The sequence below is a fragment of the Moraxella sp. VT-16-12 genome, assembly GCF_002224245.2.
Taxonomy (GTDB): Bacteria; Pseudomonadota; Gammaproteobacteria; order Pseudomonadales; family Moraxellaceae; genus Moraxella.
In genome coordinates, this window is sequence record NZ_NKHK02000008.1 from 1 (window position 1) to 57671 (window position 57671).

Annotated in this window: 54 protein-coding genes, 3 tRNA genes and 3 pseudogenes (1 of these 60 running past the window's edge); 23 read left to right on the top strand and 37 right to left on the bottom strand. The window is 43.6% G+C overall.

Going from position 1 to position 57671, the window contains the following annotated elements:
• Nucleotides 1-64: 64 nt before the first annotated feature.
• The 3 genes from menA to CEW93_RS07980 are packed head-to-tail and all read right to left on the bottom strand — an operon-like array spanning nt 65 to nt 2692.
• A complete protein-coding gene (gene menA, locus CEW93_RS07970; protein WP_089540266.1) occupies nt 65-967 on the bottom strand; it encodes a 1,4-dihydroxy-2-naphthoate octaprenyltransferase in 903 nt (300 codons plus the stop codon).
• A 29-nt stretch (nt 968-996) separates the two neighbouring features.
• Nucleotides 997-1788, bottom strand: a complete 792-nt coding sequence (gene pssA / locus CEW93_RS07975) for a CDP-diacylglycerol--serine O-phosphatidyltransferase (RefSeq protein WP_089540267.1) — start codon at nt 1786-1788, stop codon at nt 997-999.
• A gap of 25 nt (nt 1789-1813) precedes the next feature.
• Nucleotides 1814-2692: a 23S rRNA (adenine(2030)-N(6))-methyltransferase RlmJ gene (locus tag CEW93_RS07980; protein WP_089540269.1), complete on the bottom strand. Its 879-nt coding sequence runs from the start codon at nt 2690-2692 to the stop codon at nt 1814-1816.
• Between the two features lie 218 nt (nt 2693-2910).
• On the opposite strand from CEW93_RS07980, the gene CEW93_RS07985 reads away from it, so the two are divergent.
• From CEW93_RS07985 to CEW93_RS08000, 4 genes are all read left to right on the top strand, one after another.
• Nucleotides 2911-3516: a 2OG-Fe(II) oxygenase gene (locus CEW93_RS07985; RefSeq protein WP_089540271.1), complete on the top strand. Its 606-nt coding sequence runs from the start codon at nt 2911-2913 to the stop codon at nt 3514-3516.
• Between the two features lie 63 nt (nt 3517-3579).
• The gene (locus CEW93_RS07990; protein WP_089540273.1) at nt 3580-4170 is read left to right on the top strand and encodes a DJ-1/PfpI family protein; all 591 of its coding nucleotides are present in this window, start codon (nt 3580-3582) and stop codon (nt 4168-4170) included.
• A gap of 75 nt (nt 4171-4245) precedes the next feature.
• Complete coding sequence (locus tag CEW93_RS07995; RefSeq protein ID WP_222432733.1) at nt 4246-5160, top strand: ADP-ribosylglycohydrolase family protein; 915 nt, start codon at nt 4246-4248, stop codon at nt 5158-5160.
• Nucleotides 5161-5253: 93 nt separating this feature from the next.
• Entirely contained in the window at nt 5254-5682 is a 429-nt protein-coding gene (locus CEW93_RS08000) for a hypothetical protein (protein WP_089540274.1), read from the top strand.
• Between the two features lie 52 nt (nt 5683-5734).
• Here CEW93_RS08000 and CEW93_RS08005 read toward each other — a convergent pair whose 3' ends face one another.
• Nucleotides 5735-6463, bottom strand: a complete 729-nt coding sequence (locus tag CEW93_RS08005) for an SPOR domain-containing protein (protein ID WP_089540276.1) — start codon at nt 6461-6463, stop codon at nt 5735-5737.
• 278 nt (nt 6464-6741) lie between these two features.
• Between CEW93_RS08005 and CEW93_RS08010 the strand changes: the two genes are divergently transcribed.
• Nucleotides 6742-6963, top strand: coding sequence for a DUF2788 domain-containing protein (locus CEW93_RS08010; protein ID WP_089540278.1), 222 nt, complete (start codon nt 6742-6744; stop codon nt 6961-6963).
• Here the strand turns inward: CEW93_RS08010 and cmoB are convergent.
• Entirely contained in the window at nt 6953-7987 is a 1035-nt protein-coding gene (gene cmoB / locus CEW93_RS08015; protein WP_089540281.1) for a tRNA 5-methoxyuridine(34)/uridine 5-oxyacetic acid(34) synthase CmoB, read from the bottom strand. The two genes, CEW93_RS08010 and cmoB, sit on opposite strands and share 11 nt — an antisense overlap.
• A 19-nt stretch (nt 7988-8006) precedes the next feature.
• Nucleotides 8007-8756, bottom strand: a complete 750-nt coding sequence (gene cmoA, locus CEW93_RS08020) for a carboxy-S-adenosyl-L-methionine synthase CmoA (RefSeq protein ID WP_089540283.1) — start codon at nt 8754-8756, stop codon at nt 8007-8009.
• Between the two features lie 239 nt (nt 8757-8995).
• On the opposite strand from cmoA, the pseudogene CEW93_RS08025 reads away from it, so the two are divergent.
• Nucleotides 8996-10246, top strand: a pseudogene (locus tag CEW93_RS08025) (lytic murein transglycosylase); the annotation flags it as partial.
• Between the two features lie 173 nt (nt 10247-10419).
• Here the strand turns inward: CEW93_RS08025 and CEW93_RS08030 are convergent.
• From CEW93_RS08030 to CEW93_RS08080, 11 genes and pseudogenes are all read right to left on the bottom strand, one after another.
• The gene (locus CEW93_RS08030; protein WP_089540287.1) at nt 10420-11214 is read right to left on the bottom strand and encodes a transferrin-binding protein-like solute binding protein; all 795 of its coding nucleotides are present in this window, start codon (nt 11212-11214) and stop codon (nt 10420-10422) included.
• Nucleotides 11215-11563: 349 nt separating this feature from the next.
• Nucleotides 11564-15647: pseudogene (rpoC, locus tag CEW93_RS08035) on the bottom strand (DNA-directed RNA polymerase subunit beta'); the annotation flags it as partial.
• Between the two features lie 68 nt (nt 15648-15715).
• Nucleotides 15716-19807 carry a DNA-directed RNA polymerase subunit beta gene (rpoB, locus tag CEW93_RS08040; RefSeq protein WP_146416656.1) on the bottom strand — a complete coding sequence of 1364 codons (4092 nt, stop codon included), beginning with the start codon at nt 19805-19807 and terminating at the stop codon, nt 15716-15718.
• A 321-nt stretch (nt 19808-20128) separates the two neighbouring features.
• Complete coding sequence (gene rplL, locus CEW93_RS08045) at nt 20129-20497, bottom strand: 50S ribosomal protein L7/L12 (RefSeq protein WP_089538451.1); 369 nt, start codon at nt 20495-20497, stop codon at nt 20129-20131.
• 58 nt (nt 20498-20555) lie between these two features.
• Complete coding sequence (rplJ, locus tag CEW93_RS08050) at nt 20556-21059, bottom strand: 50S ribosomal protein L10 (RefSeq protein ID WP_089538452.1); 504 nt, start codon at nt 21057-21059, stop codon at nt 20556-20558.
• 304 nt (nt 21060-21363) lie between these two features.
• Complete coding sequence (rplA, locus tag CEW93_RS08055; RefSeq protein ID WP_089538453.1) at nt 21364-22065, bottom strand: 50S ribosomal protein L1; 702 nt, start codon at nt 22063-22065, stop codon at nt 21364-21366.
• Entirely contained in the window at nt 22065-22496 is a 432-nt protein-coding gene (gene rplK / locus CEW93_RS08060) for a 50S ribosomal protein L11 (protein ID WP_089538454.1), read from the bottom strand. The genes rplA and rplK overlap by 1 nt, the downstream gene beginning before the upstream one ends.
• A 103-nt stretch (nt 22497-22599) precedes the next feature.
• Nucleotides 22600-23133 carry a transcription termination/antitermination protein NusG gene (gene nusG / locus CEW93_RS08065; protein ID WP_255504043.1) on the bottom strand — a complete coding sequence of 178 codons (534 nt, stop codon included), beginning with the start codon at nt 23131-23133 and terminating at the stop codon, nt 22600-22602.
• Nucleotides 23134-23169: 36 nt separating this feature from the next.
• Nucleotides 23170-23667 carry a preprotein translocase subunit SecE gene (gene secE, locus CEW93_RS08070; protein ID WP_089538456.1) on the bottom strand — a complete coding sequence of 166 codons (498 nt, stop codon included), beginning with the start codon at nt 23665-23667 and terminating at the stop codon, nt 23170-23172.
• A 70-nt stretch (nt 23668-23737) separates the two neighbouring features.
• Nucleotides 23738-23813 (bottom strand) — tRNA-Trp (locus CEW93_RS08075).
• Between the two features lie 82 nt (nt 23814-23895).
• Nucleotides 23896-24798, bottom strand: coding sequence for a DMT family transporter (locus CEW93_RS08080; RefSeq protein WP_186727940.1), 903 nt, complete (start codon nt 24796-24798; stop codon nt 23896-23898).
• A gap of 119 nt (nt 24799-24917) precedes the next feature.
• Here CEW93_RS08080 and CEW93_RS08085 point away from each other — a divergent pair, with 119 nt between their 5' ends.
• Nucleotides 24918-25394 (top strand): DUF302 domain-containing protein, encoded by a 477-nt coding sequence (locus CEW93_RS08085; protein WP_089538457.1) that lies wholly within the window; start codon nt 24918-24920, stop codon nt 25392-25394.
• Between the two features lie 57 nt (nt 25395-25451).
• Here the strand turns inward: CEW93_RS08085 and ligA are convergent, their stop codons facing one another.
• The 3 genes from ligA to hemH form a co-directional block, all read right to left on the bottom strand.
• The gene (gene ligA / locus CEW93_RS08090; protein WP_089538458.1) at nt 25452-27485 is read right to left on the bottom strand and encodes an NAD-dependent DNA ligase LigA; all 2034 of its coding nucleotides are present in this window, start codon (nt 27483-27485) and stop codon (nt 25452-25454) included.
• 79 nt (nt 27486-27564) lie between these two features.
• Entirely contained in the window at nt 27565-28380 is an 816-nt protein-coding gene (locus CEW93_RS08095) for a cell division protein ZipA C-terminal FtsZ-binding domain-containing protein (RefSeq protein WP_089538459.1), read from the bottom strand.
• A 96-nt stretch (nt 28381-28476) separates the two neighbouring features.
• Nucleotides 28477-29439, bottom strand: a complete 963-nt coding sequence (hemH, locus tag CEW93_RS08100) for a ferrochelatase (protein ID WP_089538460.1) — start codon at nt 29437-29439, stop codon at nt 28477-28479.
• Nucleotides 29440-29678: 239 nt separating this feature from the next.
• Between hemH and CEW93_RS08105 the strand changes: the two genes are divergently transcribed.
• The 9 genes from CEW93_RS08105 (at nt 29679) to CEW93_RS11010 (ending at nt 36542) form a co-directional block, all read left to right on the top strand.
• Nucleotides 29679-30761 carry a serine endopeptidase gene (locus tag CEW93_RS08105; RefSeq protein ID WP_089538461.1) on the top strand — a complete coding sequence of 361 codons (1083 nt, stop codon included), beginning with the start codon at nt 29679-29681 and terminating at the stop codon, nt 30759-30761.
• A gap of 179 nt (nt 30762-30940) precedes the next feature.
• Entirely contained in the window at nt 30941-31678 is a 738-nt protein-coding gene (locus CEW93_RS08110; RefSeq protein WP_089538462.1) for a sporulation protein, read from the top strand.
• A 34-nt stretch (nt 31679-31712) separates the two neighbouring features.
• Entirely contained in the window at nt 31713-32165 is a 453-nt protein-coding gene (locus CEW93_RS08115; RefSeq protein WP_143822733.1) for a hypothetical protein, read from the top strand.
• A gap of 220 nt (nt 32166-32385) precedes the next feature.
• A complete protein-coding gene (locus tag CEW93_RS08120; protein WP_089538464.1) occupies nt 32386-32838 on the top strand; it encodes a hypothetical protein in 453 nt (150 codons plus the stop codon).
• Nucleotides 32839-32974: 136 nt separating this feature from the next.
• Nucleotides 32975-34201 carry a homoserine O-acetyltransferase gene (locus tag CEW93_RS08125; RefSeq protein WP_089538465.1) on the top strand — a complete coding sequence of 409 codons (1227 nt, stop codon included), beginning with the start codon at nt 32975-32977 and terminating at the stop codon, nt 34199-34201.
• Nucleotides 34202-34210: 9 nt separating this feature from the next.
• Entirely contained in the window at nt 34211-34981 is a 771-nt protein-coding gene (locus CEW93_RS08130; protein WP_089538466.1) for a toxin-antitoxin system YwqK family antitoxin, read from the top strand.
• A 37-nt stretch (nt 34982-35018) separates the two neighbouring features.
• Nucleotides 35019-35633: a methionine biosynthesis protein MetW gene (gene metW / locus CEW93_RS08135; RefSeq protein ID WP_089538467.1), complete on the top strand. Its 615-nt coding sequence runs from the start codon at nt 35019-35021 to the stop codon at nt 35631-35633.
• Between the two features lie 135 nt (nt 35634-35768).
• Nucleotides 35769-36344 carry a tetratricopeptide repeat protein gene (locus CEW93_RS08140; RefSeq protein ID WP_089538468.1) on the top strand — a complete coding sequence of 192 codons (576 nt, stop codon included), beginning with the start codon at nt 35769-35771 and terminating at the stop codon, nt 36342-36344.
• 69 nt (nt 36345-36413) lie between these two features.
• A complete protein-coding gene (locus CEW93_RS11010; RefSeq protein ID WP_255504034.1) occupies nt 36414-36542 on the top strand; it encodes a hypothetical protein in 129 nt (42 codons plus the stop codon).
• Here the strand turns inward: CEW93_RS11010 and CEW93_RS08145 are convergent, their stop codons facing one another.
• Together CEW93_RS08145 and CEW93_RS08150 are read right to left on the bottom strand one after the other, a co-directional pair.
• The gene (locus CEW93_RS08145) at nt 36543-37373 is read right to left on the bottom strand and encodes a CoA ester lyase (RefSeq protein WP_089538469.1); all 831 of its coding nucleotides are present in this window, start codon (nt 37371-37373) and stop codon (nt 36543-36545) included. It abuts the gene before it with no gap.
• Nucleotides 37374-37387: 14 nt separating this feature from the next.
• Complete coding sequence (locus CEW93_RS08150; RefSeq protein WP_089538470.1) at nt 37388-37888, bottom strand: cytochrome c5 family protein; 501 nt, start codon at nt 37886-37888, stop codon at nt 37388-37390.
• A gap of 176 nt (nt 37889-38064) precedes the next feature.
• On the opposite strand from CEW93_RS08150, the gene ileS reads away from it, so the two are divergent.
• The 3 genes from ileS (at nt 38065) to CEW93_RS08165 (ending at nt 42771) form a co-directional block, all read left to right on the top strand.
• Entirely contained in the window at nt 38065-41355 is a 3291-nt protein-coding gene (gene ileS, locus CEW93_RS08155) for an isoleucine--tRNA ligase, N-acetyltransferase domain-containing (protein ID WP_089538544.1), read from the top strand.
• On the top strand, nt 41348-41860 hold the full coding sequence (lspA, locus tag CEW93_RS08160; RefSeq protein WP_089538471.1) for a signal peptidase II: 513 nt from the start codon (nt 41348-41350) through the stop codon (nt 41858-41860). Before ileS ends, lspA begins: the two co-directional genes overlap by 8 nt.
• A gap of 104 nt (nt 41861-41964) precedes the next feature.
• On the top strand, nt 41965-42771 hold the full coding sequence (locus CEW93_RS08165; RefSeq protein WP_089538472.1) for a formate/nitrite transporter family protein: 807 nt from the start codon (nt 41965-41967) through the stop codon (nt 42769-42771).
• 103 nt (nt 42772-42874) lie between these two features.
• On the opposite strand, the gene CEW93_RS08170 is transcribed toward CEW93_RS08165, so the two are convergent.
• Nucleotides 42875-43249 (bottom strand): energy transducer TonB, encoded by a 375-nt coding sequence (locus CEW93_RS08170; protein WP_089538473.1) that lies wholly within the window; start codon nt 43247-43249, stop codon nt 42875-42877.
• Nucleotides 43250-43515: 266 nt separating this feature from the next.
• On the opposite strand from CEW93_RS08170, the gene CEW93_RS08175 reads away from it, so the two are divergent.
• A complete protein-coding gene (locus CEW93_RS08175) occupies nt 43516-44007 on the top strand; it encodes a peptidylprolyl isomerase (RefSeq protein ID WP_089538474.1) in 492 nt (163 codons plus the stop codon).
• A 3-nt stretch (nt 44008-44010) separates the two neighbouring features.
• On the opposite strand, the gene CEW93_RS08180 is transcribed toward CEW93_RS08175, so the two are convergent.
• The 5 genes and pseudogenes from CEW93_RS08180 to CEW93_RS08200 form a co-directional block, all read right to left on the bottom strand.
• Nucleotides 44011-44622 carry a M15 family metallopeptidase gene (locus CEW93_RS08180; protein ID WP_089538475.1) on the bottom strand — a complete coding sequence of 204 codons (612 nt, stop codon included), beginning with the start codon at nt 44620-44622 and terminating at the stop codon, nt 44011-44013.
• A 1-nt stretch (nt 44623) separates the two neighbouring features.
• The gene (locus tag CEW93_RS08185) at nt 44624-45397 is read right to left on the bottom strand and encodes a 1-acyl-sn-glycerol-3-phosphate acyltransferase (protein WP_089538476.1); all 774 of its coding nucleotides are present in this window, start codon (nt 45395-45397) and stop codon (nt 44624-44626) included.
• A 124-nt stretch (nt 45398-45521) separates the two neighbouring features.
• Nucleotides 45522-46798 (bottom strand): annotated as a pseudogene (locus CEW93_RS08190) (sodium/glutamate symporter).
• A gap of 157 nt (nt 46799-46955) precedes the next feature.
• The gene (gene ftsH, locus CEW93_RS08195) at nt 46956-48851 is read right to left on the bottom strand and encodes an ATP-dependent zinc metalloprotease FtsH (RefSeq protein ID WP_089538545.1); all 1896 of its coding nucleotides are present in this window, start codon (nt 48849-48851) and stop codon (nt 46956-46958) included.
• A gap of 93 nt (nt 48852-48944) precedes the next feature.
• Entirely contained in the window at nt 48945-49577 is a 633-nt protein-coding gene (locus tag CEW93_RS08200) for an RlmE family RNA methyltransferase (RefSeq protein WP_089538477.1), read from the bottom strand.
• Nucleotides 49578-49685: 108 nt separating this feature from the next.
• On the opposite strand from CEW93_RS08200, the gene CEW93_RS08205 reads away from it, so the two are divergent.
• Together CEW93_RS08205 and CEW93_RS08210 are read left to right on the top strand one after the other, a co-directional pair.
• A complete protein-coding gene (locus CEW93_RS08205; protein WP_089538478.1) occupies nt 49686-50015 on the top strand; it encodes a YhbY family RNA-binding protein in 330 nt (109 codons plus the stop codon).
• Nucleotides 50015-50608 (top strand): hypothetical protein, encoded by a 594-nt coding sequence (locus tag CEW93_RS08210; protein ID WP_089538479.1) that lies wholly within the window; start codon nt 50015-50017, stop codon nt 50606-50608. The genes CEW93_RS08205 and CEW93_RS08210 overlap by 1 nt, the downstream gene beginning before the upstream one ends.
• 50 nt (nt 50609-50658) lie before the next feature.
• Here CEW93_RS08210 and CEW93_RS08215 read toward each other — a convergent pair whose 3' ends face one another.
• Nucleotides 50659-51411, bottom strand: coding sequence for a CHAP domain-containing protein (locus CEW93_RS08215; RefSeq protein WP_089538480.1), 753 nt, complete (start codon nt 51409-51411; stop codon nt 50659-50661).
• Between the two features lie 118 nt (nt 51412-51529).
• On the opposite strand from CEW93_RS08215, the gene CEW93_RS08220 reads away from it, so the two are divergent.
• Complete coding sequence (locus CEW93_RS08220) at nt 51530-52072, top strand: hypothetical protein (protein ID WP_089538481.1); 543 nt, start codon at nt 51530-51532, stop codon at nt 52070-52072.
• 232 nt (nt 52073-52304) lie between these two features.
• Here the strand turns inward: CEW93_RS08220 and lpxC are convergent, their stop codons facing one another.
• The 8 genes from lpxC to CEW93_RS08260 all read right to left on the bottom strand — a co-directional run.
• Nucleotides 52305-53252 carry a UDP-3-O-acyl-N-acetylglucosamine deacetylase gene (lpxC, locus tag CEW93_RS08225; RefSeq protein WP_089538482.1) on the bottom strand — a complete coding sequence of 316 codons (948 nt, stop codon included), beginning with the start codon at nt 53250-53252 and terminating at the stop codon, nt 52305-52307.
• An 89-nt stretch (nt 53253-53341) separates the two neighbouring features.
• Complete coding sequence (locus CEW93_RS08230) at nt 53342-54028, bottom strand: metal-dependent hydrolase (RefSeq protein WP_089538483.1); 687 nt, start codon at nt 54026-54028, stop codon at nt 53342-53344.
• 89 nt (nt 54029-54117) lie between these two features.
• Nucleotides 54118-54555: a hypothetical protein gene (locus CEW93_RS08235; protein WP_186727941.1), complete on the bottom strand. Its 438-nt coding sequence runs from the start codon at nt 54553-54555 to the stop codon at nt 54118-54120.
• Nucleotides 54556-54706: 151 nt separating this feature from the next.
• Nucleotides 54707-56098, bottom strand: a complete 1392-nt coding sequence (locus CEW93_RS08240) for an FAD-binding oxidoreductase (RefSeq protein WP_089538485.1) — start codon at nt 56096-56098, stop codon at nt 54707-54709.
• 115 nt (nt 56099-56213) lie between these two features.
• Complete coding sequence (locus CEW93_RS08245) at nt 56214-56927, bottom strand: hypothetical protein (protein WP_089538486.1); 714 nt, start codon at nt 56925-56927, stop codon at nt 56214-56216.
• 181 nt (nt 56928-57108) lie between these two features.
• Nucleotides 57109-57184: transfer RNA gene (locus CEW93_RS08250), tRNA-Glu, on the bottom strand.
• A 78-nt stretch (nt 57185-57262) separates the two neighbouring features.
• A tRNA-Ala gene (locus CEW93_RS08255) sits at nt 57263-57338 on the bottom strand.
• A 111-nt stretch (nt 57339-57449) separates the two neighbouring features.
• On the bottom strand, nt 57450-57671 hold the 3' portion of the coding sequence (locus CEW93_RS08260) for a DUF5713 family protein (protein ID WP_089538487.1). It continues 135 nt past the right edge of the window; 222 of the gene's 357 nt are visible here — the last part of the coding sequence; the start codon falls outside the window, past its right edge — the gene reads right to left on this strand; its stop codon occupies nt 57450-57452.

Consider the following 57671-nt stretch of genomic DNA (forward strand, 5'->3'; position numbering starts at 1 on the left):
TATTATACCTGATAAAATAGGATTGTAAAGGGGGTTTTGGAGATATTTTGTAAGTGGTTGGTTTTTAAATGAAAATGACCAATCCATTTACCAAAACCAAAATAGCCACAATAGCCCCCAGTTGTTTACCCAAGCAATCAGGGTGTGTGCGATATTTTTGTACAGCATAAATATGCCTTACCAGTAAAGGAACAGCCAACATTAACATCCATGCTGTTTGATCTGCTGCCACTAAATGCCACACATAACAAAACATCGCCAGTCCAAAAAGTCCAAAGTAAGCAATGATTTTGTATCTGCCCAGCACAAGTGCAAGGGTTATTTTGCCACTTATTTTATCGCTGGCTACATCTCGCAAGTTATTGATATACAAGACGCACGCAGACATCAATCCCACTCCCATGGCAATCACAACATGGCACATCTCCACCTTGCCCACTTGCAACCAATAACCACCTAATACCGCCATAAACCCAAAGAAAATTAGTACAGAAAGCTCTCCAAGTGCTTGATAGCCGTAGGGTTTTTTGCCCATTGTATAGCCAATCGCTGCCAGAATGGATGCCGCCCCCAAACCAAAAAATAGCAAAATCTCTTTGAGATTTGACAGGCTCAGCCAAATCAAAAGCCCACCTGCAAACATGGTTTGAAACAACCAAACCATCAACCACCACCAAACTTGTTGTGATGACACCACGCCACTTCCCACAAGACGTGTTGGGCTATCAGCATGACGATGCTGGTCCGTGCCACGAATGCCGTCGCCTAAGTCATTAGCAAGATTGGATAAAATTTGTAAGGATAAAGCAGTATAAATAATAAGCCAAGCCATCAACCATTGATGACCATCAAAACCACCCAAAGTACGGTATGCCAAACTTTGCCCAACCCCAAGACTTGTTATGGCAATGGGGTAAGTGCGTGGACGAGTGGCAGATAAAAACTGACAAATGGTAGATTTTGGCATGATGTGGTGATTTTAAAATCATCTGATGGCTATTTGGTATAAGTCTTTTTGGTGGTTAATGTTGTCCAAAATCCGCTTATTGCATAAATGACTCCAATGGCAAGCACCCCCACAGGAATGTCATAAAGTATCACACCCATGATGAGTACGCCCACAATCAATGCCACAAAAGGGACTTTTTTCTTGTCAAATTCTTTAAAACTATAATATTTGACATTACTAACCATCAGCAATCCACAAATCACCGTCCATATCGCACACCCAATAGCAAGAGCATGGGGCGTAAGATTGGCGTGATCCTTGGCAACCATCACACTTGATGTTACCAAAATCGCCGCCAAGGGGCTTGCCAAACCAATAAAGTAGCGTTTGTCCACCACACCAATTTGCACATTAAACCTTGCCAAACGAAATGCCGCACACGCCGTAAACACAAACGCACAAGCAAGACCAAATCGTCCCAAATCAGACAGAGCAAAATGATACATTAAGATGGCAGGAGCAAGCCCAAAAGCGATACAATCGGCAAGACTGTCAAACTGCTCACCAAAAGGGCTTTGGGCGTTAAGCATACGAGCTGCTCGTCCGTCCATACCATCTAAAATCGCTGATAAAAAAATGGCAAGGCAGGCTTTGGTAAAATCACCACTGGCACTAGATGTGATGGAAAAAAACGCCGAGAGCATGGATGCTGTCGTGATAAGATTGGGCACAAGATACACACCGCGACTTACCTTTTTGGTGTTACCTAATTGCTCAGTTTCCACCACTTCAAAAGTGATGCCATCATGGTCATCATCAGATTGGTTTGATTTGTTCATGGTTTATTTGGTTATTTTATAATCATCACTCGCCCACCAACCACTTTACCACCACCATGTCATCAAGACTCATGCGTGGTGCGTCTGCGGGCTTTAATATAGGGGCCAGCGTTGTTAAGATGTCTTTGGCATGCTCATCAAACTGCCAAGGCGGATTGATGACAAACAATCCTGTGCCATTCATACCCACCGCCACATCATTGGGGTATAAATTCAGCTCACAAATCAGCTGTTTTTTGATGCCAGTGCGTTTCATTTTTTTATAAAAAAGCTCAACCGCTTCTTTATTTTTGATGGGATACCACAGCACAAACGTCCCTGTGGCAAACTTCTTATGACTTGCCACAAGCAAATCCACCAAACGGCTAAAATCTTTATGCTCTTGTTCAAAGGGTGGGTCAAGCAGGATAATACCACGTTTTTCTTTGGGGGGCAGCACCGCAGGCACACCTTCAAAAGCGTTGCGATGATGAATGCCAATAGGTAACTGGTACAGCTGATAATTTAGGGCGTCGTACTCATCTGCTTGACTTTCAAAAGCTTCAGCTCGCAAAGGTGCGTCTGTACTATGGTGCAAGGCGTGGTTGGCAATCCACCATGGCGAGCCCGGATAAACATATTTGTCATAAGTTTTACGAGCAGTTGCAAGGTCAAGCAAATATTGAGCGATGGCTTTGGGTGGTGTACCAAGATTGGCGTTTTCTAAGGCACCGATACCTTTATCTGCTTCGCCTGTTTTGCTTGCTTCTGTACTTTGTAGTGAATACAGCCCCCGCCCACCATAGGCATCTAGCACATAAAAAGGTTTGGCTTTGGCACTAAATTGGCTAAGTAATTGTAATAATAAAATGTGTTTGGCAACATCGGCAAAATTGCCAGCATGATAGGCGTGCTTGTAATTCATATAAATTTATTAATCATTAAATGACTTATAATACCATAAGCTCAATGTTTTTGGCTATTTTATTTTGGTTGCCATCTGGCAAGTGCCATGTAAACAAATGACTGCTGATTTGACAAAACAGCCATTGGGTTCACTGATAAAATTCATCACATGATAAAATTTTGGCTTATTTTTACATGATATTTTGATAAAATAAGATAATTTTTTATGCGATTTTGATGATGAATACAGTTTTTACAGCCGATTGGCACGCCCAAATATCCACGCGCCTAGATAATTTTATTGCCACAGGTACGATGGTGCTAGATGATGTGTTTGATGACAATGATTTGACCGCTTTGCAACAAGAAAGTGGCTTTATCACTTACAAGGCTGCACATTTAACTCATGGCGAACGAATGGCAAACATTCGTGGCGATAGCATTCGCTGGATTGATGAGTCTTGCCCTGCTGGCATGGCGTATTTGGCAAGCATCAATGCGTTGGGGCGGTATTTTAACCAGTCGCTTTATACAGGCATTCGCCACGCCGAAGCCCACTATGCCTGCTATCCGTCAGGCTTTGGCTATCAATGGCACACCGACAACCCCAAAGGACGTGATGAACGGGTAATCTCTGCGGTGTTTTATTTAAATGACGACTGGACAGACAGTGATGGCGGACAAATCACAGTCATTGATAAACAAGGTCGCACCATACAGCTGCTGCCCAAACTGGGTCGTTTGGTAATTTTTGATAGCAACCTACTCCACCAAGTAGAAATCACCCACAGACAACGCTTTTCTATCGCCACTTGGCTACGGCGTGATGATGGGGTGTTGTAACTTAATTGGCAGATAACTCAGTTTTTGTTCAAATTTAAGGATGCATATAAATTAAGGACAGGTATGAACATTTATTGTTTGTTGTTTCACGACTATGAAACGCTGGATTTGATGGGAGCGGTAGAGTTTTTGGCTCGTTGCCCTGATGTGCGTTTGCATTATGTCTCACAGTTTGGCGGCTTGGTTGATAGCCATCAAGGATTTGCTGTACAAACCACGCCACTAGATGGTTTATCCACAGACAGCATTTTGGTGGTGCCGGGCGGACAAGGCACACGCACTTTGGTCAATGATGCACTATTTTTGCAACAACTTGCCACATGGGTGGAACAAGCCAGTATATGTCTCAGCATTTGCACAGGCTCGGCACTTTTGGCAAAAGCAGGCTGTTTGGACGACAAAAAAGCCACCACAAATAAAAAAGCATACGCATGGGCAACCAGCCAAAGCAGTCAAGTACATTGGCAAAAACACGCTCGCTGGGTACATGATGGCAAATTTTATACTTCATCAGGGGTGTCAGCAGGCATGGACATGACACTTGGCTTTATCGCTGATTATTATGGCAAACACATCGCCCAAGAGATTGCCAATCACTGCGAATACCGCTGGCAAAGCGACCCAAGTCTTGATGAGTTTGCAGATTTATATTAAATGTTTTCAACTGTGTATGGATGATAAATCCACACAAAATCACAAACAATCACACAACACCAAAAAAGCACAAATATGGCAGACATACATTTATTTGACCGCAGCCAAGGCTGTTTGCTAGGTTTGGCGGTTGGCGATGCCCTTGGTGCAGCCATAGAATTTCGCCCAAAAGACAGTTTTGCCCCCATCAAAGATATGATGGGTGGTGGCATATTTAACCTAAAAAAAGGACAATGGACAGATGACACTTCCATGGCGTTGTGCTTGGCAGACAGTTTAATCGCCCAACAAGGCTTTGACCCCCAAGACCAAATGCAACGATATTATCGTTGGTATCAATTGGGCGAAAACTCAGTAACAGGCAAATGCTTTGGTATGGGCAAAACCGTCCTACAAGCCTTAACGCTTTTCAAATATGTTGGGGCTTATGCAGGTTCAGACAATCCAAAAAGCTCAGGCAATGGCTCACTAATGCGACTTGCCCCTGTGCCAATTTTTTATCATCATGACCTAAGCTGTGCAGTAAAATACAGTATATTAAGCTCAAAAACGACACACGGCTCGCCAGAGTGTCTGTCCGCCTGTGCTTATTTTGGCGAAATATTGTGGCACGCTTTACATGGTGAAACCAACAAAGACACCCTACTAACCCCCACAAGCAACTACGCCTTTTCGCCCAACATACAAACCATCATTGATGGTAGTTTTAAACAAAAAGCTCGTGATGACATTTTTGGTACAGGCTATGTGGTAAACAGTCTTGAAGCGGCTTTGTGGTGTTTTTATCATACAGATAATTTTAAAGACGCTGTGCTACAAGCGGCAAATCTTGGTGATGATGCTGACACTACTGCTGCCATCACAGGGCAGATTGCAGGAGCGTATTATGGCTTGGCTGACATGCCCCAAGATTGGGTACACAATGTTGCTTGGCATGAATATATTTTACAAATCGCAAATAAGCTACTTACCAAAAATCCCCAAGAATAAACGCACCCCATCGCCACCACAATACAAATTGTCAATTCCCCATAAATTGTGGCATAATATAGCCACCATTATGTCCTAATTTTTGGAGTTATCATGAAAGCCAAGTTCACCCTAGCCATCATCGCTACCGCTACCTTAATAACTGCCTGTGGTGGCAATCATGAGAAAGTTTATGCTGTGGACAAAATAGAAGAAGCTCAAAAACAAGCCCTAGAAAAAGCCCCAAAAGCCGAAGAGATTAAATTTGCCGACCACGGTCAAACGCCAATGGGTGGTGTTGGTGGTGCAAACCCACAACAGCCCACAGCTACCCAAGCGGCTGAATCCGCCAAAGCAGCAGCAGTTGCCGAAGCTCTAACCACCGCTCATCATGGTGCTGCCACCAACGAATCTGCTACTGCCAATGAAGCAGTTGCTACCGCAGATGCCACCAAAACCGACACTCCCAAAGCTGACACCGCCAAAACCGACGAAACACCCAGTGAAACCCCCAAAACTGACACCCAAGCACCAAGCCAATAATACAAAAATACCACTCCTATTGGGGCGGTATTTCGTCAATGCCAATGACGGCTTAGTGCCTTCTTTGCTCTATCAGCAGTGAATCAATGCCATTGTTGCTTAGTTTTCTTTCTGCTTCAATGGCTGACATTCGGTTAGAAAACGGCACAGAGATGACCTGATACAACGACACGCCTGATGGGTCTATGCGATGTACCACCCGTGCATCCACGCCCGCCATGATGACTTCTAGGCGTTTTTTATCCGCTTCTTCGGCATTGTCATAACTACGCACTTGTAAAATGTAAGTCTTGCCAGTTTGAGCAGTACTAATTTGTATTTGGTCTATTTGCTTATCCGTCTGGGTGTCTGATGGGTCATCATAGGTGTCATTTTCTTCTACCACGGTGATTTGTGCATCATCAGCCTTAGTGCTGACCACCACATCTGGGGAGCGTACTGTTTCGGTGCTAGATGGATTTTGACTGTTTGTGTTTGAAGTGCTGCTCTCATCAGGATCGTTGCCCAAGCCTGCCTGACTGCTGCGAAAGCTACGCTCGGGCAAAATCTCATAAAATTCATACTCTTCGGGTTTTTTTTGCTCTTGGGGCAAAGGTGTTACAGGCACTTCTTGATTAACGTCCACATCTTTTTTAAAGCTATCAAACAATGGAGATAAATACAAAAATACCGCAATCATCACCGTAATAATCGCCCCCACAAACATCCACAAAAGACTCGCCCAACCCAAACGTGTGCGAGCTTGTTCTTTGCGACTGACAGGTTCTTTATAAGGCTTCATGGAGTTCTCTATTTATTTTAATAAAAACCAAACAAACTTTAACACATCTTTGATTTGAATTGTTGTGATGAATGGATATACTGCTAAATTGATTAAATTATAATCATATTATCTCAATTTTATCATCAAAGCCAATTAATAGGCAGACTGCTTTTATTTTAGCAAGTTTTAATCACTTTGGCAATTTTAGAATTTAAGAGACACCCCACTAAAAAATTTCATTGGTTTTTGTTATAATATGTCTGATATGTGGTTAAGTGGTTAAATTTGGGGGTTATATGTTATTTGCCATTTCCGAAGGAACAATTGTTAAACTGGGTCTTTATGGATTACTGCCCATCTTTATTGGTTTTTTATTTTTTATTATGTGGGACATCTCCAAAAAATCACACGCAGGTAAAGCAGGCACATTTTGGATTTTTGTGGCATTAGGCATGGGATTTTTTGGATTTTTGGCAAAGATTGTGATTGAATTTGTCTTAGAAAAATTTATCTTGTAGCCACCATCACCGCCCTTTTGGGTCTGGGATGACCTTCTATGGTTTTGGTGTCATCATCAGGGTGCAAAAAATCAGCCAACGAATGATAGGTCATGTACTCGGTGGCACGTTGCTCTTGTGTGGTGGTGGTATTGATGTCCACGCAACGCACATTTTTAAAACCCACTTTGATGAGCCATTTGGTGAGTGCGTCCACGCTTGGTAAAAAATACACATTGTTCATCATCGCATAACGCTCTTGTGGCACAAGCACAGTATTTTCATCGCCATCTACCACCAGCGTCTCCAAAACAAGCTCTCCGCCTTTTTTAAGCTGATGTTTTAGCTGTAACAGACATTCAAATGGGGAAGCACGATGATACAACACCCCCATACAAAACACCGTATCAAACAATCCGCCTTGCTCGGCCATGGGCAACTGTTCTAGTCCCACAGGAATAAAATGCACAGGATAATTGCCATATTTATTTGTCATCTGTCCCAAAAAATGGCGTATCATCATAAACTGATGATAAAACAAACAAGACGGATCAATGACCACCACCGTACTTGCTCCTGCCCCCACCATGCGAAATCCATGATAGCCTGAGCCACCGCCCACATCAAGCACACGCTTGCCTGTCAAGTCCGAAATAAAAGGCACTATCCGCTCCCACTTTAAATCAGACCGCCATTCAGTGTCTATATGTATCCGTCTGTCGCCTTGCCCAATCACAAATCCGCCTTTTCGCCACGGCATCAAATTTTTGATGAGTGCTTGGGTTTTTTTAAAATCCGCATGACTAAAATCCACCACGGCAGTGATATCTTTGGCATCTAACTGCACTGACATGGGGGTAATTTTTGGCAACTTATCAATCACAGACGCATAATAAGGGGCGTGGGCGTAGCGATTTTTATCTTTGATGGACGACAGCCAGTCAGGAAGCCGTCTTAGCCAATCGGTCGCCTGCGGGTGATACAAACTCATATCAAATAAGGTATCATACAAAGCTTTTTCAGCAATAAAGATGGTATTTGGCATGGCATTTCCAGTTTAATGGTCATTTAAAAGCAATCATGGACGCAAAATTTAAAAACATAAACCACGTCAGCACCCTATCAAACCCCGCCTGTCTTAGGCGGTCATGGTGCGTCTCTATCGTGTCAGTCATCAGCACATTTTCTAAGGCATCTCTTTTGCCACTGATTTGCAGCTCGCTGTATCCATTGGCACGCTTAAAATCATAATACCGCTCTACTCGCCAAGCATCATCTTGTTCATCGCCCAAATGAGTTTTTTCAGTCAATATCAAAATCCCCCCTTCATCTAGGGCGTCATAACATTTTTTTAACAAATCAAGGCGTGTGTCTGGGGATAAAAATTGCAAGGTCAGATTTAGCACAATCATGTCGCACTTTTTAAATACAATGTGATTGACATCGTCCAACACAAACTCAATGTCATGATTTGGATAATGTTCGCTCATCACTGCCTGAGCTTTATCAATCATCGCCGATGAAATGTCCACCGCCACAATGTGCAAATCATTGGGGGCGAATTTATCCGCCAAAGCAAACGACACCGCCCCAAGCGATGTTCCCAAATCATAAACACGGCTGATTTTTTTGCCATCTTTCAACTGACGATATGCCAAATGACGTTTAGCAAGAATCGGGAGCATGGCAAGCATTTGTCCGTAACCTGGCACACTGCGACGAATCATGTCAGGAAAACACGCCACAACCGTCTCATCAAAACTAAAACGTGCGTGCTTATCTAAGGGGGTGGTAAATAGCATATCGTGGGTCATGGCTGTCTTTGTTGGGTTGATACTTGACAAAAATGCGTTATTTTACCACTTTTTTAAGACTTTGGCTGTTTTTCAAAAATGGCTTATTTTAATCGTGCTCACACTCCATTGCATTGAATGATTTTTACCAGAAAAAATCTTACCCCATTCTTACAAAACATTGGTTTTTGGCAATATCGCTTTTTATTTTTTCAAAAACTTTGTAAGATGACTTATTTTATATTGAGTGAAAATTTATCATGCAAAAATCCACACTTTTGGGGCTATCGCTACTGGCACTTGCTGGCACACCTGCACTCGCTAATGATTTGCCAAATTTATCAAACAGCCATTTTCAATCTTGTCTAACTAATCTAAAAAATTCTGCCACCTTTAAGGGTGTGTCTGCTACTACCTTTGAACGTTATCGCCCCAGTGAGCCCGACCCCAGTGTCATTCGCTCCTTAAATTACCAACCAGAATTTAAAAAAGACCCTTGGGATTATCATGCGTCTTTGGTGGACAGTGAACGCGTGGCAGATGGACTGCGTGCCAAAAATGAGATGGCAGACGTATTAAGACGTATTGAGAGCCGTTATGGTGTCAAAGCAGAACACGTGCTTGGTGTGTGGGGCGTTGAGAGTAATTTTGGTCAAACCTTAGGCAAAAAAGACTTATTTACCAGCCTTGCCACCCTATCATGTTTTGACCGCCGTCAGTCTTATTTTCGTGGCGAGTATGCCAGTGCCTTAAAAATTGTCCAAAATGGCGACATTCGCCCCCAAGACATGACTGGCTCATGGGCAGGGGCATTTGGTCAAACACAGTTTATGCCAAGCACGTTTTTGCGATTGGCGGTGGATTTTGATGGTGATGGTCGTAAAGATTTGGTTAATTCTAAGGCAGATGCCCTAGCAAGTACCGCCAATTTTTTGGTAAAAAGTGGCTATCGTACTGGTGAGCCTTGGGGCTATGAAGTTCGCCTAAACGGTTATTCAGGCACAAGCGGTCGCAAAAACAAAAAATCCATCAGTCATTGGCAAAATATGGGGCTGACATTGCCTGATGGTCGCCCCTTACCACATAATATGGCAAGTGCTGGATTGCTACTGCCTGCTGGTCGTCATGGTCCTGCGTTTTTGGTGGGTAAAAACTTTGATACCTTTTATAGTTATAATGCGTCCGAAAGTTATGCTCTTGCCATTGCCCATCTGTCCACATTGATTGAAACCAATAACACCAACACCAATTTTGCCACCGCTTGGCCTACCGATGATGCAGGAATCAGTCGCCGTGAGGCCAAAGAAATCCAACAAGCCCTAATCAACGCAGGCTACGACATCGGCAATGCAGATGGTATCATTGGTGATAATACCAGACGAGCCATCATGGATTATCAACGCAAATCAGGCGTTACCCCAAATGGACGAGCAGGACAGCAATTTTATCGTCTGATTATGAGTCATCAACAAGGAAATCAGCCTGTCGCCACCCCCACCAGTAACCCCAACATCAAAATCATTCGGAGGGCAGTTCAATAAAGCTCTCATCACCATCAGTTTATTGATTGTTCTTTTGTTGGGATTGATGATGGTTTGTCTGTGGCAAATCAAACACTAAAAAAAACCACACCCTAAAAGCCAGTTTAAACCAAGCTTTCAGGGTGTGGCTATACAGCTAAAAATTACTCAGGTTTTATGGGTTCAGCAACTTTGGTGGCACCAAATGCCCCCGCAAAGTTAGCACTTTTGTAAACACCGCTCATCTCACTGGCATCTACCCCATAAAATGCCCCATTGGTCTGTACACCATTAGCAAAACCAGAAAAGGCACTGCCTTTGATGTCAGCTTCCAAGGCAACTTTACCACCTGTGATGTACTTGCTGCCACCAATCTCACCTTTAACAGTTTTTGCCCCAAAATCCACATCAAATTTAGAAACCGCTTGTCTTTCACGGCATTCTTCACAGTCATGCAAAGCAAATCCAGTATAGCTCATCTTACCTTCGGTTGGCATTTTATTAGGTGCAGTTTGCAGACCTTGATAAAAAACATAGTCTTTTTCTATGCCTTTATCTTTATAACCAACAATACCAAATTTACTATGCCCAGTTGAACCTACTTGACCCCCAAGACCTGCTTGGTGAAGTGGTGTCAAACCTTCTTCGTGTACATTTGTTAAATCCAACGTTTTGCCATCAACGACCAGCTTATTTAGCACATCAAGATTATCCGGTGCAATACCTGTCATGTTATGAAACTCAATAGTAGAGCTTTTTTCTGTATGGGCTAATTGCCAATGCTGACCTGTTGCCACTTGTTTGTCTTGTGGAACAGCAGTTGGGTTATTTTTAGAATCGGCATTTTTAGGCTGTATCATGGTTGATGCACCCGCCTTTACAGAATCATCAGAACTGCTACACGCCGTCAATGCCAATGTGGCAGATACCGCCACCATACCAATCATGAATTTTTTCATGACATTACTCCTTTAATGTTAAGAAATTAAAAACCCATACTTTTTATGGGTGATTAATAATTTATAATTTTTTAGTACATAAAGCAATGATTAATCATTAAAATGTACAAACTTTCATCAAATAAGTACAAATGTAAACTTTTTATTATCATTATAATACATTCATTCACAGCGTGTCGCCATAAAAAAAGCCCACCGAAGTGGACTTTTAGATTAAAGTTGGTTGGCTATTCTATGTCGCTTTGACCCAACTCATCAGCAAACGCTTTGGCAAAATCATCAGTATTTTGCTGATTCACAGACAATAGCTCATCAGTCATTGCCTGAATTTGGCTATTTGCCTGACGCTGACGGTTCTGGTGATATGCCAAGCCTGTACCTGCGGGAATTAGACGACCAACCACCACATTCTCTTTAAGACCTGTCAAATCGTCCACCTTGCCCATCACTGCTGCTGCGGTCAAGACACGCGTGGTCTCTTGGAAAGATGCCGCCGAGATAAAGCTCTCAGTAGCAAGACTGGCTTTGGTAATGCCCAATAGCTGACGTTCATACTGCACAGGGAACTTATTATCAGCGATAAGTTTGGCATTAACTTCACGAATTTTATTAAATTCAGCTTGGTCGCCTTTAAAGTAGTTAGAATCACCGCCATCAGTAATTTCTACTTTGCGTAGCATTTGACGTAAAATCACTTCAATGTGCTTATCGTTGATTTTTACGCCCTGCAAACGATAGACCTCTTGGACTTCATTGACCACATAATTTGCCAAAGCCGTCTCACCTCTAAGACGCAAGATGTCATGCGGATTTTGTGGTCCATCAGAAACCACTTCACCACGCTCCACTGTTTCACCTTCAAAGACGTTGATTTGACGCCATTTTGGAATAAGCTCTTCGTGGACGTTACCATCTTCATCTGTAATGATAAAGCGATTTTTGCCTTTGGTTTCTTTACCAAAACTTACCACACCACTCATCTCCGCCATGATGGCATGGTCTTTTGGTTTACGTGCTTCAAACAAGTCAGCCACACGTGGCAAACCACCGGTGATATCTTTTGTGCCTGATGTGGCTTGTGGCACACGACCAAGCACCGAACCTGCGGTAACCGTATCACCTTCTGACACACGAATTACCGTTTCAGCAGGCAAGAAATACACCACTTCTTTACCCTCATCAGTATCCAACACAATGGCAGGACGTGCATCTTTGGCAATACCAGGTCGGTCTTTGGGGGCTAATATTTCAAATGAGCTCATGCCTGTGGTTTCATCCACTTTGACAGTGGCAGTCATACCATCTGTGATGTCGCTAAATCTTGCCACACCTGAAACTTCTGTAATGATTGGGTGGGTGTGTGGGTCCCATTTGGCAACCACGTCACCTGTATTAACTTCTGCACCATCACGCACCGAAACATTAGAGCCATAAGGTACTTTATAGCGTTCACGTTCACGACCTTGGGTATCAATCACACCAATCTCTGCTGAACGAGACACCACCACCAAATGACCACTGGCGTGTTCTACGGTTTTCATGTTACGAAAACGTATTGTACCCGCATTGCCCACAGACACACTATTATCAACGGTAGCAGAGCTTGCTGCCCCACCAACGTGGAAAGTACGCATGGTTAGCTGAGTACCTGGCTCACCAATAGACTGGGCTGCCATGACACCAACAGACTCACCAATATTAACCAAATGCCCACGAGCCAAATCACGACCATAACACTTGGCACACACGCCATGATGAGATTCACAAGTGATGACCGAACGTACATACACTTCATCAATGGCATTTTTATCCAACAGCTCCACCAAACGCTCATCAATCAATGTATTGGCAGAAATAATCACCTCACCATCATGATTAACCACGTCTTTGGCAGTAACACGACCCAAAACACGGTCGCCCAAACGCTCCACAATCTCGCCACCATTAATCACGGGGGTCATCAGTTGTCCTGCACTTGTGCCACAGTCATCATGGGTAATCACCAAGTCTTGTGCCACGTCCACCAAACGACGAGTCAGATAACCTGAGTTGGCAGTTTTTAAGGCAGTATCAGCCAAACCTTTACGAGCACCGTGGGTTGAGATAAAGTACTGCAACACCGACAGACCTTCACGGAAGTTTGCTTTAATCGGGGTTTCAATGATAGAGCCATCAGGTTTTGCCATCAAACCACGCATACCCGCAAGCTGACGAATCTGTGTGGCACTACCACGAGCTCCTGAGTCTGCCATCATATAGATGGAGTTAAACGACTTTTCACGTTCAAGCTCACCTTTGGCATTCACCACTTCATCAGTGGACAAGTTATCCATCATCGCATTGGCGATTTTATCAGAAGTACGAGACCAAATGTCCACCACTTTGTTGTAACGTTCGCCCGCAGTTACAAAACCACCTTCAAACTGCTGCTCAATCTCACGCACTTCGGCATCAGCACTGTCCATGATGTCTTTTTTGGTAGGTGGAATGACCATGTCCTCCATGCCAATAGAGATGCCTGACAAGGTTGCTTGGGCAAATCCTAAATACATCAAATGATCAGCAAACAGCACCGACTCTTTGACGCCCAGTTTGCGATAACAAGAGTTTAGTAGCTTAGAGATGTTCTTTTTGGTCATCTCTTTGTTGCATTCTTCAAATGCCATGCCATCTGGCATGATGTTCCAAATCAACAAACGACCTGCTACCGTATCATAAATGCTGGTTTTGGTGATTTTTTCACCTGTGGCATCATCAAATGTTACTTCTTTAACACGCACTTTGATTTTGGCATTGACTGATAAATCATCAGAACCAATGGCACGCAATGCTTCATTGACCGTGCTAAATATCATGCCTTCACCTTTGGCATTGATGTGGCTACGGCTGATGTAGTACAGACCCAAAACCACGTCTTGAGACGGCACAATAATCGGCTCACCGTTTGCAGGTGATAAGATGTTGTTGGTGGACATCATTAAAGCACGAGCTTCAAGTTGAGCCTCTAAGGTCAAAGGCACGTGCACCGCCATTTGGTCGCCGTCAAAGTCAGCGTTAAATGCCGCACATACCAATGGGTGAAGCTGAATGGCTTTACCTTCAATCATCACAGGTTCAAAAGCTTGCAAACCCAAACGGTGAAGTGTTGGTGCACGGTTGAGCAGTACAGGATGTTCACGAATCACGCTGGCAAGCATGTCCCAAACCACAGGGTCTTCACGCTCTACCATCTTTTTGGCAGCCTTGATGGTTTGGGCGATGTTGTTTTGCAAAAGTTTGGCATAGGTAAACGGCTTAAACAGCTCTAATGCCATTTTTTTGGGCAAACCACATTGGTGCAAACGTAGCGTAGGACCTACCACAATCACTGAACGCCCTGAGTAATCCACACGTTTACCCAATAGGTTTTGACGGAAACGACCTTGTTTACCTTTAATCATGTCTGCCAAAGATTTTAAAGGGCGCTTATTTGAACCTGTGATGGCACGACCGCGGCGACCATTGTCAAGCAGTGCATCAACCGCTTCTTGCAACATACGTTTTTCATTACGTACAATGATGTCAGGGGCGTTTAATTCCAACAAACGCTTTAAACGGTTATTGCGGTTAATAACACGGCGATACAGGTCATTTAAATCCGATGTGGCAAAACGACCGCCTTCTAGTGGCACGAGCGGACGCAAATCTGGTGGCAACACAGGCAACACCGTCATCACCATCCATTCAGGTTTATTACCAGAATCTCTAAAAGATTCCAATAATTTTAAACGTTTAGACATCTTTTTAAGCTTGGTTTCTGAGCTGGTTTGCGGAATCTCAGCACGCAGCTCATCAATCTCGCCATCTACATCAATGTCTTTGAGCAAATCTTGAACCGCTTCTGCGCCCATTTTGGCAATAAATTCATCACCGTACTGCTCTAAGGCGTTAAAATATTGCTCATCATCTAGCAGTTGATACTTTTCAAGAGCAGTCATACCAGGGTCAGTAACGATATAGCTTTCAAAATATAGCACACGCTCAATATCACGCAAAGTAATATCAAGCAGCAAGCCAATACGGCTTGGCAAAGATTTCAAAAACCAAATATGAGCCACAGGACTGGCAAGCTCAATATGCCCCATGCGTTCACGTCGAACCTTGGCAGCAGTAACCTCTACGCCACATTTTTCACAAATAATGCCTTGGAATTTACGGCGTTTGTATTTACCACACAAACACTCAAAGTCCTTAACAGGACCAAAGATTTTGGCACAAAATAAACCATCACGTTCAGGTTTAAAGGTACGATAGTTAATGGTTTCAGGTTTTTTAACTTCACCATGCGACCATGATTTAATCACATCAGGGCTGGCAAGCGAAATCTGAATGCTGTCAAATTCTTTCATGCCGTTATCGGCAGGATTTTTCATGATGTCTAATAAATCTTTCAACTGTTTTCTCCGCAGTTTTTTAATTGAATTTATGTCCTGCCCACCTATTGGCAGGCAGGTTACAGCACTTACTTTTTGTCTTTTAGGTCAATGTTAATACCCAATGAGCGAATCTCTTTGGTCAATACGTTAAAGGACTCAGGCATACCCGGATTCATGTATTGCTCGCCATCCACAATGTTTTTATACATACGGGTACGACCTTCCACATCGTCTGATTTGACCGTCAGCATTTCTTGCAAGGTGTAAGTAGCACCATAGGCTTCTAATGCCCAAACTTCCATCTCACCAAAACGCTGACCACCAAACTGAGCTTTACCACCAAGTGGCTGCTGAGTAACAAGGCTGTACGAACCCGTTGAACGGGCGTGCATTTTGTCATCAACCAAGTGGTTGAGTTTGAGCATGTACATATAGCCCACCGTTACGGGACGGTCAAACTTTTTGCCCGTACGTCCATCATACAAAGTCTGCTGACCTGATTTGTCCAACCCTGCCAATTCAAGCAATTCTTTGATTTGGGTTTCTTTTGCCCCATCAAATACCGCCGTTCCCATTGGCACACCAGCACGCAAGTTTTGAGCCATGTTTAAAATGTCTTCATCAGATAAGCTGTCCAAATCTACCTGCTCACCGCCGACTTTATTGTAAATTTTATCTAAAAATTCACGCAGCTCAGCAACTGCCACCTGCGAACGCAACATGTGATTAATCTTATCGCCCAAACCGCGAGCCGCCATGCCAAGATGCGTCTCCAACACCTGACCGATATTCATACGCGATGGTACGCCAAGTGGGTTTAGCACGATGTCCACAGGATTGCCATTTTCGTCATAAGGCATGTCTTCTACGGGCATGATGCGAGAAACCACCCCTTTATTACCATGACGACCTGCCATTTTATCCCCAGGCTGAATGCGACGTTTGACCGCCAAATACACCTTGACAACTTTTTGCACACCATGTGGTAAGTCATCGCCTGCGGTCAGCTTGCGTTTTTTGTTGGCAAATTTCTCATCAATGTCTTTTTGTTTATCGGTCAAAAATTCAGCAATTTGCGTTAAACGCTCTGAAATTTCTTCTTCGGCAGGCTGAATGTCAAACAATCTGTCCAAAGGCAAGCCATCAAGGTCGGCTGTATCTAGCACCGTACCTGCCTTAAAGCCTGCACCGCCACTGACCTTTTGACCTGCCAGCAACGCAATCACACGACTGCGAGCCGCCGCTTCAAAAATCACCAACTCTTCTTTTAAGTCTTTGCGATAATCATCGAGCATAGCTTTTTCAATCGCTTTGGCACGACTGTCTTTTTCTAAACCATCACGCGTGAATACTTGCACATCAATTACCGTACCTTTGGTAGATGATGGCACACGCAAAGACGTGTCTTTCACATCGGCAGCTTTTTCACCAAAAATGGCACGAAGCAGCTTTTCTTCTGGGGTAAGTTGACTTTCACCTTTGGGGGTAACCTTGCCCACCAAAATATCACCTGCGTCCACTTCTGCCCCAATATAGACAATGCCTGCTTCGTCAAGATTAGCAAGAGCGGCCTCACCCACGTTTGGAATGTCGCCTGTAATCTCTTCTGAGCCAAGTTTGGTATCACGAGCCACACAAGTCAGCTCTTGAATATGAATGGTGGTAAAGCGGTCTTCTTGTACCACACGCTCAGATAGTAAAATGGAGTCTTCAAAGTTATATCCATTCCATGGCATGAATGCCACACGCATGTTTTGACCCAAAGCAAGCTCACCTAAGTCGGTTGAAGGCCCATCCGCCAAAATATCGCCACGAGCAATCACATCACCTGTATTGACAATCACACGTTGGTTGATACAAGTGTTTTGATTAGAACGGGTATATTTAATCAGATTATAAATATCAATACCTGCTTCACCTGCCACCATCTCATCTTCATTGACACGCACAATAATACGGCTGGCATCCACCTCATCAATCACACCACCACGCTTGGCGACCACGCACACACCACTATCTCGTGCGACATGACGCTCCATACCTGTACCCACCAAGGGCTTATCGCTACGCAAAGTTGGTACAGCTTGACGTTGCATGTTTGACCCCATCAATGCACGGTTAGCATCATCATGCTCCAAAAACGGAATCAAACTGGCTGCCACCGACACCACTTGGCGTGGTGATACGTCCATATGTGTTACTTTATCAGGACTCATGCGTACCGAATCACCTTGATAACGTACCATCACCATTGGGTCAGTCAGCTCACCTTTATCATTCATGGGTGAGTCTGCCTGTGCAATCACCGCACCCACCTCTTCAATGGCAGACATATATTCAATGTCGTCAGTTACTTTACCGTCCACAACACGGCGATAAGGCGTTTCTAAAAAGCCAAAATTATTGGTCTTAGCAAATACCGCCAAAGAGTTAATCAAACCAATGTTTGGACCTTCGGGCGTTTCAATCGGACAGACACGACCATAATGGGTGGCGTGTACATCTCGCACCTCAAAACCTGCACGCTCACGAGTCAAACCACCCGGGCCGAGTGCTGAGACGCGGCGTTTATGAGTAATCTCTGATAATGGGTTGTTTTGGTCCATAAACTGAGACAGCTGGCTTGCACCAAAAAACTCTTTAATAGATGCCACAATAGGTTTAGAGTTAATCAAGTCTTGTGGTTGCAGATTATCAGAATCCGCCAAACTTAAACGCTCTTTGACAGCGCGCTCCACACGAGCCAAGCCAATACGAAACTGATTTTCGGTCATCTCGCCTACTGAGCGAATGCGGCGGTTACCCAAATGGTCAATATCATCTACCTCGCCACGACCATTACGAATCTCAATCAGCTCTTTGACCACATCAATGATGTCTTGTTTGGACAGCACGCCTTGTTCACGCTGAACATCAATGTCATCACTTTCAATAAATTCACGCCCCAAACGGCGGTTAAATTTCATGCGACCGACATTTGATAAATCATAACGCTCATGACTAAAAAACATCTGCTCAAAGAGTTTTTCTGCGGTTTCCAGTGTTGGCGGCTCACCCGGACGCATGACTTTATAAATCTCAATCAATGCCTCTTCACGGCTATTCACCACATCTGCACGCAAAGTATCTGCAATGTAAGTACCTTGGTCAATGTCATTAGTAAACAAAATCTTAAAGGATTTGATGTTTTTTTCGCTTAATTTCACCAAAAGCTCATGGTCAATCAAGCTGTTTGCACGAGCAATCAACTCATCATGTACAATGATGTCTTCTGCCAAAACACGCTCGTACAAATATTCATCAGGTACAGCAAGTTTGGTCATGCCTGTCGCTTTAATCTCTTTGATACGGCGAGCATTGATACGCTGACCTTGCTCCACAATGGTTTTGCCCTCTGGTGAAACAATATCAAACTGAGCCATCTCCCCCTGCAAACGCTCTGCAATCAGCTCAATTTCAAAAGATTCATCACCTTTATAAACTTCTATGGTCTCAAAAAATGTATTTAAAATGTCAGTGGTCGTCATGCCAATGGCACGCAAGATGATGGTTGCCAACAGCTTACGGCGGCGGTCAATACGAGCATAAACCAAATCTTTTACATCAAATTCAAAATCCAACCATGAGCCACGATAAGGAATGATGCGAGCATTATAAAGCACTTTACCGCTAGAATGTGAACGCCCCTTGTCATGGTCAAAAAACACGCCAGGTGAGCGGTGCAATTGTGAAACAATCACACGTTCTGTGCCATTAATAATAAACGTACCATTGTTGGTCATGAGTGGAATCTCACCCATATACACTTCATTTTCACGCACGTCTTTAATGGTGGCTTTATTGTCTTTATCCTTAATGACTAAGCGAATCTTAACACGCAATGGAGCAGCAAAAGTAGAGCCACGCATGATGCACTCACGCTCATCAAATTCAGGTTTGCCCAAATAATACTCTACAAACTGTAACTCAGCATTGCCTGAGTGGCTTGTGATGGGAAAAATAGATGAAAATGCCGCTTGTAAACCAACGTTAGCACGAGCCTTTGGTTTTTTATGTTCTTGCAAAAATTGCTCATAAGAATCCACCTGAATGGCGAGCAAATAGGGTACGTCCATAACGTCTGGCAGTCTAGAAAAACTTTTGCGAATGCGTTTCTTTTCGGTATAAGAATATGCCATTGGGATTCCTTACAATAACAATATGATGACACTCTACCGTAGCAGAGACCAGATGAGTAAAGCGATTGAATCGCTTTTTAAAAATCTACCAAAAACAAAAAATCGCCAAACACTCTTTTGAGTATTTAGCCCATCATTTATGATTTAGCGATGAAGTTATTTTGCATAAAGACACATGAATTCATGTAGATATTGTGTTATGACCTAGAACCAAACACAAAATGTCAAATTCTATATTATATAATAATAAATCCGACAATGCAAGCACACCATCGGATTTTTGCAAAATAATTTTATCAACAGGCAATTGCCTGCTTATAATTATTTAAGCTCAACAGAAGCACCAGCTTCTTCAAGTTTCTTTTTAAGCTCTTCGGCTTCTGCTTTAGAAACGCCTTCTTTGAGGGTTTGTGGTGCACCTTCAACTAGGTCTTTGGCTTCTTTTAGACCTAAGCCAGTTACCTCACGTACCACTTTAATCACTGCTACTTTCTTGTCGCCACCGCCAGTTAGAACAACGTTAAAGTCATCTTTTTCCTCAGCAGCAGGAGCATCGCTAGCAACAGGAGCAGCCGCCAAAGCAGCAGCAGATACACCGAATTTTTCTTCCATCGCAGAGATAAGCTCAACGATTTCCATGACTGATTTTGCCGCAATGGCATCTAAGATTTGTTCGTTAGTTAATGACATAGCAATTTCCTATGAAATAAAAATTTGATTAAAAATAAAATGAAAACCTGCTTTATGATTAAGCAGCTTCTGCTTCCATTTTGTCGCGAAGAGCGGCCAGTGTGCGAGCCAATTTGCCAGCAGCCGCTTCTTTCATTGTACCCATCAGACGTGCAATTGCTTCGTCGTAAGTAGGTAGGGTTGCGAGTTTATCAATAGATTTTGCATCAATAAATTCGCCTTCAAAAGCTGCACCTTTGATTTCAAACTTGTCATTGGTCTTAGCAAACTCTTTAAACAAACGAGCAGCAGCTCCGGGGTGTTCGTTTGAGAATGCAATCAAAGTAGGACCAACAAAAACATCGTTCATGCAAGCAAAATCTGTATCAGCCAAAGCACGGCGTAATAGAGTATTACGCACGATACGCACTTCAACATTTGCCTGACGAGCTTGTTTACGAAGTTCAGTCATCTTTGCTACTGTTACACCACGAGAGTCGGCAACAACAGCAGACAGGGCAACTTTGGCAGCTTCATTTACCTCAGCAACAATTGCTTGTTTGTCTTGAAGGTTTAGTGCCATGGGTTGTCTCCATATTTATCACTAAGTGATTGAAATTACAAATCCAAAGATTTGCACCGAAATACGGCGAGTCTTTCACCGTCTGCGTAGGCTGATGATTTTACTCATCAATTAGGTCAATGTTTAAGAATAATCACTGACACCTACGGTCTTAGACAGCACAACCCGTTGTGCTGAACTAATTTAAATCTTATCTTCTACCAAAGCAGGGCGGGTCGCTTGATAAAAGCCTAACCATTATAAGCGAAAAATCACAAAATGCAAGTATTTTATATTGATGACTTTTCGCCAATCCTATTTGGAATTATTTGTTGGCACGATGTGGTACAGGGTCAATAGCAATACCAGGACCCATGGTGCTAGATAGCGTAATCTTCTTGATATAAATGCCCTTAGAAGTTGCTGGCTTAGCACGTTTTAGGTCATTAAGCAAAGCTGTGGCGTTTTGCTCAATTTGCTCGCCTGTAAAGCCCACTTGACCGATAGACGCATGAATAATACCTGCTTTATCAACACGGTACTGAGCCTGACCTGCCTTGGTGTTTTTTACCGCAGTTGCCACATCGGCAGTTACCGTACCAACTTTTGGGTTTGGCATAAGACCACGTGGACCTAAGATGGTACCCAACTGACCAACCACACGCATGGCATCAGGAGAAGCAATCACCACATCAAAGTCTAAATTACCTGCTTTAATGCTCTCGGCAAGGTCTTCAAAGCCCACCACATCAGCACCAGCTTCTTTGGCAGCCTCAGCGGCCGCACCTTGGGCAAATACTGCCACACGCTTGGTTTTACCAGTACCAGCAGGTAGATTGGTCGCACCACGAACCACTTGGTCTGATTTACGTGGGTCAACACCCAAATTAATGGCAATGTCAATAGATTCTTTGAATTTGGCAGGTGGCAAGCTGTTTAAAATTGCTACTGCTTCTTCAATGGTGTATAGTTTACTGTTATCAACTTGCTCGTTGATAAGTTTTTGGCGTTTAGTTAGCTTAGCCATTATACACCCTCCACATTGATACCCATTGAGCGAGCAGTACCTGCGATGGTACGAACAGCTGCTTCTAGGTCAGCACCTGTCAAATCTGCTTCTTTGGTTTTGGCAATTTCTTCTAGTTGAGCACGAGTAACTGTACCCACTTTGTTTTTGTTTGGCACACTAGAACCCTTAGCAATACCTGCCGCTTTGCGTAGCAATACCGCCGCAGGTGGCGACTTCATGATGAAGGTGAATGATTTATCACTAAATACGGTAATGACCACAGGCACAGGTAAACCTGGTTCCATATTAGCAGATGCGGCATTAAATTCTTTACAAAATGCCATGATATTCACACCTTTTTGACCCAAAGCAGGTCCAATTGGTGGTGAAGGGTTTGCTTTGCCAGCAGGCACTTGTAGCTTGATGTAGCCATCAATCTTCTTTGCCATGATATCTCTCCGATGGTGGGTAAAACGCTAAAATAGCTCCCCAATTAACACAATAAACGCTCCAAACCATGCTTGGAGCTAAAAATGGCATATTATACACCGTTTAGATGGTTTTTTCAACCTTGTTAAATTCAAGCTCTACTTCGGTAGGACGACTAAATACGCTCACCGTCAAAGTCAGTTTAGATTTATCATAATCCACTTTTTTGACTTCACCTTTAAAGTCAGTGAATGGCCCATCAATAATAAGCACTTCTTCGCCTGGCTCAAACATTGTCTTAGGACGTGGTGCTTCATTGCCTTTATTGATACGATTTAAAATGCGGTCAGCTTCTGCTTTTGTGATGGGGGCAGGCTGGTCTTTTGTGCCACCAATAAAGCCTGAAATATTTGGGCAATCTTTCACAACGTGCCAAGTATCTTCACGCATTTCCATCTCAATCATGACATAGCCTGGGAACAATTTGTGCTCTACCGTGCGTTTTTTGCCATCTTTCATCTCTATGACTTCTTCGGTTGGCACCAATACATTGCCAAAATATTCGGTCAGCTCACTTCTTTTGATACGCTCAATTAAGGCACGTTGTACCTGTTTTTCATAACCAGAAAATGCCTGAATGATATACCAACGCATGATGTATTCCTAAAATAGAAATGATTAAGATATGAAAATCTAATTTAAAATAAAACCAAGTATATAATTAAAGAAGGTGTCAATCACCCAAATAAAAAATCCCACAATCACCATCACAACAAGCACTTGCCAAGTGTAACGAAACGTCTCTTCTTTGGTTGGCCATGTTACACGGCGAAGCTCAATGCCTGCATCTTTTAACAAAGTCTTAAAAGCACGTCCTTGATGGGTAAAGACAAGACAAAGCAACGCAAATACCGCCAAGCCAACCGTAATGGCAAACTGCGTGATTTCATTGCTGGCAGGCGCCCAATATTTTGGGAGATATTGAGAGATTAATGTGGAGCTAATCAGTGCCACAATCGCCAAAAACCACAGCACCATGTCCTTGACAGAGCGAGTTTTGGCAACTTCTACGACATTTTCTTCGGACACAACGACGGCTTGACGCTTATTTAGCATATCCTGAGCAACCGCTTTGGCATCTGCCAATTTGGTCTCTAAGCTGTCTTGCTTGGGGGTTTTATTGTCGCTCATGCAAAAAATGCCTTGCAATAATCAATCGGCTATCAATTAAAATGATGAATGATATGGAAAATATAGAAGATGGCAGGCGACGAGGGACTCGAACCCCCAACCTGCGGATTTGGAGTCCGCTGCTCTACCAATTGAGCCAGTCGCCTAAGGGTGCTAAGGACTGCTATTATATACATATTTTTAAACTTTGCAAGTAATTTTTTATTATTGATACGAAAATCTTAAAAGTTATTTATTTTTTGGCTTGAAAGACCCCAAATAAATTGCAAACATCACCAAAAATGCCCCACCCCATTGCATGACATTTATCATTTTATCAAGCCAAAAATAATCAATCAATAATGCCGCCACAGGTTCGGACAGCAGCAAAAGTCCTGTCAAAGATAGGGCAATTTTTGGGATAGAATAAGCAATCAGCCCCCACGCCATGCACTGCATGACCGCCCCATACACCAACACCCAGCCCCACTGAGTCAGTGTTGCAGGTGCAAGTTTATCCCCATCAAACATCAGCATCAATGGCAACAGCAAAACCGCACCGCCCACTCCCACAAGACTCATCATGGGGAAAATTGGTACGTCTGCCACTTCATGTGTTTTTCGCACAAAAGACATGGACACCGCCAAAAACGCCCCTGATAAAATCCCAGACACAAAGCCCCACACCGCCAAAGAATTGTGTGTCAATTCAGGACTTGCTATCAGCCCCACACCAACAGAGGCAAGTGCAAGGCTAACAAGTTGTATTTTACTTTGTTTTTCGCCGAACCAAACAAATGCAATCAACGCCAAAAAGAAAATTTGTAAACTGTTTAATAAAGTAGAAATGCCCGGTCCTACTGCATAAATGCTTTCATGCCATAATGCCAAATCCAACCCCAACGCACCGCCTGAGATGAGTGCAAACACGATGGCACGACCAGAAGTTGGGAATTTTTGATGAAATATTTTTGCAAGCATCACAAAAATCAGCGTTGAGATTGCCAGTCGCCAAAACGCCATGGCATACGCACCTACGCCATCTACATGAGCCACTATCAAACTACCAAGCCCAAACAGCACACAGCCTAGCACCAAGCCTATCATAGAAATCAGCTCAGATGATGTATGTTTGATTTTGGTAGCTGACATTGATTACTCCTAAAATTTGCCAAAAATAACCAAAAATAAATCATAATTTTATGGTAAAAGGTTGTGTTATAATGTTTTGAGTATCTTTGTTATCATCATGCCAAACTTAGGGAGTTATTATGAAAAGTATTTATGTCATTGTGACCACTTTGCTTATCAGTGCCTGCACCGCCACACCAGACATCGCCAATCCTGCACCTACCGCCATATCCGCCACCCCAAAAACCACCCATCTGGTTAGCAATTATGACTTTACCACAACGGTAAATCGCCTAAAATCCACCATTGAAAGCAAAGGCATGACCATCTTTGCCACCATTGACCACACCCAAGCCGCCAAGGACCACGGTCTCAATATGCAACCTGCTACCGTTTTGATTTTTGGCAACCCCAAAGTTGGCACGCCTTTGATGGTAAAAGACCCAAGTTTTGCCTTACAATTGCCCTTAAAGGTACTTATCACTCAAACCAATGGGCAAGTACAAGTGATTTATACTCCTGCTGACACGCTCATCAAAGGCAGTCAAATCACACCCACGGAAGTTGCCACAACGCTTGCCAACGCCGAAAAGCTGATACAAGCCACCATCAAATAAGCTGCAACAATAAGCCCCATCAGTTAGGGCTTATTTTATGAATTTATGAACAATTTGTCATATTTGTCTGCCATGTTCTGCCAGCAGTGCCAAAAACTCATCTTCTAGCACCACTTTGACGCCAAGGCTATGGGCTTTATCTAGTTTTGAGCCTGCCTTTTCGCCTGCCAGCAGTGCCGTTGTTTTGGCAGATACTGAGCCTGAGACTTTCGCCCCCAACCCTTGCAAATGTGCCTTGGCTTCATCTCGCCCCATCAGCGACAATGTGCCTGTTACCACCCATGTTTGACCATCTAAGACGGCAGCATTGGTATCTTTGACCACCGCTTGCCAATGCACTCCCAGATTGATTAAATCATTGATAATATTAATATTATGCTGGGCATTAAAAAACTCATGGATATTTTGGGCGGTAATCTCACCAATGTCAGGCACTTTTAACAGCTCGTCCACACTTGATGTCTGCAATTTATCAAATTGACCAAAATGTTTGGCTAAATTAAGTGCTGTACTCTCACCCACCCCACGAATACCAAGGGCAAAGATAAAACGTGGCAAGCTGGTCGCTTTGGATTTTTCAATGGCTAAGAGCATATTTGCTACTGATTTTTCGCCCAAGCCTTCTAAATTTTGCAAAATTTCGGTTTTGTCTGCCAAACGATAAATGTCAGCAACCGTCTTAATCAGCCCCATCTCAAAAAACTTAATGAGCCATTGGCTGCCCAGCCCATCTATGTCCATCGCTTTGCGTGAAACAAAATGTTTTAGGGCTTCTTGGGCTTGGGCTTGACACACCAAACCACCCATACAGCGTGCCAACGCTTCACCTTCTGGCAACACCACAGGCGATGAACAAACAGGGCAAACCGTTGGCAAGCTGATTGGGCGAACAGTCTCATCACGCAACTGCATCATCACGCCTGACACTTTGGGAATCACATCGCCTGCCCGATGTACGCTCACCACATCACCTATCATCAAACCCAATCGCCCAATCTCACCAAAATTATGCAAAGTAACATTACTGACCGTAACACCCCCCACATTAACAGGGTCAAGTTTACCCACAGGTGTCAGCTGTCCTGTACGCCCCACTTGCCATTCCACATCAAGCAGGCGAGTGGTGGCGGTTGTGGCAGGAAATTTATAAGCGGTTGCCCAGCGTGGTTCACGACTTAAAAAACCCAAATCGTTTTGTAGCTGCAAGGAATTTACCTTGACCACCATGCCATCAATCTCAAAAGGCAACTCATCTCGTTCATCAATCGTTGCCCTATAAAACTCATCAATCTCTCCCAAATCCACCACCACCTTAAAAGGCGACACTTCAAAGCCCTGCGACTGCAAAAAACTCATCGCCCCACTTTGGGTGGTGATGTCATTTGGCAGACCCTGATTGACCGAATAGCCATAAAATGCCAGTGGGCGAGTGGCAGCAACATTACTATCAAGCTGACGAAGCGACCCTGCGGCGGCGTTTCTTGGATTGGCAAAGGTCTTTTCACCACGCATTTGTTGTTCTTTATTTAGTCTTAAAAATCCTGCCTTGGGCATCAGCACTTCGCCACGCACTTCCATCAGCTCAATGTGCATACAATCAGGCAACACCAATGGCAAATTACGAATGGTACGAACATTATGCGTGATGTCTTCGCCCACCTGCCCATCTCCACGAGTAACCGCTTGGGCAAATACGCCATGACGATATTTTAAAGACACCGCCAAGCCATCAAGTTTGAGCTCCATCTCAAACTGGGGGTTTTTATTTTTATCATCTAAGCGGTCATTAACACGGCGGATAAAATTCGCCATGTCATCTTTATCAAAAACATTCCCCAAAGACAGCATTGGTACATCATGTGTGATTTGAGTAAAGAAAGGCAGTGGTTCACCGCCTATGGCATCTGTTGGGCTGTCAGCTTGCTTTAATTGGGGAAAATCGGTTTCTAATTTTACAAGTGCTTGTCGCAAGCTGTCATATTCACCATCTGTGATGGTGGGGTTATCAAGCACATAATAAGCATGGTTGTGGCGTTTTAAGGTGGTGATGAGCAGACGCATTTGGCTGACGATTTGGGCATGGGTATTCATGAAAGTTCTCTACAACATAAAATTTAAGGGTTAAAAAACCGCCTAAACGACGGTTTGACATTTATCTTATTTGCTTAGTTTATTGATAATTTTGTACTTGCAAACGCAATTTTTCAAAATAAGCATCATCAAAAATATAGCCTTCTTCATCATGAATATCGGCATTTAAATCCTTAGCAATCAGGCGAGCGGTTGCCACCATCGTGTTATAGCCACGCAAAGCGTGTGGGTGTGGCAATGACAAAAATAGCGACAATCCCCTAAATCGCTGGTCGGTTAGCGTATTTAAATCAAAATCTTGCACGCCATCACGCCCAATGCCAAGCATACTAAACCACAAATCCCCTGAGCCGTCTTCATGTTCATAGCGATGATACATATTCATCACGCCATATTTTAGCCCATAGATACGAGCGATTTCTAGCACTTCTCTGCCTGATAAACCAATGGCATTATGGCGAGGGCTGATAAGTAGTGTAACAGCATCTTTGGCATTTAAGAGTGGGTCGTTATTTTGGTCAAAATTCTTTTGTTTGTCCAAATGACGGTCAAGCAATGGCGAATTTTGAGTAAATTCGTTACTCATATGCACCAAGTTTTCTTTACTTTTGGGTGTATCTTTGGCTTCATCGTCTTTAGGCAACTCCATCTGACTGACCGCCATTGCCAAATTTGACAAAGCATCAGGTTCTTCGGTCTTTTGGGTGGGAGTGTCTGACGCTACTGGCGTCTCCTGCGTCGCTCGTTGGTCTCTGGGTAAAATCGGTAATTCGTCCTTGTATTCTAAAAACTTATCATCACCCTTATAAGTTTTGGAGCGTAGCATTTGTATGATAAAAAACATACCCACCAACATCACCAAAACAATCAGGACAATAATCAACGTATCTATCATGCCCAATACTCTACTTTTAATCTAACTCAAATTGCTAATAGTGTAACACGCTCACATGATTTCGTCATCTACCAATTTAGAAATTTCATGCCAAAATCACAAATACCGCCCCACCATCTGTGCCATCAGCTCAATATGCAGCTCATCGCTATTGAGTGCAGGGATATATTGATAGGATTTGCCACCTGCATTCATAAAATTATCACGATTTTCTACCGCCAGCTCTTCTAGTGTCTCCAAGCAGTCTGCTGAAAAAGCAGGGCTTAACACCTGCACAGACACGCCTTGACTGCCCCATTCGCTAAGCAGTTCATCAGTATAGGGTTTTAACCACTCCTGAGCCCCAAAACGAGACTGGAAACTTATCGCCCATTCATGTGTGCCAAGCCCAAGCTCACTGGCAACCAACACCGCCGTTTTGCGACATTGCTCAGCATAAGGGTCGCCTTTATCAGCATAGGGCTTAGGAATGCCATGAAAACTCATCAAAAGACGGTCAGCTTGTCCATGCTGTGCCCAAAAATTACGAATGCTTTGTGCCAATGCCTTGATGTATAAAGGGTGGTCATGATAATCACGCACAAACTGCACCGCAGGCATATTGCGTTTACTCATACAATACTGAGCCACTTTATCAAACACCGCCCCTGTGGTCGTGGCAGAGTACTGTGGATATAATGAAAAAATAATCAAATCATCATAGCCTTTATCTTGTAGCTGCTGCATGACATCTTTGATGTTTGGGTTGCCATAGGTGGTGGCAGGAAACACAGCGACAGGCTTGCCATCATGGGCAAGTTTTTCTTGCAATAAAACCGCTTGCTTTTTTAAAATCGCCAAAAGCGGTGAGCCGTCTTGTGTCCACACGCTTTGATAAGCATGAGCAACACGCTTAGGGCGAGTGGTCAGCACAAATAAGTTTAGGATAATTTGCCAAATAAAAGGTGGGATTTCAATCACCCGAGTATCAGACAAAAACTCACGCAAATAACGGCGAACACCTGCGGGTGTAGGCTCATCTGGCGTACCCAAATTAACAAGAATGACGGCAGTTTTCATGGTTGGTTATCATTTACTAAAAATGGTTTAGTTTAGCATTTTTTGGCAAAAATAACAGTTGATTTATAAAAATTTCATGATAAGTCATACAGGTTATCGCAAGTTTTGCCATTGATGACAATAAAAACACCCTTGGTGCACTTAAACACAAATGTCATTGAATTTATCAAAACGCTTACATACAATAAACACACGAAATTGCCCCATTATGTTAAAAGTCCTGATACCAAGGAGCGACCATGTCAAAAGTGCAGTTCCAAAAATCCAAACCCACATCAACCAATCGCCAACCTGAAAAGTGGTTTCGCCTATTTTTGTGGTTTGTGGCGGTGATTTTTGCCAGTTTTTTGATTGGGTTGGGTAGCAAACTGGTCGCTGATTTGCCTTATATCAGTACTGAGTATGTGCAGATTGCCGATTTTGTGGCTGACCGCCCATCTTATGACAAACTGCAAGATGATTTAAAAGTTGCCGAGCGACAAGAACAAGACATCACCCACGAATGGGAACAAAAAAATCATGAGCTGTCAGAGCAACGCACTTTTAACCAAAACGCCCGTGAGACTTTTGATAATTGGCTTGCCACTCGCTCTGTTACTGAACAATCCGACCAAAACCCCGAAGTCATCAAACGCACCAAAGAGCTAGATGAGCTCAAACAAAAAGAACAAACCCTACAAAATGAGCTGTCCGCCATTGATAAACGTCAGCTAGACAGACGTCAAGCCGTAGAAAACATACGCACCAAAATAGATGACATGGAAGAAATGGCTCGCACAGATTATGATAAATATCTAAAAAAACAAGAATTACAAGTATTTATCTATCGGTTACTCATCACCTTGCCCCTGCTGATTTTAGCGTGGTATTTGTTTAGACGTTATCGCCATTCAAATGCTTGGCCGTTTGTGTGGGGCTTTGTATTTTTTGCGGTGTTTGTGTTTTTTGTGGAGCTGGTGCCATATTTGCCAAACTATGGCGGTTATGTGCGTTATGCGGTGGGGATTTTGATGACGGTGCTGATTGGGCGTTATGGCATCATCGCCATGAACACCTACCTACAAAAAAAGCGTGAAGAAGAAGCCCTATCCACCACCGAACGCCAATCACAGATGAATTATGACCAAGCCCAAAGCAAAATCGCCAAAAGCATCTGTCCTAGCTGTGAGCGTGGGTTGGATTTTAACAATCCTGATTTGGACTTTTGTCCGCATTGTGGCATACATTTGTTTGAGTATTGCACCAACTGCACCACTCGCAAAAGCACCTTTAATCACTATTGTTTTAAATGTGGAGAAAGCGGCACGGACTCTTTGGGCTAGTTTACTGGCACTTTAATTAGCTTAGCCAATCGCCATTTGACAAACCACAATCTTGGCAGGCGTGTTTGATGCGCCTGTCAAATTAGGCAAAAACGGCGATGGCTGTGGTGCAAAAGAGTGCTTGAAGTTGGCGAAAAATTATTCTATGATATGATTTTTACAAATTCTAAGGAACACCCATGTTCAGCTCACTTAAAAACGCCCTAGGACTTGACACTCTAAACGTACAGACCCACCTAAATCAAGAGAGCGTCATGGTTGGCACTACCCTAAAAGGCGTGGTCAGTATCACAGGTGTGGCAAATGACAAAACCGTCAATCATGTGGATTTGCATTTATTAACCACTGCCGAACAAGACACCGATAATGGCGACATCAAACGTTCGCACACCTTAGGTTCAGTGCGTTTGGCTCATCAGCTTATCATACCTGCTAACGACCAAATCACCCTACCTTTTGAGCTTGCTTTGTCTGCCGAAACACCCATTACCAATGTAGGCTATTCCCATCAAAACGGCACTCACTTATGGCTACATACAGACGTAGATGTCGCTCGCACCTTGGACAGCTCGGACAAAGACCCTGTCTATACCACGCCCACGCCCACAATGGCACGTTTTTTGGACGCCATGAACGGCTTAGGATTTAGACTTATCAAATCAGATGTGGAGCTAGGTTATCTAAACACCGCCTATGGTCGTTCAAGCTATGGTTGTTATCAAGAATTAGAATACGCAGGACGTGGTTTTGGTTTAAACAGCGTAGAAGTGTCGTTTTTACCCATTGGTGAACAAACTCATGTGGTGCTTGAAATTGACCGTGCGTTTCGCTCAGACAGTTATGGTGTGATTAGTCTGACTGACAACATGAGCGTGGCAGATATGATGGCGTTGATTCGTCAAAGAGTAGGGATTTAACATTTGATAACAATCTAAGTCATAAAGAACACACATGGCAAAGACGATGGTTGATACATTGGTGTTTAAGCCTTGGCAATCAGTTGGGGTTTTTAAATTTGATGATGATATTGCCAACTATCAAAATGAGCTTGCTGATTGGGTTTTTGAACCAATTGATGAGTACGGTTTAGAACATTATCATCTTAACGATGACAGTCGTATGATAAGCATTCGTCATGGCAAAATCGGCAGTATTTTTTGTTACGAAACACTGATTTATCAAGGGGTAAATTTAATTGGTTTGACCATTGATGAATTTAAAAACATCACTCAATCTGATTATGTGGGTACGCCCGAAGAGATAGATTTTGAAGATGATGGTTATCCACAAGTCATTTATAACTTTGATGATATTGGGGCAAGAGTTTGGGTGAAGAAAGGCAAAATCGTAACCATCATCGTCGCAGGCAAAGACAGCTACTCTGACGAACCTGCTGACGACTAAACACCGCTTACCACAGCAGACAATGAAAAGGCGACAAGGCAACTTGCTTCGCCTTTTTTACGCTGCCCTGCCTTGTAAATCCACTTGTTTGCCCTTAAAATACCCCCGCGGTCAGCAAAGAAATAAAAAGGCAATTTAAGCAAGAAAGAAAAACAAGTGTTGAGAAAGAAAATTCAACGTATTAGAGAAGATGCCCAGAAAAAAGCAAAAGGAGAAGAGCATGGCAGACGTGGCAGATAATGTTTTGGAGTTTATCCCTTGGAAGTCTGTGGGTAAATTTGAGCTTAATAGTGATATTAAAAATTATCAATTCCCCAAACAAAATTGGGAATATGGTGAAAAAGATGAATTTGGTGATGAATTTTATAGAGCTACCGATAATTCTTTAACCATTTCATTTCAAAACAATAAAGTTCACAATATCTTTTGTTACGAAACACTGATGTATCAAGGGGTAAATTTAATTGGTTTGACCATTGATGAATTTAAACACATTACCCAATCTGATTATGTCGGCGATGTTGATGTGCTGGATTTTGAAGATGACGACTACCCCCAAAGCGTGTATGAATTTGAAGACATTGGTGCTCAGGTTTGGGAAAAACAAGGCAAAATCGTAACCATCATCGTCGCAGGCAAAGACAGCTACTCTGACGAACCTACTGACGACTAAACACCGCTCACCACAACAAGCAATAAAAGGCGACAAGGCAACCTGCTTCGCCTTTTTTACGTTGCCCTGCCTTGTAAATCCCCCTTTTTAGCCTTAAAATATCCCTTTAAAAACCAAACACAATAAGAGATATTTTGTGGAAAATCACACCCCCCCATATTTAGACCCCACATCAGTTGGCATCGTTAGCCCCCAAGTCCTACATTTTGATGAGCCTTTAACCTTAGAATGCCAGCGAGTTTTGCCAGAGTTTGAGCTGGTGATTGAAACCTATGGCACATTAAATGATGACAAAAGCAATGCCATTTTGATTTGCCATGCTCTATCAGGCAGCCACCACGCCGCAGGTTATCACAGTGAAGATGACAGCAAAGCGGGCTGGTGGGATAATTTGATTGGCAAAGGCAAGGCCATTGATACCAATGATTTTTTTGTGGTGTGCCTAAACAACATCGGCTCATGTCATGGCTCCACAGGCCCTACCACCATCAACCCTGCCACAGGTGAGATTTGGGGGGCGGATTTTCCGCTGATTACCATCAAAGACTGGGTAAAAACACAGGTCTTACTCTCTGACCGCCTAGGCATTGATAAATGGCACGCCATCATCGGTGGCTCTATGGGTGGCATGCAAGCACTACAATGGTCGGTGGATTACCCTGACCGCTTAGAACGTGCCGTCATCATCGCCAGTACGCCCAAGCTGTCCGCCCAAAACATCGCCTTTAATGAAGTGGCTCGCCAGTCCATTTTGTCCGACCCTGAATTTTTTGACGGTTGGTATCTTAAACATGGCACTTATCCACGACGTGGGCTGATTTTAGCTCGTATGGTTGGGCACATCACTTATATCACCGAAGACGCCATGAAAGCCAAGTTTGGACGGGATTTAAAATCTGGCAAATTTATGTACGGCTTTGATGTGGAGTTTCAGGTAGAGAGTTATCTACGCTACCAAGGCGAGCGGTTTAGCCAAAATTTTGATGCCAACACCTATCTTTTGATGACCAAAGCCTTGGATTATTTTGACCCCAGTCGTGATTATGCCGATGATGTATCCGATGAAGCCGCCCTAAAAGTCGCCCTAGCTCGCACCAAATGCCAGTTTCTTATTGTGTCATTTACAACTGATTGGCGGTTCAGCCCCGAACGCTCGGTGGAGATTGTGGATGCTTTGATGGCAAACGAAAAACGCGTGAGCTTTGTCAATGTGGACGCACCGCATGGGCATGACTCGTTTTTGTTTGACATACCCCGCTATACCAGTGCTGTCAAGGGCTTTTTATCTGCCCCCATTTTAAAAAGTCAAGTAACACAAACCAACCTGAGCCCCAAAGACATCTCAAAATTAGCAAGAAAATAGAAGTTCAACATGAAAAAACTAGTTAGTTTATCAGCTTTGGCGGTAAGTGGCGTGATGTTTTCATCATCCGCCCACGCTTGTGCTGGCAATGACCATGCGTGCATTCAAAGACAACAAACCATCGCAGCACTGCACAACAACCCCGCCATGTGTCAATATGGCTACAACCCCAACTGTCAAACCCAAACTGCTCGCTCATCCATCAACGACATCCCGCCCCCACAAGTTACCACCGACCAATGCCAAGCTCGCCCACAAGGGGGCAAAGCGTGTCTCACCATCTACAAACAAGACCCTGATTATAAATTTCACCTGATGGAAACCAACGCCCAAGGCAACCTTGTTTATGCTCGCTTTTATCACGTTGATGGACAAACCATCAAAAGCGAACAATGGTACAACGCCCAAGGCATCAAGCACGGTGCTTTTAAAAGCTACCACCCAAATGGCACACAAAAAAGCCTAGGCAACTTTGTCAATGGTCAGCTCCAAGGCGACTACAAAATCCATGATGAAAACGGACAGCTCATTAAGATTGAACATTATCAACATGACAATATTGTCCTAGAAGTTTTTTATCAAAACGGCAAAAAACACGGACAAGAGACCGAATTTGACTATGTCCAAACCAAAAAAGGGCTCGCCCAAGTCATCGCTCGCACCGCTCAATGGGTAAGCGGCGTCAAACACGGCGAAGAACAATTTTTTGAAACCAACCACAAAGGCAAAACAAAACTTGTCAAAACCATCATCTGGCAAAACGGCAAACCCAACAGCTAAATCATCAAATTAAGCCACCACAAAAAAGGACAACGCCATGAACATTGACCATCAACTTGCCGAAAAATGGATAAAACCCCACGCCAAAGTGCTAGATTTGGGCTGTGGCGACGGCACGCTTTTAGAGCATTTACAAACCAATCTTGGTGTGTTTGGTTATGGACTAGAAATTGACCCTGACAAAATCAACCAAGCCATCGCCAAGGGTTTAAACATCATTGAGCAAGACCTAAATGACGGACTGGCACGCTTTGCCGACAACAGCTTTGATACGGTGGTGATGGCTCGTGCCTTACAAGCGGTCAAAAACCCCCAAACCCTGCTTAATGACATGTTGCGTGTCGCCAAATTTGGCATTGTTACCTTTCCCAACTTTGCTTATTGGCAAAACCGCGTCTATCTTGGCATCAAAGGCATCATGCCAATGAGCGAAACCCTGCCCCACCAGTGGTATAACACGCCCAACATTCACCTTTGCACCTTTAAAGATTTTGAAAGGCTCTGTCATGACAACCACATTCGCATTTTAGACACCGTTGCTCTGTGGGACAACCCAAACCCAAAAATCCCTGCCTTTATCCGCAACAAAGCCGTCAAATCTGCCCCAAATCTTTTGGCAGACGTGGCAGTGTATCGCATCACACGTCAGTAATTAAAACAAACTGTTACGTTTTGTCGGGGTGCAGAAATTGAGTTTTTTTGTAAAAAATGTTATGATGTAGCTTTTAGTAATGGCAATGTCATTGCTTTACCATCATTTTTGATGACAACCAAGATGGGAGTTTATATGAAATCTTTAAAAATCGCTCTACTGCTTGGGGCAATATTTAGCGCCAGCATTGCCAGTGCCGAGCTAACAGGCACACATCTAGGGTCAAGTTTTGAGACCATGGACATCACCAGTTTGACCAATCAAGCCAGTCAAGGCAACCATCACGCCCAGTTTTTTTTGGCAAAACGCCTACAAAAAGGGGAAGGTGTGGCAAAAGACGCTGCCAAAGCCATCTATTGGTACACCCGAGCTGCCGAGCAAAACATCGCCCCTGCTCAGCTCAACCTAGGCATCATGTATCTGCGTGGTGAAGGCGTCAAAGCCAATATGGCAGAAGGTCGCAAGTGGCTAGAAAAGGCTGCTCACCTTGGTGATAACCGTGCCAGCTATGCCTTAGCGATGATTGATGAAAAACAAAAACGCTTGGTAGATGCTTATAAATGGTACGATTTGTCTAGCCGTGATGGCATGCTTGATGACAAAATCCGTGATAAAGCCCAAACCAAAATCAGCCAACTTGCCCTTAACTTGTCATCTAGCGACATTGAAAAAGCCAAAACCAGTGCCGATGATTGGTTTATCATCAAATAACTCTCATTGATGCACACAGACATACCCACAACTTAGATTGTGGGTTTTGTTTTATGATAAGGATAATTGATGAAACACTTGCTTTTTATCAGCCTGTTGAATAAAGCAACCGCCAATCAATTACGCCTTATCTGTGCCAATGATAAATACTGTGATGTTAATGCACTAAACAACACCTTACAAGAAAAGGGCTTATAATCACTTTTTAGCCTGTGCCACATAGTCGCTTGCCCAACGGATGACGGGCATATCCACCATTTGTCCATCTATGGCAAAAACCGCTTGGCGAGTTTCTTGATAATGAGCAACCACTTTTTTGGCAAAGGCAAGTTTGTCCTTATCTCTATCCATCTGTTTGATGATGGCGACTTGTTTGGGGTGGATAAGTAGCTGACCACCAAAACCAAAATCCTGCCACGTCTGCACATTTTGCTCAAAGCCCACATCATCACCAATATCAGCATAAATGGTCTCAATGGGTGGGGCAAGTTCATTGGCGGACGAATGCAAAAGTAGCTCCATCTTGACATGCTCAAACAGCAGTTTTGCCGATGGGCTATGAAGTGCCATCCCCAAAGACGTCGCCAAATCCAAACAACCATAACTGAGTGCATACACGCCACTTTTGGCGATATGACCAACATTGAGTACGCCCTTGGCACACTCTATCATGGCAATCACAGGCTTGTTTGTCTGCCCTTTTAGTGTCAGTACGTCATCAGCGTGCCTAACTTTGGGTAGCACTACCCCATAAATCGCCAGTTGCTCCACCAACGCCACATCACCTGCAAAATCAGGGTGCGACACGCCATTGATACGTAGCCAAATCTTATCAAACGCTTGCCAGTCCCAAACATCAAAAAAGTGTATTAAGGCTTGGTACAAAGCCGTTTTGTCCTGACCAATCACTGCATCTTCTAAGTCAATGATGACATTATCCGCCCCACTGTCCACCGCTTTGGCGACACGGTCAAGGCGACTGGCAGGCACAAATAAATAACTGCTTTTTTGCTGCTCCACGTTTGTCATGACACCCCCAAATTTTATTTGACTTGGCTGACCATATAATCCACCGCCGCATACACTTCAGCTTCTGAAACATCGCCTGTTACCTGAGCAGGCATTTTACCAAAGCCTTTGGCAGAATGCAGATACAAAGTATCCATGCCTTTGTCTAGGCGTTTTGCCCAGTCGGCTTTGGCGGTCAGCTTGGGTGCGTTTAGTAGCCCTTGGTCATGACAGACGCGGCAAGTTTTTTCATAGCGAGCTTTACCTTCTTCTAATGACACCGCTTTGACCGCTTCTTTGGGGACTTCTTTTGTAGTAGCTGGCTCGGGTTTTTCCACATCACCAACAGGCTCAGGCTCGCTTTGGGCAGTCTTTGTTTGTTCAGTAGCTTGGGTAGGCTCGGCAACGGGCGTGCTTTGGGCAGGACTTGGCGTTGATTGGGTAGCTTTGTCAGGGGCGGGCTTGTCATCACCACAAGCGGTCAAACATACCGCACTGGTCAATAATACCGCTAAGATTTTGCTGGGAGTGTTCATAGGTTACCTTGCAAATTTTTATTATCATAAGTACAGACATAATATAACTAATTTTTATCAGCTTTTAAAGTTTTTTTATGATTTTATGGGGTTTTATTGGGTGTGGGTTTTTGCAGATTTTTGCCTTTTGCTTTATAATAATCTGTTATTTTACCAACAGTCAAAGAGCCATCTTTATGACCAACACCACCCAACAAGACTATAAAAACACCCTAAATCTTGCGGACACGCCCTTTCCCATGCGTGCTGACCTTGCCAAACGTGAACCAAAATGGCTTGATGAATGGGAAAAAGATGGGTTATACCAAAAAGTGCGTGAGTCCAAAAAGGGGCTGCCAAAATACATCCTACACGATGGCCCGCCCTATGCCAACGGTCAAATCCACCTAGGTCATGCGGTAAACAAAGTCCTAAAAGACATCATCACCAAATCCAAAAACTTATCAGGCTTTGACGCGGTTTATGTGCCGGGGTGGGACTGTCATGGTTTGCCGATTGAGCAAAAAGTTGAGCAAAAAGTTGGCAAAGTCGGTCAAAAAGTGGACGCCACCGAGTTTCGCCGTCTGTGCCGAGACTACGCCAAAAGCCAAATCGCCCTACAAATGAAAGACTTTAAACGTCTGGGCGTGCTTGGTGATTGGGATAACCCTTATCTGACCATGAATTTTAAACAAGAAGCAGGCATCGTGCGAGCTTTGGGTAAGATTTATGACAATGGTCATATCGTGCGTGGTCTAAAACCTGTGAACTGGTGCTTGGACTGTGGCTCTGCCCTTGCCGAAGCCGAAGTAGAATACGCCGACAAAAAAAGCGACGCCATCTATGTGGGTTTTGACATCACCAATCGTGATGCCCTGCCACAGACCAAGGATATACAAGGCAAACTACAAGCAGTGATTTGGACAACGACCCCTTGGACACTGCCTGCCAACCAAGCCATCAGCGTGCATGAGACGTTTGATTATGCAGTTGCACAAGGTGTATTGCCACCACCTGCCTTTAAATTACCCAAAACTTTAACAGCAGATAACTTTTATCTTAGACCACTCACCAAAGACGACAAAGACGCTTTATGGCAAATAGCAAAAGACCCTGCCATTTGGGAGTTTATGCCAGAAAAACGCCACGAACCTGCTGTTTTTGATAAGTATTTTCAACAATCACTCACTCAACACGCCTATGTCATTATTGATCACACCAGCGAGCAAGTGATTGGGGCGACACGTTTTTATGATGACAAACCAAGTGATGACAGCATTGCCATCGGTTATACCTTTTTTGCCCCCAGTTATTGGGGAACGGGTGTCAATGCCAAAATTAAACAAGCCATGTTGGATTATGCCTTTACCCAACGCCAAAAGGTGCTGTTTTATGTATTCCCAGACAACAAACGCTCTGGCAACGCCCTAAAAAAACTGGGGGCAACCTATCAGGGTTTTGATGAGCAAAGCCATCGTGATATTTATGCCATCACTTCCCCAAACCCCAGTACCAAAGTTACCCAAAACTTTATCATTGCCAAAGATTTATTAGAAGACTTTGTCAGCACCACCAAACTTAATAATCCACAAGTAATAACCACCATCAAAGGCAAAGAGCTGACCGCCCTAACCGCTCAGCACCCACTGATTGACAGCCGTCAAGTGCCCATCATCACAGGCGACCATGTTACTGCCGACAGCGGTACAGGGCTTGTACACACCGCCCCTGCTCATGGTGTGGACGACTACAATGTTGGCATCAAATATGGCTTACCAACCGACAATCCTGTGAGCGGTAGCGGTGTGTATTTACCAGAAGCAATGGCGTTTGTGGGTGAGCACATTTATAAAGCCCAACCCAAAATCATTGACGCTTTGCAAGCAAGTGGTCATCTGCTACATCACAGTGTCATCACCCACAGCTATCCGCATTGCTGGCGACACAAAACACCGATTATTTTTCGTGCCACGCCCCAGTGGTTTATCAGCATGGAAAAACATGGCTTACGCCAAAAAGCCTTAGATGACATCAAAAAAGTTACTTGGACGCCTGCTTGGGGTCAAAACCGCATTGAAGCGATGGTAGAGTCTCGCCCTGACTGGTGTATCTCTCGCCAACGCACTTGGGGCGTGCCAATTCCCTTTTTTATCCACAAAGAAACAGGCGAGCTCCACCCACGCACCAGCGAGCTGATTGAACAAGCCGCCCAACTGATTGAAAAAGGTGGTATTGAAGCGTGGTTTGAAGCAAGCTGTGGCGACTTTTTGGGCGATGATGCTGACAGTTATGACAAAGTTAGCGACACGTTGGACGTATGGTTTGATTCTGGGACAACACATTGTGCGGTGCTTGATGAAGATGACAATTTAACTAACCCTGCTGATATGTACCTAGAAGGCAGCGACCAACATCGTGGCTGGTTTCAAACCTCGCTACTCACCAGTGAAGCCATCTATGGACGAGCTCCCTTTAAGCAAGTCTTGACACATGGCTTTGTGGTGGACGAAAACGGCTACAAAATGAGCAAATCGCTTGGTAACATCATTGAGCCACAAAAAGAGATTGATAAAACAGGGGCGGACATGCTCCGCTTATGGATTGCATCTAGCGACTATCGTTATGAGATGAGTGCAGGACAAAAAGTCTTTGCAGGGGCGGTGGATAACTACCGACGTATCCGCAACACCATTCGCTTTTTGCTTGCCAATACCAGCGATTTTGACATCAAAACAGACGGTGTGCCACTTGATGAACTGGTTAGCCTTGATAAATTTATCTTGCACAAAGCCCACCAAACCCAACAAACGATAGTCAAAGCTTACGCCGACATGGATTTTCATAGTGTGGTACAGGCAGTGAGCGTGTTTTGCTCGCAGGATTTGGGCGGATTTTATCTGGACATCATCAAAGACCGCACCTACACCACCAAAGCTGATGGCAAGCCCCGCCGTTCGGCACAGACTGCTTTGTATCATATCGCCCAAGCCTTGGTACGCTGGATTGCTCCGATTTTGCCCTTTACCGCTCAAGAAGCGTGGGGTTTTATCCGCTCTGACATGGACGAAAAATACATTTTTTCAACGCTTTGGTATGAGCTGCCCACCCCTGCTTTAACCGCCATCACCAGTGATGACTGGGTGATGATTTTGGCAGTCAAAGACACTGTCAATAAAGCCATGGACGAAGCTCGCACGGATAAACTCATCAGCAGCAATCTCACCGCCAAAGCCACCATCACCACCGATGGCGACACCTTGACCGCTCTCAACAAACTGGGCGATGAAGCCAGATTTGTGTTTATCACCAGTGATGTAGAGCTAAAACAAGGTGAGTACAGCGTACTTATCACGCCTGCTGATGGCAAAAAATGCACTCGCTGCTGGCATATCCGCCCCGATGTTGGCACACACGACAACCATCCAGAGCTTTGCACTCGCTGCGTAACTAACGTGGACGGTGATGGAGAAGTACGCCATTATGCTTAATACACCCAACAGCAAATCGGCGATGACTTACTACATCATCGCTGTGGTGGTGCTGATACTTGACCAAATCAGCAAGTATTATTTTAATAGCACCTTTGAGCTTTATGAAAGTGTGGACGTGATAGCACCTATTTTAAACTGGACACTGGCTTATAATTATGGGGCGGCGTTTAGCTTTTTGGCAGATGCTGGTGGTTGGCAAAAGTGGTTTTTTGCCATTTTGGGCTTGGCGGTTTCGGTATTTATTATTGGCTATCTAAGACAAACCGCCACCCATGCCAAAGTGCTGTCATTGGGTTTGGCACTGATTTTGGGCGGAGCGGTAGGCAATGTCATTGACCGCTTTATTCATGGTTATGTCATTGATTTTATTCATGTTCATTATGCTGATGTGTGGCATTATCCTGTGTTTAATATCGCCGATATTGGGATATGTGTGGGCATGGCATTGGTGGTGTGGGACATGATGTTTTTGGAGAAAAAGCGAGCAAAAGAAACGCCATAATTTCTTATGCTAATACAGCATAAAAAGTTGCAATAATGCCAACAATCCTTTTATTTTTAGCGTGCTACAATGCACGCTTATTTTTTGTAATAAGGAACTACTTTATGTCTGTTGGTGCAAACCGCGACTTTTATCCCCATGAAATCTTAGAAGACACCATCATCAAATCCCAAGGCAAGGCCAATGCCAGCATAAAAACCTTATCTATTTTGAGTTTTTTGGGTGGTGGTTATGTGGGTTTTGGTTATTTGGCGTATCTTAAAGTCGTCAGTGGCATTCCCCCTGATTGGGCAGGGCTTGCAGTATTGCTTGGTGCTTGCGTGTTTCCCATTTGCCTAATTTGTATCTTGATTGGCGGGGGCGAGCTGGCAACAGGCAGCATGATGATGATGTCGCTGGGTTTTTTGACCAAACGTGTGCCTTTTAAAAAACTGGCACGCAACTGGGTGATTGTCAGCTTGGGCAATCTTGCAGGAGCAATGGCAGTGGCGTACTTTTTGGGGCATTATGTGGGGCTGGCAGAACAAGGTGGTATCGCCACCAAAACCATTGCCATTGCCGAATCAAAAATCGCCATGAGTTATGGCAAATCCTTTGTCTCTGCCATTGCTTGTAATTGGTTGGTTTGTATGGGTATTTGGTTTTATTTGGGTGCTAAGCACAACTCAGGGCGTATCATGGGTATGTGGTTTCCTGTGATGATTTTTGTGCTTTTGGGCGTACAGCATTTTGTTGCCAATATGTTTATTGTACCAGCAGGCATTTGGGCAGGGGCAAATATAAGCTGGACCGAGTTTGCAGGCATGATGATACCGGTGTTTTTGGGTAATGTGGTGGGTGGTTCATCTTTTGTGGCAGCATCTTATCTACACGCTTATCGGCATTTATTAAAAGATGATTATTCCATTTAATCCCATGCAAATACCCAAAACAAAAGCAAGATGAATATCCAAATCATCAACGCTCAGCCACCACAATCAACCAACATCATTTAGCCTGATTGCAAATGATTGATTAACGCCTTGATTTTGGTGGGCATTTTAAGCTGATGGCGACATCTAGGTTTCTTGCCACGGGCTTACCATGAATAAGATATGGCGTGTATTTGGCTTTTTTAAAGGCTTGGGTAATGTGCAATGCCAGCTCTTTATCCTTGACCGTCAAGCCTGACACGCCAGTTACTTGACCTTGTTTGTCCAACGCCAAAACCGCAGATGTGTGGATAAACTCACCATTTTTACAGCTTTTGGTGGGCAGATGGCGAAAATCAGGGGATTTGACCACTTGTGGGGGTGTGATGGCATTTGAAGTTTGTTTAATGGGTTTGGTTGTGCCACACGCCACCAATCCCAAAGAACTGATTGCAACAAATAACAAATGATTTTTCATAATATCCCCCATAAATCGCTCATCTTAGCCCATCATCGCACAACTTTCAATCATAAAAATGTATGCTTGTGTGGGTTAAGTTACAACAGTTTGGCAGTTAGATGACAAATTTTATCTACAATTTATCATTGCCCCGCCATGTGTCTTGTTGGTTTATTTATCCCCATCTTTATGCTTGCTTAGCTTTATTTGCTTTCATCAAGATTTATTTTTTAACTTAATATAAATTATGATAAACTAACGATTATTTTTGATTTTGGATAACCATGACCCCCATCTTACCCAACGAAGAAATCCGCATCACAGACGGCAGTACTGTGCAGCTGCATTTTGAAGTTAGCCTACCCAATGGCACGGTGATTGACTCAACCTTTGGACGTGATGAGCCTGTCAGCTTGACCATTGGTGATGAAAGTTTGCTCTCTGGCTTTGAACAGGTGCTGATTAACCTAAAAGCAGGCGACACCCGCACTGCCCATCTGCCACCTGAGCAAGCCTTTGGTGAGTGGAATCAAGAAAATGTCCAAAGTTTTAGCCGTGCCAAATTTAGCCTATCAGAGCCAAATCCTGTGGTGGGCATGATGATGGAGTTTGCCGACAAAGGCAATAATACCCTTGCTGGGGTGATTAGTGAAGTCAATGATGACACGGTTAAAGTGGATTTTAATCACCCATTGGCAGGGCAAGATGTGTTATTTAAGGTACAGATTTTTAAAGTAACGCCCAAAGGTCAAAGCACGCTGACCCTAAAAATCTAAGTTTTATGCAGGGCATTGCCACACAAAATCCGCTATTGGTGCACCAGCTTGTGGGCGATAGTCATAATGCCACCACTCGCTATTGATTGGCTTAAAGTCATACTTTGCCAAGATAGTTTTAAGCAGTTGGCGGTTGGCAAGCACGTTTTTGGGTAGCTGACGATAACTGTGATGAGTCTTTTGTCCAAAAAAATCAAAAGGCGTTCCCATGTCTAGCTCTTTACCCTGCTTATCCACCAAAGTCAAATCCACCGCCGCACCACGATTGTGTTTTGAGCCTTTGGCAGGATTGGCGACATAAGTAGAATTTGGCAAAATTTGCCACATCTTTTTTTGTACAGACAATGGTCGATAGCAGTCAAACACCTTAATGCGATAGCCTAGCTGTTGAAACTCTTGATTGGCTTTGATAAGTGCCTTGGCGGTATTTTGTCTTAGATAGCACTCACCACAAGGATAAACGCTCTGCTTTAAAAAATTATCGCTGCTGGCGTATTTCATGTCCAACACAATGCTGTCATCTAGCGTTTTGACATTGACAAAATCTGCATTAGCAAAGGCTGACATACCAAAACTTAATAACACCACATAGTTTAGCTGTTTTATCATACTCATTTTATGCTGTTAGTACTTGTTTGTGTAACTGGCTAAGTCCAGCTTCCATACGCTCTTGGAGTATTTGGGTCAGCTCATTGCGACTTTTGCCATCAGGATAAATGGGAGCAAGTGGCAACACATAAGCACGAATGCCGGCACTGTCCGCAACACGCTTTAAACTCTCTGCCATCGTGCGATTGCCACAATACGCAGCATCATCAGAAATCTTGCCGTTTTTATCCACATAAGCAATCACCACAGGACAAATCGGCAAGCCTGTATCCATAGAAGCCTGCAACAGTTTGCCGTGGATTTTTTTGATGTGTTTGCCATCGGTAGTGGTCGCTTCGGGGAAAAACACCACCGATGAACCGCCACGCAAAAAGTCGGCAATCTGATGGCTGACTGTATTGGTATCACCCGAGCCACGCTTGATAAAGAGTGTCCCCCCTGCTTTGGCAAGGCGACCAAAAATAAACCACTCGCTTATCTCTGCTTTTGACAAAAAAAACACAGGAGCAACCGAGCCTACCACAGGAATGTCAAGCCATGAAATGTGGTTGGATACCCACAATCCATGTGTTTGTGGCACAGGCTCCACCTGAATGACTTCCACCCCAAAAGAATTTGCCATCTTGCGACAAAAAATTTGAATGTACTTGGGAAGCTTGTCTCTGGGTGGCGATTGAAATGCACCGATTTTTTGGGCAGCACGAAAGCCACCAACAAGTGTCGCCCCCATATGGATGGCTTTTTTGGTGCGGTTAAGTTGAGTTTTTATAAAATTTGCCATAAAGGTTTGTTAATCTAAAAATGACCCATGCTATAAAAATTTAACAAAAATTGCAAGTTATTTTTGTGCACATTTGTATGATGTACCCAAAAAAACACCCGCCAATATGACGGGTGAATATGATTTACTGCAAAAATGGCAACTGTGTAAAGATTTGTAGTACTGCGGCATTGACAATGTCCACAAAAAACGCTCCCACCATTGGCACAATCAAAAATGCCTTATGTGATGGCAAGTAGCGGTCAGTAATCGCTTGCATATTGGCAATGGCGGTGGGCGTTGCTCCCATACCAAAACCGCAATGACCTGCCGCCAATACTGCCGCATCATAGTCTTTGCCCATAATGCGAAAAGTTACAAAATACGCATACAATACCATCACCACCGTTTGCACCAGCAAGATAATAAGCACAGGACCTGCCAAATCAGTCAGCTCCCACAGTTTTAATGACAAAAGTGCCATTGCCAAGAACAAACTGAGCGATGCGTTACCAAAAACATCAATGGCACGGTCAAACATGTCAAAAAAATAAGCGTCAAGACATTACGCAATATCACGCCCCCTGCCAATGCCCAAACAAAGGTCGGTAATTCAAACCACGTGCCCTTTGCCACATCTGTCATAATCCCAGCAAAAGCAAGCGTAGCAGCAAATAGTGCCAAAGTCTCAATGGCAGATGATGCGGTGATAAGACGAATGTTGTCAGGCTTTTCAAAGACTTCTTTGTTGGCACGGTCTTCATTTTCACTGTGTTTGGTGCTGTATAGAGATTGAGCTCCTGCAAGTTTTTCAACTTCGCTTTGGTTGGGATTAACAGGTGTCGGCTCAATACCAAGTTTACTCACAAGACGTTTGGCAACAGAACCACCAATTAAACCACCTGCCACCAAACCGTAAGTAGCCACTGCAATGCCCAAAGTGGTTGCCCCAGCAATGCCATACTTTTGTTCAAGTGTGGCACCCCATGCCCCTGCGGTACCATGACCACCTGTCAAGGCGATAGAACCCGTTACAAGCCCCATCAGCGAATCTAAGCCTAGCACGCTTGCCATGGCAACACCCACGATGTTTTGTGCAATGATAAATCCTGACACCACCAGCGTAAAAATAAATAATGGCATACCGCCAGCTTTTAGGCGACTAAAATCAGCACTTAAACCAATGGACGCAAAAAACATCAACATACATGCTGTCTGCAACTCTTTTTGAAAGATAAAACTAAATCCAAACATTAAATTTAGACCATATACCACCGCAGCAGCCACCAAGCCACCTGCCACAGGCTCTGGAATGTTAAATTCTTCTAAAAATTTTATCTTTTTTACCAAAAATCGCCCAAGCAACAATACCAATGTCGCCAAAATCAGCGTGTAGTAACCATTTAAAGTAATCTCGGTCATAAACTTCCTTAACACTCACTTATTTTATTAGGTGATGGCACATCACCCAAAAGCCACATAGAAATATTTCTAAGTGGCAAACATATCCACAAATAAAATAGCTAATTTAACTCTCCAAAATTTTGGACGATAAATTAGCTACTGATATTTAGGTAAATTAGGCAGTTGGCAATGGTGGTGGTAACTCATCAGCTTTGATGATGTTTACCTGATTGATTGTTGGTACTTCGTGTTGGTACTCTTTTGGCTCTCGTGGGGTTTCACCATTCATGATTTGCAAAAACTGCTCACGGTCAATGGTTTCCCATTTCATCAAAGCGTCCACCATGGCATGCATTTTGTCATGATTATTGTCAATCAACTGATACGCCACATCGTACTGTTCATCCAAAATCGCTCGCACTTCGGCATCAACTTTTTGCTGAGTCGCCTCAGAGATGGTGCGTGTTGAACCGCCAAAATATCCGCCATGCTCTTCGTCTTCATAGACCATCACACCAAGTTTATCGCTCATGCCATACTTGGTAACCATGGCTCGTGCCATTTTGGTGGCACGCTCAAAATCGTTAGACGCCCCTGTGGATTTGCGGTTGATAAAAATCTCTTCGGCAATCCGCCCACCAAACAAAATAGAGATGTCATTGAGCATTTTATCGCTATAACTGCTGACTGCGTCCTGCTCAGGCAACTGCCATGTTACACCCAACGCCCAGCCACGTGGCATGATGGTTACTTTATGTACAGGGTCAGTGTTGGGCAATAGATGTGCCACCAACGCATGACCTGCTTCATGATAGGCAGTTGCTTTGCGTTCCTCTTCACGCAATACCATAGATTTACGCTCAGGACCCATGTAGAGTTTATCTTTGGCATCTTCAAAGTCGTTCATGTCCACGCTGTGCTTGTTGCGGCGAGCGGCAAAAAGAGCGGCTTCGTTGACAAGGTTGGCAAGCTGAGCACCACTAAATCCGGGTGTGCCACGAGCCAAAGCATTGACATCCACACCGATGGTTTGTGGCAGTTTTTTAAGATGAACATTTAAAATTTGCTCACGACCTTTGATGTCAGGCAAGCCCACAGATACTTGACGGTCAAAACGCCCCGGTCTAAGCAAGGCTTTATCCAAAACGTCCACACGGTTGGTGGCAGCGATAACAATCACGCCATCATTGCCTTCAAAGCCGTCCATCTCTACAAGTAGCTGGTTTAGGGTTTGCTCACGCTCATCATGACCGCCACCCATGCCCGAACCACGATGACGACCCACCGCATCAATCTCATCAATAAAGATGATACAAGGTGCGTTCTTTTTGGCTTGCTCAAACATATCACGCACACGGCTTGCACCCACGCCCACAAACATCTCCACAAAATCTGAGCCAGAGATGGAAAAAAACGGCACTTTGGCTTCACCAGCGATGGCTTTGGCAAGCAAAGTTTTACCTGTACCGGGGGGGCCTACCATCAGCACACCACGGGGAATGGTTGCTCCTAGTTTGGTAAATTTGCTCGGGTCTTTTAAAAAGTCCACAATCTCAACCACCTCTTGCTTGGACTCTTCACAGCCAGCGACATCAGCAAAAGTTACTTTGATTTGGTCTTCTGAGAGCATTTTGGCTTTGGATTTACCAAAACTCATGGGATTACGACCACCCATGCCGCCACCGGCACCACCACCGCCCATGCCGCGCATAAAAAACCAAAACAGTCCAATAAGAAGCAAAATTGGAAACGCTGCGATGAGTAGCTGTGTTCCCACCCCTTGACGCTCAGGGACTGTGCCTTGTATCTCTACGTTGTGTTTACGCAACAGGGGCATCAGCTCATTGTCAGTAATGGCAGGACGTACGGTTTCAAAGTCTGAACCATTGACCTTTTTGCCCACAATCTCCTGTCCGTCAATCTCTACCTTTTGGATTTCACCTTCGGAGACTGCGGTTACGAACGCTGAATAGTTCATCGTGTCCGCCTTGCCTGAACCACGGTCAAGACTGCTAAATACCATGACCACCACAGCGATAATCACGAGCCATAATAAGATATTTTTTACCATATCACTCACAAACGTTTCCTGTTTAGCATTGCTAACTTTTAAAAATAGGTCTAGTAAACCGATATAAGGCTATTTTCATCAAAATCAAGTCATCTATTTGGTTGCCACCCAAAACATCTCTTTGGAGCGTGGGCGAGACGCTTTTGGTTTGATGCTTTTGATTTTGCTAAATTGTTTTTGCATATTGGCTCTGAGCTCTTGTGAGCCTTCGCCCTGAAATACTTTCATAATTAAGGCACCGCCATCAGGCAACACTTTTAGGGCAAAATCCACCGCAAGCTCACACAGATACATCATGCGTGGCATATCCACCGCTGCCATGCCCGATGTGTTTGGTGCCATGTCTGACAACACCACATCCACACGCCGTCCACCAACTTCTGCCATGATTTTATCAAAAATCTCTTGTTCACGAAAATCACCTTGAATGAAGGTAACATTTTCCAAAGTATCCATCGGCAAAATATCAGAAGCAATCAGCGTGCCTGTCTCACCCACGAGCTGTCCTGCCACTTGCGACCAACTGCCCGGGGCACAGCCCAAATCCACCACCGTCATGCCTTTTTTGATGAGCTGTGTTTTGTCGTTGATTTCTAGTAATTTGTAGGCTGCTCTGGCACGATAGCCGTCTTTTTGAGCTTTTTGTACATAATAATCGTCAATATGCTCTTTCATCCAAGCACGACTTGATTTAGAAAACTTCTTGTTGGTAATGCGAGTTGCCATGATTGATGAATTAATGAATTAAAAATAACTGCTTAGTTTACCACTATTAGCACTAAATTTGGCAATTTTTCTGCTATAATGTGTAAAATTTTATCTTTGAGAAATCTTATGGCAAAAAATAAATTTGACAGCTTGTCAAACGACACACTAAAAGAGCTTCGTGGCACTGGTCATCACCTAAGCCCCATCATTATGGTAGGCGGTCATGGTTTATCGCCCACACTCATTGAAGAGACTGCTCGTGCCCTAAATGACCACGAACTTATCAAAATCAAAATCCCCGCAGGCTCTGCTGACGAACGCAAAGCGTGTGCTAATGCTTTGGCAGAAGCTACTGAAAGTACAGTTATTCATCATATTGGACGTATGGTGCTGTTGTTTCGCAAAAATAACACGCCCAACGAAAAATTATCAAACCTTGTTCGCTTTGGCTTTTAATGAATTTTACCACTTCTCATCTGCACGCCTTTTGGGGAAATGCTTGCATATCAACAGATGGCTTTCGTTATTTTTGCCTAAGACCCCACACCCCAAATATGCTTGATATCACCATCAATGTGGTATCTAGTGTGCAGGGTGATTGCTTGCAACTTAGCTATTTTATTGATGGCAAATGTGCAACAAAAAACCCACATCGCTCATCTACAACCGCCTTGATACAGGCAGATTTTTTGTGGGAAAAGACATGTTTTGAGTGCTTTTTTGATTTAAAAGGGATGGATAAAAGCTATTTTGAGCTAAATTTTTGCCCAACAGGCAAATACAACCTATATCAGTTTGATGATTATCGCACACCAAACACTCTGCCCCCCAAACGTGCAACTGGCATGGTGTTTTTAGCAGACAATACCCACGATGACTTACAAGCATCTTATCATCTTGGCATAAAATTAGACAACATTCACACACTCACACCCAATAAAATTCACCCAACTGCCATCATTTACCATAAAGACATGCCCTATTTTTATGCCACAGAACATAGCACACCGCCTGATTTTCATGACAAACGTATTTGGCAAAGTTTTTAGCAGTTATTTGACACAAAAAAAACCGACTTTTATTGTCGGTTTTTATCATCTTACTCATTAAACGCCAAATGCGTGTTTGTGGTGTTAGACGCATCTATATAACGAGTATCACGCCATACGGTGTAGCCATTGTGCTGACTGTATGGACTAAATTTATTTTGGCGGAAATCTGATACCCATTGATTGCCATCATAAATCTGAATATGACCATGTGGGTGTTTACCGCTGCGGTTAAATACCGCCACATCACCTACTTGGGGCGTGTAATTATGATTGCTCAGCTTGGTAAAACCTGCTCCTGCCAAGATACCTTTGCTGGCATACATATAGGCAGATGGCTGGGGGGTAAACTTATAGCCTGCTGACTGCAAGGCTTTACGCACATATAAGGCACAGCGACCTAGGCTTTTACCATGAGCAGCTCTGGTGGCAGCTCGGGCAGCGATACGTGGTGCATCGCTATTTAAGGTGGCGGTTAAAGAAGTGGTATTTTTATTAAATTGATTAAATGCCAATTGAGTATCACGATAAGCTTCATCATACCCATTATTAGATGACATCTCCAAATAACTGTTATCACCTGATGTGATGCCTGTTAAAGGGCGGCTTTGACTGCTTGCTACCAGCCCATCAATCGCTTGGTCTAGCTCAGCATCGCTCATGGTCTTAGCTTCTGGCTTACTCTTTGAGACGATAAATACTTTTCTGCCATCTTCGGAGCTGATACTAATTGTGCCACTTTGAGCGTTTGCACTACCAACTGTCAAGCCAATGGCTGATGCCAACCAAAAAATCTTTTTCATAAAAATAACCTTGAATTTGCAGGATAGATTAATTATCTTATCTGTAAGACTGTATAAGTCGCCTAAGACATGATAAACTAATCTGCTTTACTTTTTTGAGTGTTTAAAGAGTGTCGCCATGCCATCATTCCCTGATTTGCCCCAACATCATTTTGATGATAAGAAAGTCAAAAAACACCTTCCCAACCACCTTGCCACTCGCATAGAACTCCAAGCAGCGGCAGGAGCAAGATTACCCAGTACACTCGCCAAACAGGTGTCCAAGCGACAACACTTAACTGAGCTTGTAAAACAAGCACTGCAAGGACTTCTAACATCAGAAATCCTAGCCTTGTGTCAAGTGGTGCACGCCACCGAAAATAAGCTAACCCTTGCTTTACCTTCGCTGACCGCCATCAACCACCTGCGTTACTTGCACGCAGAGTGTCTTGGTGCATTTAGGCAAAATCCCAAACTGTGTCAATATCAAGAACTTAAATATATCCTAAGTTCAACAAAATATCAACACACATCTTCACAAAACAACTCAAAAAAACCACTAAGTGAAAACACAAGACATACTATAACACAGTACACAAACGTTGTCATCAGTCATGAGCCTTTGCGTCAATCACTTTTAAAGCTAGCACAAAGCGTGCCAATTTCTGATGAAAATCCCTAATAAATTTAGGGAAATTTTTTGGTCAATGTTACTTTATGTAAACAAACCTGTCTTGTTTGAAAAACACCACTTTTTATCGCCAAACAATAAACACTCTCAACACCTTAAAACAAAAACCAATCCTTGATAAGATTGGCTTTTTGAAGTGGTTTTATCATCACGATTAAAAAGCGTATTTCTTGCCTTTTTGTTGCAAGTTTCACGCCAAAAAAAATTTAAAATGGTCAATACATCATGAGACCAACGTGATATTTTCACTAAATTTGCATAAATTATAAGCAATTGGGCAAGTTTCCTTGTCATAAAAAGTTACAATTTTATGGCTATTTGGGTCTGCCAATACCGCTCTGATGAGTGCGTTATTGAGTGCATGACCTGATTTGTATGCCGAAAACTGCCCTAAAATGGCATGACCGATGACATATAAGTCGCCAACAGCGTCTAGCATTTTGTGGCGAACGAACTCATTTGGGTATCTTAACCCACCTGCATTCATCACAGAAGTGTCATCTAACACCACTGCATTGTCCAAACTGCCACCTAGTGCTAAATTGTGCTGACACAAGTATTCTAAATCCTTTAAAAAACCAAAGGTACGAGCCTGCCCCACTTCACGGATAAAGTTTTCAGTATTAAAATCCAGTGTGGTTGTCTGATTGGTCGCTTGAATGGCAGGGTGGTCAAAATCAATCTCAAATTTCATCAAAAAACCCCCATCATAAGGGTCAAATCTTGCCCATTTGTCGCCATCACACACCACAACTGTCTGCTTGATTTTGATGAATTTTTTTAGGTCAGATTGCTCCATCACGCCCGCTTTGTCTATGAGTGATAAAAACACACTGGCTGAACCGTCCATGATGGGAATCTCAGGTGCATCTACTTGTACATACAAATTATCCAAACCAAAGGCAGATACTGCCGACAACAAATGCTCCACCGTGCCAACGCGAGCATCCCCTGCCACCAAATTTGATGACATCATGGTGTCTTGGACGAGCGTGGCAGTCATGGGAATTTTGGCATTTGCCAAATCAGTACGCACAAACACAATACCTGTACCCACAGGAGCAGGGGTCAGCGTTAATGTAACTTCTTTACCACTGTGCAGTCCTATTCCTGTGGCAGTAATGGGCATGGCAAGTGTACGTTGATAAACGGGCGTTTTTTGATTTGACATGAGTTTGTTTTATTTTGTTACAATTGGGGATATTTTAGCACCTGATGTCTTGTTTGTCATCTGCTGACACTTTGATTTAGATGGACTTGTCATTTAGGAAAATCTATCATGGCTTGCCTGAGTGCTTGCCAAGTTGTTTCATGTTCTGGGGCAAATATCCAAAGCACTCCTAAAATAGCGTACAAAACAGCATAAGCAATGGGCTTATTACTCTCAAAAAATTTAAATGCTGTGCCTGATGATTTTTTTAGCTTTAAACCCCACACATCAACGCTGTATAATTCATCTAATATCAAATGCACCAAGCTACCAATGAACAAAAAACCACCAAATAGCCAACTGACTAAGGCGGTTAACTTTAAGCCATGATAAGCCCCATACACCACAAGCAAAGCAAAAACTGCCATATAAGGCACAGAATGCACCATGCCACGATGTACTGTAACTCGGTGAAAAATCTCAAAAATCACATATTTTAGAAAGCAAAACACCGCCACCCACACCGCCAACGCATTTATCACCGCATCAGTGCCAACATGATGAGAAGCGTACAAAATCGCCATGAGTGTCGCCAAAAACAGCTCTGCAATGGCAAAAAACTTTTTGGCAGGGCGTGATGTCCTTAGGTCAATATCAGGCAACAGCCCCCCTATTGTGCCGATAATTGCCCCAAATACGGCGGTACTCACACCATATAATCCCACCCCAAAGCCTGCGACCGCCGCCGCCGAACTTGCCACGACAGCGACAGTTAAATGCGTACGAAAATTCGCCATAATTCATCACAGTAAAAAACCAAATTGTAGCACGAATCATGCCCAAATTTCACGCAATACCCAACTGACCTGTCAGGCAATAGACTGATTCATCTGTCATTTAAGAAGCGATAAACACCATAAATAATCGCACCAATGATGATAATCCCCACAATGAATGTCAAAATCTGCACCCAAAACTTATAGATAAGAAAACCAATGGATACAAGCAAAATCAGACCCAGTATCATCATCGCTTCATCATCGTTTTGTTTTTTAGGATTGGCAAGTTTGTGCAAAAAGTGTAGCACCTCACGCATGTCCTTTTCGTACTGCTGATATTCGTCTAGGGTGGGGTTGTATTTGTCGTGCATGATACGATTGCGTAGATGGTTGCAATGTTGTATTTTTTGTTGAATGTTTTGTGGGAGCTTATCTTGGATGCTAAGATATTTTTCTTTGATACCTGCGCCTGTGGCTTGGCACGCCGCCAGAGCATTTTCTAAGTCCACGCTGTAATTGCGAACATTCATAATGCGTTTGGACATATCCACCACTGTTATTCTCCGTGTTATTATTGGATTATTGTTATTGTATTAGGTTAATTATAAAATAAAATGCATAAACTTTAAAGTTGTGTTTTTTAGTGAATAATGACAACAAAAACCGCCAATTTAGGCGGTTTTCTTATTTTATGGGTTAGTCAAAAATCTTGCCTGCATTCATGATGCCATTAGGGTCAAACACCGCTTTAACTGCTTTCATGTATTCAATTTCAACAGGCGAGCGGGTATAGTCCAAATAAGGCTTTTTGGTCATGCCCACGCCATGCTCGGCAGAGATTGAACCTTTGTATTTTTTGACAGTTTCAAAGACGTATTGATTGACCACTTGGCATTTTTCAAAAAATTCTTCTTTGGACAAATGCTCAGGTTTTAAAATGTTTAAATGCAAATTGCCATCACCAATATGCCCAAACCAACAGATTTCAAAATCAGGATAGTTGTCTTTGACAATGGTCTCAATATCGGCAATAAAATCGCCCAAATAACTAATCAGTACCGACACGTCATTTTTGTAAGGGGTAAACACCGAAATGGTCTCTGAAATGCTTTCACGCAGTTTCCACAGCTCGTGCAGTTGCCCCACACTTTGACTCATCACGCCATCCACAATCAAACCCGCTTCGGCACAGCTCTCAAACACGCTCATGGCGGTATCTAGCACCTCATCAGACACAGCTTCAAATTCTAGCAGGACATAAAACGGCGTTTGGCTGTCAAAAGGGGCTTTGGTATGCCCTGCTTGTATCACTTTATCCACAGCGATTTGGTCAAAAAACTCAAAAGCGGTCAAATGAAGTGCTTTGCCAAACTTGTCAAGCAGTCTCACCACAGCGTTAAAATCAGGCACGCCCAGCACCATGGCGGTCAGATTGACAGGCTGTTTTTCTAGTTTTATCAAAGCCTTGGTAACAAAACCGAGCGTGCCTTCTGCCCCGATAAACAGATGGCGAAAATCATAGCCAGTGGCGTTTTTGAGCATACCGCCGTTTAGCTCCAATACGTCGCCTTTGCCTGTTACCACCGTAAGCCCCAAGATTTGATTGCGTGTCATGCCATAGCGAATCACCTTGATACCACCAGCGTTGGTGCCGATATTGCCACCGATTTGGCTTGACCCAGATGACGCAAAATCCACCGCATAATACAAGTCTTTACTTTCGGCAAACTCTTGTAGAGCCTTGGTAACAACGCCTGCTTCCACTTCCACCATGCGGTCAGCTTCATAAAAGGTGCCAATGGCATTCATTTTATCAAAGCTCACCACCACTTCACCAAAAGCTGCCACCGCTCCAGCCGACAGCCCCGTGCGTCCGCCACTTGGCACAAGATGAATCTTGTACTCATTGGCAAGACGGACAATTTGGGCGACTTCTTCGGTGCTTTTGGGAAACAAGATGGCAGAAGCATTGGGGTCAAAATGCTTTGTCCAGTCTTTACCCCAGTTGTCTAGGCTGTCTTTGTCGGTTTTGATGGTCAAATCGGGCAAAGTGTTATTAAGCTGGTCAAGAAAGGTGCTGATGGTCATAGATAAACCTTTATGATGTGATTGGGCTAAAATTTGGCTATGATAACAGAAAATTGACTTTTGAGAAACCAAGTAGGTATTTGGTGGTGATAATTTAATTGGTTTTGAGCAGTTGCTAGCCAATGCCAAAGTGCTCAGATAAGTCTTGTTCGGTTGTCTCAATCATGCGTTTTAGCCACTTTAATTGTCCATCAGGGGGTAAAAATGGCAAATCTTGCAAACGCCGAATGAGCCGTTCATCATCTACTTGCCATAGGCGGTTTAGACGCTGATGATAGACTTCATCAAAATCACAAGCAAAATGCTCTTGATAGATGGGCTGGGCGTCCTGCCATGATACGCCGAGTACAGGGGCAAGCGGATAAAACTCATTGAACACACTGGTGTACATAAATTTGAGTATCACATCCGTCCACAAAAGTGGCAACTCATAACTGCCAGCTGATTGCCAACGCTCAAACACTAAGGCATACACATCAATGATGTGATTGGACATCTCGTCAAAACACAGCACAAAATCATGGCTAAATATTGGGTGATAACACCAACGCATACCAAAATAATCGGTTAATACTTGACCAAAAGCAATGCTTGCTAACTGGCAAAAGTCAGCTGCATTGGTGCAAAACATTGAATACAAATCTTCGTACTCTACATAGCATACCGCCTCCCAGATGGCGGCACTATTGGCGTTTTGTAGGTCAATTAGGGTGTTTAGTGATGAATGCTTCTGCCACGTTTGGCAAAACTTTGCCAAGCGAGCATCTCGCCATAGGATAAACTGATGTCGTGGTGGGTTAGGGGTGATGATAAAAGGATTAATGGTCATGACTTGTTATGAAATTTTATCCAAACACCATAAATACTAATCACTCGCAGTTTACACCAACAAATAATCACAAAGCAACACTCATCAAAACAACATCAATCTTTCTGCATACTTATTATATTTACTCAATCATGAAAGTATAAATAAAAAAACCCAAACCGAAGTTTGGGATTTTATAATTTGGCACTCCATAGGGGATTCGAACCCCTGTTACCGCCGTGAAAGGGCGATGTCCTAGGCCTCTAGACGAATGGAGCGTAATAACCTAATCAACCAACACAAGAAAATTTGCCTAGGTGCTTGTGTTTTGCACTTTTTAACTTGATATTAAAAAGTGGTGGAGCTAAGCGGAGTCGAACCGCTGACCCCTACAATGCCATTGTAGTGCTCTACCAACTGAGCTATAGCCCCTAATGTTTAGGTGTGCGTATTATAGCAAAAAATTTTATACGGTCAAGAGATTTTTTCTAAAATTTACCAAAAAAAATGATAAAATTTTGATTTTAAAATAAAAATAGCATACTACCAATCTCTTGTAGCAATGATTTCTTCTAGCTCATCACCGGTCAGCTCAAACCCATAGGCAGCAGCAATAAAATCAAACTCTTCACCCATACACTCACGAGCCACCGTTTCAAGGTCAAGCTCACTGTCATATTTATCTTGTAAGTCGTTGATTTTTTCTACGGCAGGATGAGTATATTGGCATAATGCTTCAATCGTGGCAGGTTTACCAGCTTCTAT

What these genes read in the sequence shown, in the direction of transcription:
- menA (WP_089540266.1), bottom strand. Translation starts at nt 967, where the DNA reads ATGCCAAAATCTACCATTTGTCAGTTTTTATCTGCCACTCGTCCACGC.
- CEW93_RS11010 (WP_255504034.1), top strand. Translation starts at nt 36,414, where the DNA reads ATGAAACACTTGCTTTTTATCAGCCTGTTGAATAAAGCAACCGCCAAT.
- CEW93_RS08170 (WP_089538473.1), bottom strand. Translation starts at nt 43,249, where the DNA reads ATGAAAAATCATTTGTTATTTGTTGCAATCAGTTCTTTGGGATTGGTG.
- CEW93_RS08085 (WP_089538457.1), top strand. Translation starts at nt 24,918, where the DNA reads ATGAAAAGTATTTATGTCATTGTGACCACTTTGCTTATCAGTGCCTGC.
- CEW93_RS08145 (WP_089538469.1), bottom strand. Translation starts at nt 37,373, where the DNA reads ATGACAAACGTGGAGCAGCAAAAAAGCAGTTATTTATTTGTGCCTGCC.
- CEW93_RS08005 (WP_089540276.1), bottom strand. Translation starts at nt 6,463, where the DNA reads ATGAAGCCTTATAAAGAACCTGTCAGTCGCAAAGAACAAGCTCGCACA.
- CEW93_RS07985 (WP_089540271.1), top strand. Translation starts at nt 2,911, where the DNA reads ATGATGAATACAGTTTTTACAGCCGATTGGCACGCCCAAATATCCACG.
- rpoB (WP_146416656.1), bottom strand. Translation starts at nt 19,807, where the DNA reads ATGGCATATTCTTATACCGAAAAGAAACGCATTCGCAAAAGTTTTTCT.
- CEW93_RS08150 (WP_089538470.1), bottom strand. Translation starts at nt 37,888, where the DNA reads ATGAACACTCCCAGCAAAATCTTAGCGGTATTATTGACCAGTGCGGTA.
- CEW93_RS08115 (WP_143822733.1), top strand. Translation starts at nt 31,713, where the DNA reads ATGGCAAAGACGATGGTTGATACATTGGTGTTTAAGCCTTGGCAATCA.
- CEW93_RS08030 (WP_089540287.1), bottom strand. Translation starts at nt 11,214, where the DNA reads ATGAAAAAATTCATGATTGGTATGGTGGCGGTATCTGCCACATTGGCA.
- CEW93_RS08220 (WP_089538481.1), top strand. Translation starts at nt 51,530, where the DNA reads ATGCCATCATTCCCTGATTTGCCCCAACATCATTTTGATGATAAGAAA.
- rplJ (WP_089538452.1), bottom strand. Translation starts at nt 21,059, where the DNA reads ATGGCACTAAACCTTCAAGACAAACAAGCAATTGTTGCTGAGGTAAAT.
- CEW93_RS07995 (WP_222432733.1), top strand. Translation starts at nt 4,246, where the DNA reads ATGGCAGACATACATTTATTTGACCGCAGCCAAGGCTGTTTGCTAGGT.
- CEW93_RS08245 (WP_089538486.1), bottom strand. Translation starts at nt 56,927, where the DNA reads ATGACCATTAATCCTTTTATCATCACCCCTAACCCACCACGACATCAG.
- cmoA (WP_089540283.1), bottom strand. Translation starts at nt 8,756, where the DNA reads ATGACCCACGATATGCTATTTACCACCCCCTTAGATAAGCACGCACGT.
- CEW93_RS07980 (WP_089540269.1), bottom strand. Translation starts at nt 2,692, where the DNA reads ATGAATTACAAGCACGCCTATCATGCTGGCAATTTTGCCGATGTTGCC.
- hemH (WP_089538460.1), bottom strand. Translation starts at nt 29,439, where the DNA reads ATGAAAACTGCCGTCATTCTTGTTAATTTGGGTACGCCAGATGAGCCT.
- CEW93_RS08185 (WP_089538476.1), bottom strand. Translation starts at nt 45,397, where the DNA reads ATGGCAAATTTTATAAAAACTCAACTTAACCGCACCAAAAAAGCCATC.
- CEW93_RS08175 (WP_089538474.1), top strand. Translation starts at nt 43,516, where the DNA reads ATGACCCCCATCTTACCCAACGAAGAAATCCGCATCACAGACGGCAGT.
- CEW93_RS08205 (WP_089538478.1), top strand. Translation starts at nt 49,686, where the DNA reads ATGGCAAAAAATAAATTTGACAGCTTGTCAAACGACACACTAAAAGAG.
- CEW93_RS08140 (WP_089538468.1), top strand. Translation starts at nt 35,769, where the DNA reads ATGAAATCTTTAAAAATCGCTCTACTGCTTGGGGCAATATTTAGCGCC.
- pssA (WP_089540267.1), bottom strand. Translation starts at nt 1,788, where the DNA reads ATGAACAAATCAAACCAATCTGATGATGACCATGATGGCATCACTTTT.
- cmoB (WP_089540281.1), bottom strand. Translation starts at nt 7,987, where the DNA reads ATGCCAAATACCATCTTTATTGCTGAAAAAGCTTTGTATGATACCTTA.
- CEW93_RS08235 (WP_186727941.1), bottom strand. Translation starts at nt 54,555, where the DNA reads ATGTCCAAACGCATTATGAATGTTCGCAATTACAGCGTGGACTTAGAA.
- ligA (WP_089538458.1), bottom strand. Translation starts at nt 27,485, where the DNA reads ATGAATACCCATGCCCAAATCGTCAGCCAAATGCGTCTGCTCATCACC.
- ileS (WP_089538544.1), top strand. Translation starts at nt 38,065, where the DNA reads ATGACCAACACCACCCAACAAGACTATAAAAACACCCTAAATCTTGCG.
- CEW93_RS08120 (WP_089538464.1), top strand. Translation starts at nt 32,386, where the DNA reads ATGGCAGACGTGGCAGATAATGTTTTGGAGTTTATCCCTTGGAAGTCT.
- ftsH (WP_089538545.1), bottom strand. Translation starts at nt 48,851, where the DNA reads ATGGTAAAAAATATCTTATTATGGCTCGTGATTATCGCTGTGGTGGTC.
- CEW93_RS08165 (WP_089538472.1), top strand. Translation starts at nt 41,965, where the DNA reads ATGTCTGTTGGTGCAAACCGCGACTTTTATCCCCATGAAATCTTAGAA.
- CEW93_RS08110 (WP_089538462.1), top strand. Translation starts at nt 30,941, where the DNA reads ATGTTCAGCTCACTTAAAAACGCCCTAGGACTTGACACTCTAAACGTA.
- metW (WP_089538467.1), top strand. Translation starts at nt 35,019, where the DNA reads ATGAACATTGACCATCAACTTGCCGAAAAATGGATAAAACCCCACGCC.
- rplK (WP_089538454.1), bottom strand. Translation starts at nt 22,496, where the DNA reads ATGGCAAAGAAGATTGATGGCTACATCAAGCTACAAGTGCCTGCTGGC.
- CEW93_RS08240 (WP_089538485.1), bottom strand. Translation starts at nt 56,098, where the DNA reads ATGACCATCAGCACCTTTCTTGACCAGCTTAATAACACTTTGCCCGAT.
- CEW93_RS08000 (WP_089540274.1), top strand. Translation starts at nt 5,254, where the DNA reads ATGAAAGCCAAGTTCACCCTAGCCATCATCGCTACCGCTACCTTAATA.
- CEW93_RS08230 (WP_089538483.1), bottom strand. Translation starts at nt 54,028, where the DNA reads ATGGCGAATTTTCGTACGCATTTAACTGTCGCTGTCGTGGCAAGTTCG.
- secE (WP_089538456.1), bottom strand. Translation starts at nt 23,667, where the DNA reads ATGAGCGACAATAAAACCCCCAAGCAAGACAGCTTAGAGACCAAATTG.
- rplL (WP_089538451.1), bottom strand. Translation starts at nt 20,497, where the DNA reads ATGTCATTAACTAACGAACAAATCTTAGATGCCATTGCGGCAAAATCA.
- CEW93_RS08010 (WP_089540278.1), top strand. Translation starts at nt 6,742, where the DNA reads ATGTTATTTGCCATTTCCGAAGGAACAATTGTTAAACTGGGTCTTTAT.
- lpxC (WP_089538482.1), bottom strand. Translation starts at nt 53,252, where the DNA reads ATGTCAAATCAAAAAACGCCCGTTTATCAACGTACACTTGCCATGCCC.
- CEW93_RS08180 (WP_089538475.1), bottom strand. Translation starts at nt 44,622, where the DNA reads ATGAGTATGATAAAACAGCTAAACTATGTGGTGTTATTAAGTTTTGGT.
- CEW93_RS07990 (WP_089540273.1), top strand. Translation starts at nt 3,580, where the DNA reads ATGAACATTTATTGTTTGTTGTTTCACGACTATGAAACGCTGGATTTG.
- CEW93_RS08210 (WP_089538479.1), top strand. Translation starts at nt 50,015, where the DNA reads ATGAATTTTACCACTTCTCATCTGCACGCCTTTTGGGGAAATGCTTGC.
- rplA (WP_089538453.1), bottom strand. Translation starts at nt 22,065, where the DNA reads ATGGCTAAGCTAACTAAACGCCAAAAACTTATCAACGAGCAAGTTGAT.
- CEW93_RS08130 (WP_089538466.1), top strand. Translation starts at nt 34,211, where the DNA reads ATGAAAAAACTAGTTAGTTTATCAGCTTTGGCGGTAAGTGGCGTGATG.
- CEW93_RS08095 (WP_089538459.1), bottom strand. Translation starts at nt 28,380, where the DNA reads ATGATAGATACGTTGATTATTGTCCTGATTGTTTTGGTGATGTTGGTG.
- CEW93_RS08215 (WP_089538480.1), bottom strand. Translation starts at nt 51,411, where the DNA reads ATGAAAAAGATTTTTTGGTTGGCATCAGCCATTGGCTTGACAGTTGGT.
- lspA (WP_089538471.1), top strand. Translation starts at nt 41,348, where the DNA reads ATGCTTAATACACCCAACAGCAAATCGGCGATGACTTACTACATCATC.
- CEW93_RS08200 (WP_089538477.1), bottom strand. Translation starts at nt 49,577, where the DNA reads ATGGCAACTCGCATTACCAACAAGAAGTTTTCTAAATCAAGTCGTGCT.
- CEW93_RS08080 (WP_186727940.1), bottom strand. Translation starts at nt 24,798, where the DNA reads ATGTCAGCTACCAAAATCAAACATACATCATCTGAGCTGATTTCTATG.
- CEW93_RS08105 (WP_089538461.1), top strand. Translation starts at nt 29,679, where the DNA reads ATGTCAAAAGTGCAGTTCCAAAAATCCAAACCCACATCAACCAATCGC.